Source organism: Corynebacterium marambiense, from assembly GCF_016342275.1.
GTDB lineage: Bacteria > Actinomycetota > Actinomycetes > Mycobacteriales > Mycobacteriaceae > Corynebacterium > Corynebacterium marambiense.
Genome location: NZ_JAEIOT010000016.1, coordinates 173015 through 230685 on the forward strand (window position 1 = coordinate 173015; position 57671 = coordinate 230685).

General features: G+C 64.2%; 39 protein-coding genes (2 of these 39 running past the window's edge). 22 read left to right on the plus strand and 17 right to left on the minus strand.

What is annotated here, in order from left to right:
- A protein-coding gene (locus JDV76_RS12160; RefSeq protein ID WP_198737164.1) for an NAD(P)H-quinone dehydrogenase crosses the window boundary here: on the minus strand, positions 1-643 show its beginning. Its footprint begins 770 nt before the window's first position; only the first 643 of its 1413 coding nucleotides appear in the window; the start codon lies at positions 641-643; the stop codon falls past the left edge of the window.
- Positions 644-798: 155 nt separating this feature from the next.
- Positions 799-2016, minus strand: coding sequence for a M20 family metallopeptidase (locus JDV76_RS12165; RefSeq protein ID WP_198737165.1), 1218 nt, complete (start codon positions 2014-2016; stop codon positions 799-801).
- A gap of 238 nt (positions 2017-2254) precedes the next feature.
- Here JDV76_RS12165 and JDV76_RS12170 point away from each other — a divergent pair, with 238 nt between their 5' ends.
- Positions 2255-3868: a phospho-sugar mutase gene (locus tag JDV76_RS12170; RefSeq protein ID WP_410171058.1), complete on the plus strand. Its 1614-nt coding sequence runs from the start codon at positions 2255-2257 to the stop codon at positions 3866-3868.
- A 5-nt stretch (positions 3869-3873) separates the two neighbouring features.
- Here JDV76_RS12170 and upp read toward each other — a convergent pair whose 3' ends face one another.
- Positions 3874-4509 (minus strand): uracil phosphoribosyltransferase, encoded by a 636-nt coding sequence (gene upp, locus JDV76_RS12175; protein WP_198737166.1) that lies wholly within the window; start codon positions 4507-4509, stop codon positions 3874-3876.
- Between the two features lie 69 nt (positions 4510-4578).
- Here upp and JDV76_RS12180 point away from each other — a divergent pair, with 69 nt between their 5' ends.
- The 3 genes from JDV76_RS12180 to JDV76_RS12190 are packed head-to-tail and all read left to right on the plus strand — an operon-like array spanning position 4579 to position 7064.
- Complete coding sequence (locus JDV76_RS12180; RefSeq protein ID WP_198737167.1) at positions 4579-4863, plus strand: hypothetical protein; 285 nt, start codon at positions 4579-4581, stop codon at positions 4861-4863.
- Positions 4860-5783: a C40 family peptidase gene (locus JDV76_RS12185; protein WP_198737168.1), complete on the plus strand. Its 924-nt coding sequence runs from the start codon at positions 4860-4862 to the stop codon at positions 5781-5783. Before JDV76_RS12180 ends, JDV76_RS12185 begins: the two co-directional genes overlap by 4 nt.
- Positions 5784-5840: 57 nt before the next feature.
- Complete coding sequence (locus JDV76_RS12190) at positions 5841-7064, plus strand: hypothetical protein (protein ID WP_198737169.1); 1224 nt, start codon at positions 5841-5843, stop codon at positions 7062-7064.
- Between the two features lie 56 nt (positions 7065-7120).
- On the opposite strand, the gene JDV76_RS12195 is transcribed toward JDV76_RS12190, so the two are convergent.
- Positions 7121-8419 (minus strand): adenosine deaminase, encoded by a 1299-nt coding sequence (locus tag JDV76_RS12195; RefSeq protein WP_198737170.1) that lies wholly within the window; start codon positions 8417-8419, stop codon positions 7121-7123.
- 107 nt (positions 8420-8526) lie between these two features.
- On the opposite strand from JDV76_RS12195, the gene JDV76_RS12200 reads away from it, so the two are divergent.
- Positions 8527-9834, plus strand: a complete 1308-nt coding sequence (locus tag JDV76_RS12200) for a D-alanyl-D-alanine carboxypeptidase family protein (protein WP_198737171.1) — start codon at positions 8527-8529, stop codon at positions 9832-9834.
- A gap of 72 nt (positions 9835-9906) precedes the next feature.
- On the opposite strand, the gene JDV76_RS12205 is transcribed toward JDV76_RS12200, so the two are convergent.
- The gene (locus JDV76_RS12205; RefSeq protein ID WP_248140696.1) at positions 9907-10989 is read right to left on the minus strand and encodes a YhjD/YihY/BrkB family envelope integrity protein; all 1083 of its coding nucleotides are present in this window, start codon (positions 10987-10989) and stop codon (positions 9907-9909) included.
- A 289-nt stretch (positions 10990-11278) separates the two neighbouring features.
- On the opposite strand from JDV76_RS12205, the gene JDV76_RS12845 reads away from it, so the two are divergent.
- The 4 genes from JDV76_RS12845 to JDV76_RS12225 all read left to right on the plus strand — a co-directional run bounded on the left by JDV76_RS12845 (position 11279) and on the right by JDV76_RS12225 (position 19670).
- Positions 11279-13144, plus strand: a complete 1866-nt coding sequence (locus tag JDV76_RS12845) for an Ig-like domain repeat protein (protein WP_198737172.1) — start codon at positions 11279-11281, stop codon at positions 13142-13144.
- Between the two features lie 751 nt (positions 13145-13895).
- Positions 13896-16280, plus strand: a complete 2385-nt coding sequence (locus tag JDV76_RS12215) for an Ig-like domain-containing protein (protein ID WP_198737173.1) — start codon at positions 13896-13898, stop codon at positions 16278-16280.
- Between the two features lie 62 nt (positions 16281-16342).
- Positions 16343-18589 (plus strand): Ig-like domain-containing protein, encoded by a 2247-nt coding sequence (locus tag JDV76_RS12220; RefSeq protein WP_198737174.1) that lies wholly within the window; start codon positions 16343-16345, stop codon positions 18587-18589.
- A gap of 94 nt (positions 18590-18683) precedes the next feature.
- Positions 18684-19670 carry a S66 family peptidase gene (locus tag JDV76_RS12225; RefSeq protein WP_198737175.1) on the plus strand — a complete coding sequence of 329 codons (987 nt, stop codon included), beginning with the start codon at positions 18684-18686 and terminating at the stop codon, positions 19668-19670.
- A gap of 66 nt (positions 19671-19736) precedes the next feature.
- Here JDV76_RS12225 and trpS read toward each other — a convergent pair whose 3' ends face one another.
- Together trpS and JDV76_RS12235 are read right to left on the minus strand one after the other, a co-directional pair.
- Complete coding sequence (trpS, locus tag JDV76_RS12230; protein ID WP_198737176.1) at positions 19737-20777, minus strand: tryptophan--tRNA ligase; 1041 nt, start codon at positions 20775-20777, stop codon at positions 19737-19739.
- Between the two features lie 75 nt (positions 20778-20852).
- Positions 20853-21461 carry a hypothetical protein gene (locus JDV76_RS12235; RefSeq protein ID WP_198737177.1) on the minus strand — a complete coding sequence of 203 codons (609 nt, stop codon included), beginning with the start codon at positions 21459-21461 and terminating at the stop codon, positions 20853-20855.
- Between the two features lie 432 nt (positions 21462-21893).
- On the opposite strand from JDV76_RS12235, the gene JDV76_RS12240 reads away from it, so the two are divergent.
- Positions 21894-25175, plus strand: a complete 3282-nt coding sequence (locus JDV76_RS12240; protein WP_198737178.1) for a cobaltochelatase subunit CobN — start codon at positions 21894-21896, stop codon at positions 25173-25175.
- 768 nt (positions 25176-25943) lie between these two features.
- On the opposite strand, the gene JDV76_RS12245 is transcribed toward JDV76_RS12240, so the two are convergent.
- Positions 25944-27515: an RNA-binding domain-containing protein gene (locus JDV76_RS12245; protein WP_198737179.1), complete on the minus strand. Its 1572-nt coding sequence runs from the start codon at positions 27513-27515 to the stop codon at positions 25944-25946.
- A gap of 432 nt (positions 27516-27947) precedes the next feature.
- Between JDV76_RS12245 and JDV76_RS12250 the strand changes: the two genes are divergently transcribed.
- Positions 27948-28856, plus strand: a complete 909-nt coding sequence (locus JDV76_RS12250; protein WP_248140698.1) for a magnesium chelatase ATPase subunit I — start codon at positions 27948-27950, stop codon at positions 28854-28856.
- Positions 28853-30391: a VWA domain-containing protein gene (locus JDV76_RS12970; protein ID WP_198737180.1), complete on the plus strand. Its 1539-nt coding sequence runs from the start codon at positions 28853-28855 to the stop codon at positions 30389-30391. The genes JDV76_RS12250 and JDV76_RS12970 overlap by 4 nt, the downstream gene beginning before the upstream one ends.
- Before the next feature lie 89 nt (positions 30392-30480).
- Here the strand turns inward: JDV76_RS12970 and JDV76_RS12260 are convergent, their stop codons facing one another.
- Positions 30481-31248: a trypsin-like serine protease gene (locus JDV76_RS12260; RefSeq protein WP_198737181.1), complete on the minus strand. Its 768-nt coding sequence runs from the start codon at positions 31246-31248 to the stop codon at positions 30481-30483.
- 652 nt (positions 31249-31900) lie between these two features.
- Between JDV76_RS12260 and fucO the strand changes: the two genes are divergently transcribed.
- Positions 31901-33052, plus strand: a complete 1152-nt coding sequence (fucO, locus tag JDV76_RS12265) for a lactaldehyde reductase (protein ID WP_198737182.1) — start codon at positions 31901-31903, stop codon at positions 33050-33052.
- 127 nt (positions 33053-33179) lie between these two features.
- Here fucO and JDV76_RS12270 read toward each other — a convergent pair whose 3' ends face one another.
- Positions 33180-35180, minus strand: a complete 2001-nt coding sequence (locus JDV76_RS12270) for a YncE family protein (protein WP_198737183.1) — start codon at positions 35178-35180, stop codon at positions 33180-33182.
- Positions 35181-35424: 244 nt separating this feature from the next.
- On the opposite strand from JDV76_RS12270, the gene JDV76_RS12275 reads away from it, so the two are divergent.
- The 7 genes from JDV76_RS12275 to JDV76_RS12305 all read left to right on the plus strand — a co-directional run bounded on the left by JDV76_RS12275 (position 35425) and on the right by JDV76_RS12305 (position 43570).
- Positions 35425-35634, plus strand: a complete 210-nt coding sequence (locus JDV76_RS12275; protein WP_198737184.1) for a hypothetical protein — start codon at positions 35425-35427, stop codon at positions 35632-35634.
- Between the two features lie 898 nt (positions 35635-36532).
- On the plus strand, positions 36533-38302 hold the full coding sequence (locus JDV76_RS12280) for an L-fucose isomerase (RefSeq protein ID WP_198737185.1): 1770 nt from the start codon (positions 36533-36535) through the stop codon (positions 38300-38302).
- 39 nt (positions 38303-38341) lie between these two features.
- Entirely contained in the window at positions 38342-39802 is a 1461-nt protein-coding gene (locus JDV76_RS12285) for a rhamnulokinase (protein WP_198737186.1), read from the plus strand.
- A gap of 62 nt (positions 39803-39864) precedes the next feature.
- On the plus strand, positions 39865-40530 hold the full coding sequence (locus tag JDV76_RS12290; protein ID WP_198737187.1) for a class II aldolase/adducin family protein: 666 nt from the start codon (positions 39865-39867) through the stop codon (positions 40528-40530).
- 45 nt (positions 40531-40575) lie between these two features.
- The gene (locus JDV76_RS12295) at positions 40576-41967 is read left to right on the plus strand and encodes a sugar porter family MFS transporter (protein WP_198737188.1); all 1392 of its coding nucleotides are present in this window, start codon (positions 40576-40578) and stop codon (positions 41965-41967) included.
- A gap of 38 nt (positions 41968-42005) precedes the next feature.
- Complete coding sequence (locus tag JDV76_RS12300; protein WP_198737189.1) at positions 42006-42431, plus strand: RbsD/FucU family protein; 426 nt, start codon at positions 42006-42008, stop codon at positions 42429-42431.
- A 128-nt stretch (positions 42432-42559) separates the two neighbouring features.
- Positions 42560-43570, plus strand: coding sequence for a substrate-binding domain-containing protein (locus JDV76_RS12305; RefSeq protein WP_198737190.1), 1011 nt, complete (start codon positions 42560-42562; stop codon positions 43568-43570).
- 65 nt (positions 43571-43635) lie between these two features.
- On the opposite strand, the gene JDV76_RS12310 is transcribed toward JDV76_RS12305, so the two are convergent.
- Positions 43636-44547: an exodeoxyribonuclease III gene (locus JDV76_RS12310; protein WP_198737191.1), complete on the minus strand. Its 912-nt coding sequence runs from the start codon at positions 44545-44547 to the stop codon at positions 43636-43638.
- Between the two features lie 125 nt (positions 44548-44672).
- On the opposite strand from JDV76_RS12310, the gene JDV76_RS12315 reads away from it, so the two are divergent.
- The gene (locus tag JDV76_RS12315; RefSeq protein WP_198737192.1) at positions 44673-44951 is read left to right on the plus strand and encodes a hypothetical protein; all 279 of its coding nucleotides are present in this window, start codon (positions 44673-44675) and stop codon (positions 44949-44951) included.
- A gap of 265 nt (positions 44952-45216) precedes the next feature.
- Positions 45217-47430 carry an NADP-dependent isocitrate dehydrogenase gene (locus tag JDV76_RS12320; RefSeq protein ID WP_198737193.1) on the plus strand — a complete coding sequence of 738 codons (2214 nt, stop codon included), beginning with the start codon at positions 45217-45219 and terminating at the stop codon, positions 47428-47430.
- Positions 47431-47755: 325 nt separating this feature from the next.
- On the opposite strand, the gene JDV76_RS12325 is transcribed toward JDV76_RS12320, so the two are convergent.
- The 6 genes from JDV76_RS12325 to JDV76_RS12350 form a co-directional block, all read right to left on the minus strand.
- Complete coding sequence (locus tag JDV76_RS12325; RefSeq protein ID WP_198737194.1) at positions 47756-48160, minus strand: hypothetical protein; 405 nt, start codon at positions 48158-48160, stop codon at positions 47756-47758.
- 325 nt (positions 48161-48485) lie between these two features.
- Positions 48486-49628: a hypothetical protein gene (locus JDV76_RS12330; protein WP_198737195.1), complete on the minus strand. Its 1143-nt coding sequence runs from the start codon at positions 49626-49628 to the stop codon at positions 48486-48488.
- A 12-nt stretch (positions 49629-49640) separates the two neighbouring features.
- Positions 49641-50633: a hypothetical protein gene (locus tag JDV76_RS12335; RefSeq protein ID WP_198737196.1), complete on the minus strand. Its 993-nt coding sequence runs from the start codon at positions 50631-50633 to the stop codon at positions 49641-49643.
- A gap of 6 nt (positions 50634-50639) precedes the next feature.
- On the minus strand, positions 50640-53387 hold the full coding sequence (locus JDV76_RS12340; RefSeq protein ID WP_198737197.1) for a GAP1-N2 domain-containing protein: 2748 nt from the start codon (positions 53385-53387) through the stop codon (positions 50640-50642).
- Positions 53302-56082 (minus strand): SaeA-related protein, encoded by a 2781-nt coding sequence (locus tag JDV76_RS12345; RefSeq protein ID WP_198737198.1) that lies wholly within the window; start codon positions 56080-56082, stop codon positions 53302-53304. Before JDV76_RS12345 ends, JDV76_RS12340 begins: the two co-directional genes overlap by 86 nt.
- Before the next feature lie 48 nt (positions 56083-56130).
- Positions 56131-57671, minus strand: the 3' portion of a protein-coding gene (locus JDV76_RS12350) for a hypothetical protein (RefSeq protein WP_198737199.1). It continues 1282 nt past the right edge of the window; only the last 1541 of its 2823 coding nucleotides appear in the window; its start codon lies off the right edge, out of view; its stop codon occupies positions 56131-56133.

Below are 57671 nucleotides of genomic sequence, written 5' to 3' on the forward strand. Positions count from 1 at the left end.
TCCGGTCTCGTGAGGCAACCATGGTCACCTTCACACCGAGCTCCGCGAACGCGGAGACGAACTCGGCTCCGGTGACACCGGAACCGACGACGATGAGGTGCTCCGGCAGCTCGTCGATGTCGTAGACCTGACGCCACGTGAGGATCCGTTCCCCGTCTGGCTGCGCGCCGGGGAGAACCCGGGGTGAGGCACCCGTGGCCAGGAGCACGAGGTCGCACTCGATGACCTCATCGGTGTCGCCGTCGTTCGGGGTGACCGCGATGTAATGGGTGCTCTGCTTGGGTCTGTAGTCATCGAACCGGGCGCGACCGTCGATCAGCCGTACCCCAGCCGATTCCATCTGTGTGCGGACATCCGCGGACTGCGCGGCGGCTAGGTTCTTCACACGGTCGTTGACGTCGTCGAGCTGGAGCAGATTGGAGGTCTCGGTCCGCTCGAGGCCCATGTCGTCCGCGCGCCGGAGATCGGTCTGAATACCGGTGGCCGCGATGAAGGATTTCGAGGGGACACAGTCATGGATGACAGCGGATCCACCGAGCCCCTGGTCCTCGATCAGGGTGATGTCGGCGCCGTACTTCGAGCCGGCGAGTGCGGCTTCGTAGCCGGCGGGGCCACCGCCGATGATCACGATTCGCTTGGACACAGATATCCTCCAGGTACGCGTCGGGTGTAAGTCAGTGCGTCAGTATCGGGCCACACCGTGGGCCGGGCGGAGCCGCCTCCCACGGACAGTGCGGGCTGTCCCAAGGTCAAGTCTAGTGCACCGGTCACACACGCGATCTCCCACCCGACCCGGGGTCACCTGGTAGGCAAGAAACCGTCCGGTCCGACGGGCCGCTGCGTGTCCTTGTTCATCTCACGGGAGTAACCGTCAACGACGGCACCGAACAGGCGCACACCGACACCGAGGCACCGTTCGTCGACAACGAAATCCCCTTGGTGTAGGTCGAATTGGCGTCCGGTCCCGGACCAGCAGCCGAGCCGGGCCATCGAACCCGGGACATGTTCCAGGTACCAGGAGAAGTCCTCACCGCCGGAAGACTGCGGTGCCGCGACGATCGAATGGGCGTCGATTCCGCGTGCGGCGTTGGCCATCAGAGCGGTAGCGACATCGTCGTTGATCACCGGCGGCACGCCCTTCGTATAGATAACCTCGTGGGAGCAGCCGGTGGGCGCGATGATCTGACCGATGAGTTCGGTGATGAGCGGCTCGGCCGTACGCCACACCCCGATGTCTGCGGTCCGGAGGGTACCGGAGACCCGCCCGTTCTCGGGGATCGCGTTCGCCGCGTATCCGGCGTTGATCGAACCGAAGACGAGTACCGTCCCGGTCCGCGGATCTATCCTGCGGCTGAGCAGCGCGGGAAGCTGTGTCACCACGCTCGACAGCGCGTAGACGACGTCCGAGGTCATCTGCGGGCGGGATGTGTGTCCGCCGGGACCACTCACCTTGACCTCGAGGATGTCGGCCGCAGAGGTGATCGCACCGGTACGGAGCCCGATTTTCCCGGTACGGAGTTTCGGCTCGACATGGACAGCGAAGATCGAGGCGACGTCCTCAAGCCCTCCCCACGCGATGACGTCCGGGGCGCCCCCGTCCATGACCTCCTCAGCGGGTTGGAAGATAATCCGCACGCCGTGGCTGAGGTCGGCCGCGTGCAGGGCACATGCCGCACCCATGACAACGGACGAGTGGACGTCGTGGCCGCACGCATGCATGACCCCGGGGGTGCGGGAGCTGAACTCTACGTCCGCCTTCTCCTCAATCGGGAGGGCGTCAATGTCCGCACGCAGCGCGATCCGATGTCCGGTATCGGGACCGATGTCGACCATCAGGCCGGTTCCGGGGAAGAACTTCGGTTCCATGCCGTACCCGGACAGGGTGTCCGCGATCCAGGAGGTGGTGTCGTACTCCATGTGACTCAGCTCAGGGTGCGTGTGCAGGTGCCTCCGCCACCGGATCAGCTCATCGGTGTGCTCAGCTAGCCAACCGTCGACCTGTGCCCGGATGCTCATCTGGTCCTCTCACGCTGTGTGTTCCGTATGTGTCTCTGCCCGTCGTGGAAACCCCCTGCGCACTGGCGTCTCCGTTTCCACGAAGGTGATCCATCGTGTGCGTCAGGCACTAGCCAACGGTCCTGAGGTGATTCTATATTTGACACATGATCCGGCCCGCACCGCCCTGTCTCCCCGCCCCCGAGGACGGGAACAGGCGCCGGTTGCGAACGCGACACCGAGCAGTCCGGACCGCATGATGTGCCCCCGCCATCTGTCATTCGGCACAGCCGGGCTCCGCGCCCCGGTGGGACCCGCACGCAGCCAAATGAATGTCACACAGGTGACCCGGGCCAGCGCGGGGCTGGCGGCGTGGCTCGCACGGAACGCGACCCCCGCGTCCCATCACCGCAACCGGATTCCCTCCGGCATGATCTCGGACGAGGATCCGTGCGGATTCGGTTTGTCCATCTACGGCGAGAACGGACCGCTGCGGGTGGCGGTCGGATATGACGCCCGCTACGGATCCCACACCTTCGCCACAACCGCAGCGGAGGTGTTTGCCGGGGCAGGCTTCGAGGTGACGCTGCTGCCCACCCCCACCCCGACGCCGGTGATCCCCTGGCTCGTCCGCTACCGGAGACTGGATGCCGGGGTGCAGATCACCGCCTCGCACAATCCCGCGGCCGACAACGGGTACAAGGTGTACGGACCGGAGGGCTCCGAGATCAATGTGGCCGAAGAGAAGGCTGTCGAGGCCGCGATTCGCGCCACCGGTGATCCACTCGCGGTCCCCCGAGTATCCGTCCGCCCGGTGGGGAGCCAGCTGCGCCGCTACCTCGACCAGATCGTCGCCGAGGTCGACCCCGACGAGAACGACCGGCTCCGGGTGAACAACGAACGAGCCGCACTGACCGTCGTCTATACCGCGCTCCACGGTGTCGGTGGCCGGCCGCTGGCGCAGGCCCTCGGGGCGGCGGGCTTCGCGCGAACGTATCCAGTGGTGGCGCAGCAGTACCCGGACCCAACGTTTCCGACCGTCCGTTTCCCCGATCCGGAGCAACCGGATGCGGTCGCACGTCTCCTCGGACAGGCCGCGGATGTGGATGCCGATCTACTGATCGCGCTTGACCCTGACGCCGACCGCTGTGCGGTGGGATTCCGCCTGCGGGACGGGACACACCGAATGCTCCGGGGCGATGAACTGGGCCCGCTCCTGGCAACCCGGCTGCTGGCACCGCATGACGGTAACGGCCCGTCGCCGGTGGTCGCCACCTCGCTCGTGTCCTCGACACTGCTGCCGGACATCGCCGGGGAGCTCGGGTGGGACTGCGTGATCACCCCGACGGGATTCAAGAACCTGATGCGGGCCGGCGACCGCAGACCAGGACCGCTCATGTTCGCCTACGAGGAGGCGCACGGCACTTGCCCGATGCCGCATCTCGTCGCGGACAAGGACGGCCTTGCCACAGCGCTCCACGCGTGCGCCTGGGCAGCCGAGCTCAAAGCGCTCGGCAGAACACTGGGTGATGAGCTGGTTAGCCTGCACCGGCGGTTCGGGGCCTATGCGGGTGCCCAGATACAGGTGCGGACCTCCGACCCGGGGGGACTCGTGGATCAGCTCCGCACCGATCCCCCGGATACCCTCGTCGGGATCGTCGTCGACAGCACGGATCTCCACGCCGAGCAGGGCGTCCTCATCACCGGACGGGACACGGACGGGACGCGTGTGCGGATGATCGGCCGGGTTTCCGGAACGGAGGCGAAGACCAAGGTGTATCTCGAGGTGTCCCACTGCCCCGACCCGCGTGGGGCCGGGGAACTCCTGAAACGGCTACGAGCCGAGGTCGAGGAACTCCTCCACGGAATCTGAGCGGTCTACAGGTGGATGTTGCGCGGCCCGTAGAGGCGGTCGCCAGCGTCCCCCAGCCCCGGCACGATGTAGGCGTCCGTGTTGAGCTCTGGATCGACAGTGGCGGTAACCAACCTGACGGGGTACTCGGAGTCCGCCAGCGCATCGACGCCGGGCTGTGCGGACACCATGCACACCGCGGTGATGTCCTTCGCCCCCCGGTCGCACAGCAGTTTCAGCGAGTGCAGGAGGGACCCTCCGGTGGCGAGCATCGGATCCACGATGAAGACGGTCTCATCGGATATGTCCTCCGGCAGTGCCTCGAGATAGGGCACCGGCTCGTGGGTCACCTCGTCGCGGGCGATACCGATGAAACCGACCTGGGCATCGGGAATCATCGACAGAGCCGGATCAACCATCCCTAGTCCCGCCCGGATCACGGGCACGATGATGGGCGGCTTGCGCAACCTGGTTCCGGTGGCGGTGGCCACGGGGGTCTCGGTATCGAAATGCTCGACATCCAGGTCTCGGGCCGCCTCGTAGATGAGCATCGCTCCCAGGTCCCGCAACGCCGCGCGGAACACGGAGTTGTCGCTGCGCTGGTCACGCATGATCGTCAGGCGGGCTGCCGCCAGGGGGTGGTCGACGATTGTGATGTCCATGGCCCCAATCCTAAGGCACCCCGACAGCCGGAAGGGAACCTTTCCCGGCTCTCCCTGGTCTGATGGTGCATGGATACTCTCACACTCGATCCAGACCACGCCCGAGCCCTGGCCCGGGACCTGGCACTCTGCGCCGCCTCCACGCCGTCAGAGGAAGCCCAGGCCCCAACGCCGACCCCGGGCACCCTCGATCTGATCCCCGCGTTCGTCGAAGCCGCACGGACTCTGAACCGACGTCGGGTCGCACTAGCCGATCATGTCCGGGATCTCGCCGAGGCTCATGCCGGACCCGGCGGACACATCGACACGATCGTCGGTGCCGACACCGCACTCGCGAAGAGGTGCCGGGGATGAATACACCGACCCAGGTGATCGCCCCATTCGGCGGAATGCTCGACGGGCTGAGCACGATCTCGTCCCTTCTCCCCCCGGAGATCCATCCCCCGGCCACCGACATCACCGACGTGTCCTCAGCCTCCGCGCTGGCGGAGATGTTCGGCACCGACGCCTCAGTGCTCCTCGATGAAGCCGGGGCGCTGACGAAGGACTTCGGCACATTCCTCCTCACCACGGCCGACGCGTTGATGGTAATGCGGTCCGCGCGGGACGATCTCATCCTGATCGCTACCACAGCAATGAACGCGGCCCGCCCGGTTCTTCCGCTCCTGTGCACCCCCAACCCGGTCACCGCCGCAGCCGCAGCTCTACGGCTGACGATGATCGTCGCGGCGGCGGTGGCCGCCGCGACCGGGCGGATCACGACGATGGAGATGGCGCTCCGGCCGCTCGCCATGAAGTTCCGGGAACTCGCGGCGACCGAAACCCGGCTACCCGGGATCGTCAAGGCCGACGATGCCCCGCACACATCCACCCCGGTTCCGGGCCCGACACTGTCCCCACCGAATCCGGCGGGACTCGACGCCACCGGACAAGGCGCGGGACGGCGAGCCGCGGACGCTGCCCGCTCGATGGTCGGGACGCCGTACGTCTGGGGAGGTTCCGGGCCCGGTGGATTCGATTGCTCCGGGTTGACCAGCTGGGCTTGGAGACAGGCCGGGGTCGAGCTACCGCGGCTCGCGGAACAGCAGACCGTCGGACGTCAGGTCACCGCCAATGAACTGATCGCCGGTGACCTGGTGGTGTGGAACGGACACGTCGCGATGTACGTCGGCAACGGCGAGATCGTTGAGGCGGGGAGCCCGGTGGGCGTGTCTCCGCTACGCACAACCAACAGCGGAATGGACTTCTACGGCTTCTGGCGGCCCACGGGTTAGCCCATTCACGGCACGGCAGGTGACGGCGCCTGAAACAGCACGCTAGAATCTGCACCCATGGCATTACAAGGCATCGTCCCCATCACCATCGCCCTGACCGACGGCGACTTCCACACGCTGTGGGCCCCGAAGTGGAGGGAGCACGGGCAGGAGTGGCAGGCATTTCTCGGAGACGGAGACGACGTCTATCTCTTCCGTTCCACCGGAGAGCTGCTCGCGTTCATCGAATCCGACGCCCGTCACGACCTGCGTGATCACCCGAAGTGGCCGGCCTTCCAGCATGAGGACGCGGCGCGGGTGGTTCCCGGCAAACGGGGTTACTGCGATGTCATCGGCCTACCCGAGTTCCTGGCGGGCCGCCCGAGCCACGAGAATGTGACCGGTGCGGAGCGGGCACTCGCCGTCGCCCGTTCCCTGGGCGATGTCATCGGTTCGACGGTGATCGGTTCCTTCTTCTCCTCGTATTCGGTACTCGCCAACGTCGAACGCGGAGCCGACCACTATGCGGTGGAGAATGGCGACTCGGAATGGTCCGCCGTCGGTCGGGCGGTGCTGTCGAACTGGGACCGGGTCGTCGATGAGCTGGACGGGTGCTATGCCATCCCGGAGCAGAACGAGGCCACCGTCGAGGCGGCGCAGAAGAAGGTCGACGCCGCGGTGGAGGCCCGTGAGCAGGCACGCATCGAGGAGGAGAAAGCCGCCGAGGAGGCAGTCGCGCAGATCGACCCCTATGATGCCTCCCTCTGGGGTACCGCGGGCATCGACCCGGTGAAGATCGCCATCGAGGGCCGCACCCTCTACACGCTGCGCACGTACGTGAACGGGCAGCCTGTCTTCCTCGGACACTTTGGACAGATCTACACCTTCAACAACCGGCGGGCGATGCTCCGCTGGCTCGCCGAACACGATGAACACGATCTGGCGGCCACCGCCACCTGGTCTGAGATCATGGACGGCATCAACGGCGGGACGCTCGAGGTCACCGCACACCCAGACAACACCTACGTCTTCACCGGGCTGACCGAGGACATCACCAAGGGGCCGAAGGAAGTGGACACCGAACAGATGCGCCAGGCCTATGAGCTTCTCGCCGACGCCGCCGACTGGGCCCGCGACGACGCCGTGAATTCCGTCCTGGTGGCCAACCCGGCACTGCAGGAGTACATCGCCTACATGCTCGGCGGATCCTCCGGTTACTCCCCGTCAGCACCCTACACCGCAGAAGCCGAGGGATGGCGTCAGCTGGAGAACGGTCTCGTCGGCCGCTTCAGCAAGTTCTGAGGCCTCCCGCCCCGATGACGAAAGCCGACCCCGATTCCGCGTACCCGGAATCGGGGTCAGTCGCGTGGCTGTAGATCCTCTGGGGCGATACCCAGTTCGGCGAGAATCTGGGGATCGATCCCGGCGAGATCCTCCTCCGAAAGCTCGAACGCAGACCCCCTGGCCGTCTCCTCATCAGCGCCACCAGACGCGGTGCCCCGACCAGTTCCGCTCTCCGCGAGTTCGTCCCAGCCCGGGACGATGAGCGAGGCCATGATCTCCCTGCGCTCCGGCTCCGGTATGAACGCACCACTGATCGCGGTTGCGGTGAGTTCGAACAACTCACCGACCCCGTACCCGAAGGTGTCGACGAGCAGCATCATCTCGTCGGTCATCGTGGTCCCGGACATCAGGCGGTTGTCCGTATTCACGGTGCAGGCGAACCCGAGCTGCTGGAGCAGTGGCAGGGGATGGTCAACGAGGTCGTCCACCACGCCCGTCTGCAGATTGGAGCTCGGGGCGAGTTCGAGGATGATCTGTCGGTCCCGCACGAAGGTGGACACGCGGCCGGGTTCGATGCCGGTCTCGAGGTCCGCGGTGAAATCCTCGTACAGTCGAGCACCGTGACCAATCCGCCAGGTGCCCTCTCTCACGGCCCCCTCGAGCGAGTCGATCCCGGCGGCTTCACCGGCATGGATCGTGAATGGGACGAGTTCGCGGCGCAGTGTCGCGAACGCCGCGGCGCAGCAACTCGGTGGGAACCCATCCTCAGCCCCGGCGATGTCGAAGCCGACGACGTAACCGCGGTGGTCGCGCGTAGCCTCGCTCCGATAGGCGACCAGGAGATCAGCGATCTCCTGTGACCGATCTGAATGCCGCATCGCGCAGAGGATCACCCGTGCCCGGATGGTGTGGCCTGCCAGTGCCGCAGTCTTCTCCCCCTCGATGATTCCCTCGACGACGGCATCCACGACGTCCACGAGTTCCAGCCCCCGCTCCTGGTGCTGCTCCGGCGCGAATCGCAGCTCGGCGTACACGACGCCATCATCAGCAAGGTCCTCGACGGCCTCCCGGGCCACCCGGTGGAGCGCCGACCTGGTCTGCATGACCGCGCATGTGTGTGCGAAGGTCTCCAGGTACTTCTCGAGAGACCCGGAGTCGGCGGCGTCGACGAACCATCTACCCAGTGCTTCAGGCTCGCTCACGGGCAGCGCGTCGTAGCCACACTCGGTCGCCAGATCGATCACCGTACGCGGACGGAGTCCCCCGTCGAGATGATCGTGGAGGACGGCCTTCGGCAGGGAGGCGACGGTCTCCCGGGTGAGGCTCTTATGTTCCGGGGTGTAGCTCGGGGTCTGCCTGCTGCTGATATCCATGGACCACAATCTACCTTCGGATCCCCTCCGGAAGGACCGCGGTACCGGTGCCCGGTTGCGGAAAGTCACCCCACCCACGCACCTCACCCGAAGTACTCTAGGCAACCATGCGACAACGTCTCCTCGGTGCACTCACAGCGACGGCACTACTCTCCGCCTCCCCAGTCACCGCAACCGCGGAGCCACTGGATCCCGGCACCCTGTCGGTGACGCCACCCCAGACCGCGCTCTCAGGGCGCTCCGCCGCTCCACTGACGGATGACTGCCCCTGGGCCACCACACCCGTGCAACCTGTTGATGCCTCAGAGATACCCACCGACGGACGACCTGTGCCACCACCGCTTCCCGTCGCGGAGGAACCCGCGGGAGGCCCAGCAATGGCCGGGTGCGGCGTGACCGCTGCACCCGGATTCATCGTCCCGGAGGAGCAAACCGCGACCGCATGGATCGTCTTCGACCTCGACAACGGCGACATCATCGCCGCCAAAGATCCACACGGCAGATACCGGCCCGCGTCAATCATCAAGGCACTGATCGCGCTGGTGGCACTCGAACATCTGCCCCTCGCCAGGGAGGTCGTCGCCACGCATGAATCCGCGGACATAGAGGGCTCGCGTGTCGGCCTGGTGGAGGACGGTCGCTACACCGTGGAACAGCTGCTGCAGGGCCTGCTCATGGCCTCGGGCAACGATGCCGCGCACGCGCTGGCGCAGGAGCTCGGCGGCGATCAACGGACCCTGGAACTGGTCAACACGAAAGCACAGGAGCTGGGCACCCAGGACACCCGCGTCGCCGACTACACCGGCCTCGACGGGCCCGGCATGTCGACCTCACCGTTCGATCTCGCCCTGATCTACCGCGAGGCATGGAGAAACCCGGTGTTCGCCCGTATCGTCGACACCAAATTCGTGGACTTTCCCGGAGGACCGGAGAAAGACGGCTTCCAGATTTGGAACGACAACCATCTGCTGCTCAACGATCCGGACGGTATCGGCGGGAAGACCGGTTTCACCGATGACGCGCGGCACACGTTCGTCGGCGCGAAAGACATCGGCGGGCGTCGCCTAGCGGCGATCCTCCTCGACACCACTGTCGACAAAGGTCGGCCCTGGGAACAAGCGGGGAGACTCCTCGACGCCGCGTACGCCGTTCCGCGGGGCACAAGCATCGGGTCGGTCGAGAAGCTCCCGGCAGCCTCCGTCACTCCGTCCCCGTCGGTGACGGCGGCTCCCGCAGCCTCCATGCCGACCGGAAACAGTGGCAACGGCGGTTTCGGGACCTCCGGAGCGCAGTCCCCCGCGTGGAGATCCGCGGCGATCACCACGGGAACACTGTTCCTCGTGGTTCTCATCGCCGGGATCGCCTTCAACCGGAAACTGGCGCAGAGGCGACGCACCCGGCAGCGACGTCGTTAACCCGGAGAAAGGGAAGCAGGATGCGCATGACACGCAGTCCACGCCCCCGGATTCCGGAGGAAACGGGGAAGACTACTTCCTGATCATTTTCCGGGCGACTGCGATCCCAGCCGCCCCGATCGCCGCACCGGCACCGACCAGTAACGCGGACGCCTTCGGATCGGGCACCGGGTCAACGTCATTACGCACCCGGATCACAGCGGGTTCCGGTACCGGTGTATGCGTCTGTTCAAGGGATTCCTCCGTCGTCGCCGACCACGCGGAACTGTAGAGCAGGATCCGCCAAACGAAATACAGCAGGACCATCACACCGATGATCGGGCCGAAAGTGGCACCCGCCGGATTGTCCAGTGCCTTGGAGAAGAACACGGTACCGATCTGCTTGAAGATCTCGAAGGCGACGGCGCCCAGGATAGCGCCCTTGATCGCCGCAGCCTTGGGGACGCGGGTCCTCGGAAGATAACGGAGCAAACCCACGAAGACGATGAAGTTCACCAGCAGGCCGATAACGAGCGTCAGCGCGAACACGATGTAGGTGATGCCCGGAATATGGTCCAGGCTCAACTTCTCAAGGAGGATCGCCGTCAGGCTCGAGGAACCGGCCGCCGTCACACCGAACGCAACGATCAGGGCGAACAGCAGCGCGATCAATCCGATGAGATCCCGGAGTTTCCGGATGGCGAAGTTGCCCTCGGTCGGGTCAGCCTTCCACATCATGGAAACGCCGTACCTGAGATGGTTCATCCAGTTCAGCCCCGACCACAACGCGGTCAGACCACCGATACCGGCAACCGCCGATCGCTGCTCGATCGCAGTATCGAGGATCTTGTTCACCGGCTCCGACAAATCACCCGATATCGAGCTGTTGATCCGGTCCTGGACCTCGACCACCGCGGTGGGGTGGTTGGCCAGGATGAAGCCGACCGCAGCGAATACGAGCATCAGGATGGGGAACATCGACAACACCGAGAAGTACGTGATGCCTGCGGCGTACTGGTTTCCCCCCATCGAGCCGTACCGCTCCTGCATACGCATGACGTGATCGAACCACGGCCACTTCTCACGGTACTTGTCGACCATGCCGGGATCGTCCTGGGTCACCCGCTCAATGCCGAATTCATCGGTATTCTTCGGTGCGGTCTTCGTTGATGCCACAGTCGCGTCGGTCCTTCTGGGTCGGTGAAAAGATCATCTGAAAAACAGCAGGTGCTTTCAAAGTAGGCATAGTAGGCGACGAGGTGGCAATCAGCACAGCCATTCTCCCCGGACAGTTGCGTCGGCCACTCGACCGTGCAAGATCCACCACTGACATCAATCGCTACCGGGGTTACCCGGGATGACAGCAGCACCAGGGGCTTCTAATCTGTTTAGATAATGTCATCCCCGGGCAAGCTACCGCACACAGCCCCCCACAGCTCTCGAGGAACCCGAAACCATGCGCCGAATGACCACCCTGACCACGGCCGCGACTCTGTCAGCCGGTCTCCTCATCGCAGCACCGACAGCCGCAGCCGACACCGGATCAACCACCTCCCAGCTTCCCCTGTCCTGCCGCACGGTCCCGAGTGCCTTCACCGGACCGCAGGACAACCACGTTCCCCCGATCGACGTCACCGTCACCTCACCGGACACAGTCGGCATCGGCGAAGAGTTCACTGTCCACGTACACATGGACATTCCGGACAACCCCGGTGACGCATCGAACAGCCCCGCCAAGCTGAAGGATGTATCCCGCATCAAAATGGACCTCGCTTTGCCCGAAGGCGTCGAGTTCCTAGGTGCGGAGATCAACGGGGACACCCCCGGCGCGAATCTCCGGGGATTCTCCGTGCTCAGGGTCAATGAATCCGGACGACCGGACCCCGCCGGCGGCATTCTCCGGTTGGTCAGCCCGGACAACGCAACCATCGGAAACGGCCCGAACTCGTCTACCGGCAGGACCGGGGGCGTAACCGCCCCGGCAGTGAACGGCACCGTACGACTCGGATTTCCTGATTTCACCCTGCGCCTCCGTGCAGAGACAGAGGGAACGAAGGCCTTCGGGGTCAGAACCGCAGGGGCCGCATCCACGTACGGAGACAACCGCAACTTCCTCACCTTCCTGCCGCGGCTCAAGGCGACGTTCATCACCATCTGGGCCCCGACCAGCTGCTCACCCAGGGTAGCCCCCTCGTCCGCCGTCGTACCCGCAGCATCGAATCTCCGTACCGTCACGGTCATCGACGACACCCCCATCATCAAACCAGTTCTCACCGTCGACGCTCCCAGCACCGTCGTGGCAGGTGTACCTGCCCGGTTCTCGGCGCAGCTTGACCCCGAGGACGCCAACGGCACCATCTCCTTCTTCGTGGAGGAACCCGATGGGGATGTCTCCGACGTCTACACCACTACAGGCACAGCCTCGACCGACCTGACCTTCGCGAAACCCGGTACGACTACGCTCAGGGTGATCTTCAACCCTGGCCAGCCGGGTGCCTTCGACGGTGCTGCAACGACGACTGCGATCACGGTGTCTCCGCGCACCACCGATCTCACCTTCTCCTTTCCGGACAGCGTGGAATCAGGGGAATCCGTCACAGCAACAGCGGAGGTTCCCACCGAAGCCACCGGAGACATTGAGTTCTCCATCGCCGGACAGACGATCTCTGCACCGGTCGTCGAAGGCCGGGCATCCGCTACATTCACCTTCGACGACGATGACGGCGGTATCCGGAGAGCCTCAGCACGCTACATCCCCGACGTGAGCTCAGTGTATGCACCGTCCGAGGAATCCCGCCGTTTCACCGTGCACGTGCAGGCGTATCCCACAGAGCCGACAACCACGACTCCGACGCTCTCCACTTCGACCGCCCCGACCACGACGGCGCTTCCGACGACGAAACCGGCTCCCACCAGCCCCACAACCACCACCGCTCCGACGACCAGCACCACCACGGCGCCAGCGACAACCAGTACCACGGCCACAACCACCGCGGCGCCAACGACCACCACCAGCACCACCGCCACACCGTCGACCACCAGCACCACCGCGGCGCCAGCGACAACCAGTACCACGGCCACAACCACCGCGGCGCCAACGACCACCACCAGCACCACCGCCACACCGTCGACCACCAGCACCACCACGGCCATAACCACCACCGCACCGACGACCAGCACCACCACGGCGCCATCCACCACGTCGGCTCCCACGAGTACGACAGAACCTGAACAGCCCTCGGAATCGGGTTTCTTCACACTGCTCCGCCGACTGTTCACGCTGGTTCAGCGGTTGCTCGGAGCGTTCTTCTTCCCGTTGCACTTCAGGTAAAGGCACATCCCCGGATTCTGCAGGACAGGGCCGAGTCAATTGTCTCCGGTGCCACTGTGCCCGGAGATACGCTCATCTCCGCAGTTTCTCCCTACAGAGAAGGCCATGTAGGCGCCGGTTCGGTAACGGCCTCGTCGCAACACTCCCGCATGCAGGCCCGTCAGTCGAGTCGCTCACCGGGCGACGCAGATGATGCGGCATGTGCGGTGGACCGCCGTTGGAGTCGGCACCGACGGTTGTCGTGGGATGAATCTATTGCATGCGTCTCTGACACTTCTGAGTGAGCTGGTATCCGTCGGGGGAGGATGCGTACCCATTGCTTCAGAGACGCAGAAAGCGCGGGACCAACCGCGTCGAAAGCCTGACTCATGCGGGGTCTGACGGGCCTCCGTCGCGCTCAGCTTTGACCCTCGATATTCACGGGGCTGCGGTGACGAACTCGCCCGCATCTTTTCAGACATCCGCGCACCGCACCGACGTCCAGTAAACGCTGAGAAAGAAACGAAACCCCGAGCTGCCTCCGATCGCCAACTCAATGCGCCTGGCCACACATCATCGAATCAGGCCGAGACGATCCATCCGGGCTTCGCGCCCACTACATTTCGCCCGTCTTAACGCGCCTCGCATGAAAGATGAAGATCTTGCATATAGCTTCTCTGCCCAGCACTTTTCGGGGAAACTAATTGAGCATGCTGAAGGCACAACGTGTCTCAGCTCCTCTCTCCGATACCCCCGTACAAGGACCTCACCCATGTCAAGATTTTCCCGTATCGCTACCGCGACCACGGTGTCCCTGGTCGGCAGTCTCCTGCTCGTACCGGGTGCCGTCGCCGCAGACCACACTGTATCCACGAATATTCCACTGACCTGCAAAGCGACGCCGAACAAGTTCGCGGACCCGCAGGATTTCTCCACCGGTGACGACGGGGTTTCGGTGGACATCACCACCCCCGATACCGTCGGCGTCGGCGAGGATTTCACAGTCAGGCTCGCGATAAGACCCGTGCAGATCAACGTCGGCGGACTCTCATTCGGAGCCAAGATCGAAAATGTGTCGCGCATCAAACTCGATGTCGCAATTCCGGAAGGGCTCACCTACCTGGACAGCAGCCTCGACAACAGTGCCGCCAACCTCGACGGATTCACGGTCAAACGCATCAACGAATCGGGAAACGACGATCCGAACGGTGGACTTCTGCGGATCACCAGTACCGACAACGCCACCGTCGGTAACGGTCCGAACACCAGCGGCACCACAGCAGGCGGAGTAACGCACGTCGTGCGGAACGACAAGCTCAACATGAAGTTCCCTGTCGTGGAACTGAAGTTCCGGGCGGAGTCCCTCGGAGCGGCTGCCCTTGGTGTCCGGACCGCCGGAAATGCCGGGAACTACGGTGCAGACGAAAACTTCCTCACGATGCTCGCCAAGATCACCGCCCCCTTCGTCGGTACGCTCTGGGCCCCGACGCAGTGCACCCCCAGGGCGGACAAGGACGCCCCCCTCGCTCAACAGGCTTCCGCGCTAGCGACGGTCCGGGTGGTCGACAGCGGCCCCGCCACCGAAACCGGTCTCATCGTCACCGCCGCGGACGCAACAGCGGGCGTACCCTCGGCAATCACCGCACAGGTCAGCCCGGTGGAAGCCACCGGCACCGTCGCTTTCACCTCCGGTGACACCACAGTCAAGGCAACGGTGAAGAACGGTTCGGCCGCAGCGGAACTCATCTTCCCGTCTGTCGGCACCCACGAACTCCACACGACCTTCACCCCGGACAAGGCCTACCTGTTCACCCCCTCGACGTCCACGACCCAGGTCCAGGTGAAGGGACAGGACGCGCTGTTCGTGGTCGCGGCACCCGGCACCGCCCGTGCGAATTCGATGCTCGCGGTACGGGCGACGACGAACGCGGCTGCCACCGGTACCGTCACCTTCCGCCTCGGCGACGGTGATCCCATCGTCGTTCCCGTGAAGAACGGCCGCACCAGCGCTTCACTCACCGTGCCTTCGGCCCCGGGACAGAGTGAACTCACCGCCACCTTCACACCGGCCGAAGGTTCACTCTTCGCCGGCGCGGAGGAACGCACGACCATCACGGTCTCCAGCAGCACTTCCACCGTCCTCACGCTGGAGGGCCCGCAGAATACGGTCCGACCCGGCGAGGAAGTCACCGTCAGAGCCGAACTCCAGCCCACCGCGGATTCGACCGTAGCGGATGGAACGGTGGTGTTCTCGACTGACGGGAAAACGGTGACCGTGCCCGTGAGCGACAATTCCGCGGCCTTCACCTTCGTACCCGACCGCGAGGGTTCCTTCTCCATTTCCGCGAAGTACACACCGGTCGATGCGTCCCAGACCCCCGCTACCGCCGACATCACCGTCACCGCTGCGAGCACCTCGACGTCGCTCGCGCTCAACGTGCCGGAACAGGTTTTGCCGTTCGAGGCGGCAACCTTCGGGGTCACGGTGTCGCCTGCCGCGGACGGCACCCTCACTGCAACCCACGGGGGGCGCTCCACGACGGTCCCCGTGACGGCAGGTACCGCAGTACTCCCGATGACCTTCGCGCGCAGTGGCGCGCAGCAGGTCACGCTGAGCTTCGTGCCCGCCGGAGATTCCCCTGCACGGGCCACAACTCGCTCCTTCGATGTCGAGGTCACTGCCGTGACCTTCGAATCCGCCACAGTCGCGATCGCGGCGGAATCTTCAGTCACCGCAGGCACCCCGCTCCCCCTCGCGATCACGGTGAACCCGGACCAGGGCACCACCCGGGCGGTGTCCGGCTCCCTCTCCTTCTTCGTTGACGGCGAACCACTCGTCGGTACCGATGGCGAATCAGTCACGATGCCGGTCTCCGGAGGACAGGCCGCGGTCAACCTCACGTTCGCTCACGGTGGGGAGCGCACCGTGACCGTCACCTTCACCGGTGACAACGGCGTCACCGCTAGCGGGACCCATACCGTCACGGTCACCGGTGGCAAGCAGGCGCCGGGCGGCAGCTCGGACATCGGTATCAGCTCAGGCACACACACTGATTCGGCGGGCACGAACCCCTTCGCGTCGCTCCTGGCCCTTCTCACCCCCTTGTGGACGTGGCTGAACAACATCTTCACCAAGTTCCTCGGTGGATCGTCCTAGTCCCTCGACATCCACACACAACGTTCCACCAGACGCCTACTTCCAAGGAGATCTGAGCAATCATGAAAACCACCACCCGCACCGCCACTGCAGCGGGCGCCACGCTGTGCCTGGTGCTGGGAATAACCCCATCCATCGCAGCCACAGCCGATGAGAAGACGCCCACGACTGGGGCCACCGAAGTCACCTACACCTGTACATTCAATGGGGCGACCTTCGGCAACCATCGCCAGGACGTCTCCCTGAGCCCTGAATCCGTGACCGCCACGTATCCGGAGATTGTTGAACCGGGAGGCACCTTCAGGATCACTCTTCAGCCGGGTGTGTGGAGTACCACGGAGAAGGTCGGGAGGATCCGCTACGACATTGCACTGCCCACGAACGGCACCGTCACCGGGCTTGCTCTCGCCGATGACGGAGAGAACATCGCGGGCACCGACGCCGAGGTCTCGGTGATCCGGGTCAACGCCGAGGGAATGGAGGATCCGGCCGGTGGATTCGCCCGGATATCCGCGGGCAACCTCACCATTGACAACGGCCCCAACGCCAACGACGACAACAATCCCGCCACAGGGCTCAGCGCAGAGAAGGGCACCACATTCCGGCTGCCCGGGGTGACGATCACTATGACTGCCCCCATGGATCTGGGCACCGTCATCACCACCGGATTACGTAACGCCGGCACCACCGGTGAGACGTCGACGCTCTCTCTGCTCGAGGTGCGGCCAGGTTTCTTCTCCGGATACAACAACGATGCCGTCGCCTGCACCGCGGATGCGGCCGGAACCCAGCTGAGCTCCACCACCGTCAGTCAGATCAACACCACGACCGCCTTCACCACCACCGATCCGATCGAGGTGCCTTACAACGATCCGCGGGTTCCGGAAGGTACCCTGCGGGTCAATGTCGCCCGCCCGGACGGAACAGCCATCCCACGTGGTCAGGTGAGATTCACCATCGGTGACCAGACCCGGGATGTCGACGTCACCGACGGAGTAGCTGAGCTCACCGACTTCTCCTTTCCAGTTCCGGAGGGCCGTGACCCGATCGTACACACCGTGTCCGCTGAGTACACCGGCGTCGACGGGGTATACAGGCCCTCAGCTGCGGCCCAGCCGATCACAGTCACGGTCACACCCAAGGACCTTGAGGAGGTCCGCGGCACGATTTCCCTCGAAGCGATACCCGACTACGCCCACATCGTCGACGATCAGCTGTCGGTGACCCTCACCGCACAGGTCGGAGCGGAGAACGGGGCCGCGCTGCCGGAGGGGCTCACCGTGAGCTTCCGCGACGGTGATGTCGATCTCAGTGCCTCGGATGTTGTCAACGGCGCCGCCATCCTTACCGCTCTGGTACCCAACGAAAAGAAGGAGCATTCCTTCACTGCGATCCTCGCCGAGCACACCACCGACGACGTGCACGTCACCGGGGCCACAGCGAGCGCACAGGTCACCGTCGTTCCAGTGATGTTCCCCACCCTCGTCGTGGAGATCGAGCCCACCCAGGCGGCACTCGGTGACACTGTGACGCTGCGCGCGCACTACCACGTGGACGGAGGGGAACCCGCGGGCAGTGAGATAGTCTTCCGCAGCAACGGGATACGCATCGGCACCGCCACCACTGGGGAGGACGGGACGGCCGTCCTGCCCCATCAGCTCCGTGAGCCCGGTGACTTCACCTTCACCGCCTTCGCCCCCGAGCGCACCGGATCAGATGAGCGCCACTACAGGTCAGCGGATTCCGGGGCCGTCCACATGTCGGTCGAAAGCCCTGTAGCCCGGATCTCCACGACGACGCTGAGCCGTACTGCGCCCCCCGGAGGGACCACACTCACGGCGGGTGACGAGGCGGAGTTCACGGCCACCGTCGACACCGGCGGAGAGCGCATCGGTGGGACGGTGTCGTTCTACGCCGGCGATGTCCTCCTGGGGACCGCGGAGCTGGACCCCGCCGCGAAGACCGCGACCTTCCGGCACACCTTCACCACGCCGGGTGAGACCACGGTGCACGCGGTGTTCGGCGGCGGCCAGGTCCGTACCGGTGAGATCACCACCGCGACCTACGCTCCCTCCAAGTCCGAGCCTCTGGCACTCACCGTGGCACCCCGTGACATCGTGGTGCCCGGTCCCAGCGGAGGAGACGGCGATTCCGGCGGGTCGAGCCTGCCCGGGGGATCCTCCACCGACGGGATCGGGGCGGCACTGCAGAGACTGTTCAATACCCTGGGAAACACTTCTTTCACCGACATCTTCAGCAGGATCATCAGTGCGATCCGGGCCTTCTTCAACGGTTTCGGGCAGAGCTGACTCCCTTTGCTGACCGTGGGGCCCGGCGCGAGACTGTGCCGGGCCCCACGCGCATTCAGGTCCGGATCCCGGGGCGCAACATACACTGACCTCCATGAGAATCGCCGTGCTCTCCCCCGCCTTCGCCGTGCCCGCCGTGTTCCCCGACATCCATGAGCAGGCCATGTCCCGGATGCGAGGACTGGGCTGGGAACCCGTCGAGTACCCCACGACGAGGAGACTCAACGCAACGCCCGAGGACCGGGCCGCCGACATCCACGCGGCGTTCACCGATCCCTCGATCGACGCTATCTTCGCCACCATCGGCGGCAACGATCAGATCACCGTGATTCCGCATCTCGACGCCGACCTGATTGCGGCACACCCCACGCCGTTCTTCGGCTACAGCGACAACACCAACCTGCACAATTTCCTCCACAACCTGGGTATCCCCAGCATCTACGGTGGTTCCACACAGGTGCACCTGGGATCGGGCAGCGGCATCGACGACGCCCACCTCCGCACCCTGCGCGCCGCTCTTGCCGGGGAGAGCATCGAACTGACCGCTCCCTCGTGGGGAGCGAGCGTGGGGATCAGTTGGGAGGATCCCCGATCACTCACCGAGGACGGCCCACGCCACGCCCCGATCCCGTGGCAGTGGTCCGGCTCGGCGGAACGCGTCAGCGGCCGCACCTGGGGTGGGTGCATTGAGGTACTCAACCAGATCGCCATCGCCGGACGACTGCCAGAGCGTATCGACGGCACGGTGCTCCTGCTCGAGGCGTCCGAAGAGCTCACCCCCGCCGGGCGTATCAATGACATCGTGCGGGCGTTCGGCGAACGCGGTTTCCTCCGGCAGGTGGTGGGCGTCCTCGTTGCCGCGCCGCCCACCACCAATATCGAGGGGCACACCCTGGACCCGGACACCTGGCGCGATACCGTTCTCGGCACCATTGCCCACTATGCCCCGCACGCGGTGTGCTGCTTCGGGGTTCCCTTCGGGCACACCCTGCCACAACTGGTCGTACCCTACGGCGGGCGTGTCACCCTCGATGGGCGACAACAGCGCATCTGGGCGCACTATGAGGTCGCCGGGAGCTAACCTCCACTACGTGCGCGACGGCCGCGAACCTCCGGGAGGCGCGGCCGTCGACACGTACAAACCGGGCTAGGTGCGGCGCAGGAATCCGATGTTCTCGTAGACGTCGGCGAGCGTGCGGGAGGCCACCTCACGCGCCCGATCGGCGCCCTGCGCGAGCACGCGCTCCAGCTCGGCGCGGTCCGACATGTACATGTCATACTTCGCGCGCAGCGGAGTGACGAACGCCTCCAGAGCCTCGGCGGTGTCCTTCTTCAACTCGCCATAGCCGGAGCCCTCGTAACCGGCGACGAGATCATCGATGCTCGTGCCCGTCAGACCAGACTGGATCACCAGGAGATTGGAGACACCAGGCTTGTTCTCCTTGTCGAAGCGGATCTCCCCGTCATTGTCGGTGACGGCGCTGCGGATGCGCTTGGCGGAGATCTTCGGGTCATCGAGCAGGTTGATCAGGCCCTTGGGGTTGTCCCCGGACTTGCTCATCTTCGCGGTCGGTTCCTGCAGATCGTAGATCTTCGACGCACCGGTCGGAATGAATCCGTCGGGCACCGGGAACGTCTTCTTGAACCGGCCATTGAAGCGCTCCGCGAGGTTGCGGGTGAGCTCCAGGTGCTGCCGCTGGTCCTCACCCACGGGCACGAGCTGCGGACGGTAGAGCAGGATGTCCGCGGCCATGAGCATCGGGTACGCGAACAGCCCGGCGGAGGTGCGGTCCGCGCCCCGCTTGGTGGACTTGTCCTTGAACTGCGTCATCCGCGATGCCTCACCGAATCCAGTCAGGCAGGTGAGCACCCATGCGAGTTCGGCGTGCTCGGGCACGTGGGACTGCACGAACAACGCGGACTTCTCCGGATCAATCCCGAGAGCGAGCAGCTGCGCGGCGCCGCCTACGGTGCGGGCTCGCAGTTCCTTCGGGTCCTGATCCACGGTGATCGCGTGAAGATCCGGGATGAAATAGAACGTCTCGAACTCGTCCTGCAGGTTGATCCACTGCTTCAGCGCACCCAGATAATTGCCCAGGTGGTAGGAGTCGGCGGTCGGCTGGATACCGGACAGCACGCGCTGCTTCGTGGTGGATCGGTTCTGCTCGGAGGGGTTCTGTTCACTCATGGATACCACTGTAGTCCGGGGCCGTTGACGGAGTTCAACAGAAGGCGACCGCCAGTGTTTCCGCTGAGTCGAGGATCAGTTAGCCGTCACTTCGGGGTTGAGACGGCGCCGGAGGGAGCTGGTGAACCTCTGCGAGAGTTTGAATGACTGGGTCGGCAGTTGTCCGCTGGCGGGAATGACAAGGAAGATCATCTGCCGCATGTAGCTGTACTCCTCGACGGTGAAGGTCACTGTTGCCCGACCCGACGAGGTAGGCGCATAGTCGATCCGGTATCGGTCAAGCCCGGCCCCGACGATGTCTCTGAGCTCGTACCAGATACTCTCATCGCGCTCACCGACCCGCTCTAGTTTAATCCCCGCATTCCGGAGGACGTCAGCGGATTCCTCCGCCGCCTCCGACACCTCGTCGAACGTGAGGGACGTCTCCTCGGAGAACTCCACCAGCTCATACTTTTTCGCGAGGGACATGAAGGTGGTTCCCTCGAAGCGGTCATCGACTCCTTCTGCCGGGATGGTCGCCTCATAGGCGGTTCTCGCCTTCAGGGCCATGCCACCGAATACGGCGGCAACCAACAGTGCCATGATGATGTCGCCGTCCTTGAGACAGAGCAGGACGAAGATCCCCCCGATCCCGACGACACCGTAGAAAACCCACTTCAATACCTGATTGATGGCCTGATTCATGACGATCCTTAACCGGGAATTCCCGTGTTTGCTGCTGCGCGGATCCGCGACAGGGCGGCGACACACTCCCGGCGATCCCCCACTGCGACCACCGGAGCGACTGCCTGAAAACCGCCCGACCGGCGGATATGGTTCATCACCGAGTCAACGCCGATTCTCAGGTACTGACAATCGGGTGACCCCGGACGAGGTTCACAGGTAGACGAACTCAAGCCACCCCCTACCAGTACTTTCCGGTGTTCATGAGGCCGCTCCCCTCCACCGGTATCGTCCTCCGGAACACGCCCGTCCTCCGACCTCTCTTTTCCCGGGGCGCCCCACACCGGACCCCGCAGGATCCTGAACTGCCGCTCATGCCCGCGGCACCGGAGCATTAGAGTGGAGACCATCCTCCCGTCCGACCTCGTCCCAGTCCACGGAGACACACCACACATGACCACCACCATCGTCGCCTGGGGTTTCACCGGCCCGGCACTGCTCACCATCGGACGGGCCGCAGATGAACTGGCCCGGGAGCACGGCATCCGCCTGATCCGCGTGCCACTTGACGATGATCTTCCCCCGGAGGCCGACGTGGTGTGGGTCCAGGGCGCGATGAGCCCGGTGCTCGGCGAACGGGTCATGGCTGCGGCCGGTCGACGGCCCCTCTTCTCCTCCCCGCCGGTGGCGCAGTCCCTCCAGATCGCCACGGCACACGGCACCGGGATGGGGCGTCCACCACGCGATCCTTCGCCGGAGGCGCGGATAGCGCTCGCACTGCGCCTGGTCACACCGGGCCGACTGGTGTACGCGGGCCGACTGTCGGCCCTAGTCGCGGGCCACACCGATATCGACCCGGGACCGATGCCCGACGACATCCCACGCGGGCTCTTCGACACCGGTCGCGGGCCAGAGCACCCGGTGGGCACCTGCGGGATCATCGGCACCGGCCTGAACGTCGCCGCGGGGGACGACAGCTACCTGCGCACGGTCGCGGAAGCCCTACACCGGCGGGGCGTCGACACCCGCACATGGCTCGGTTCCCCGGAGGACATGCCGTCAGACGTGAAGAGCCGGGTGGACGTGTGGCTGAATCTCACCGGCTTCACCGCCTGCGGCAACCACGGTGCACCCGCCACCGACAGAGGAGTGGCGCTCGCGGAGGAGACGGACGCACCGTTACTCACCCCGGTCCCCCTGCAGCGCGGCACGCTGTCGGACTGGCACGCGGACCCCGGGCCGGTCGGCCTGTGGCCCGCGGCGGTGAGCATGAACATCGCCGTGCCCGAGTTGGAGGGCGCCACCGTGCCGTGGGTGTTCATGGGCCGCGACGCGGACACGAACCACCTCACCCCAGACGAGACGGCTGTCCGGCGTCTGGCGGAACGGGTACGCCGCACCATCGACCTAAGCCGGGCACGGCCCGCGGACCGGAAGGTGTCGGTGACGATCTTCGGCTACGACGGCGACGGCACCATCGGCACCGCCGCGCAGCTCGATGTCTTCGCCTCCCTGCACGCACTCCTGCGCCGACTGAAGGATGAGGGCTACACCGTCGAGGTACCGGACACCGTCGAGGAACTGACGGACATCCTCGTCGGCGACGGCGCCGGTGGGGCACGCTCGCAGGCCAGCGAACTCGCCCGCTGGCGGGCCACCGAGTACGCGAGGGTGCTGGGTGAGCACGTCGCGCGCATCGACGGCCCCTGGGGGCGGCTGCCCGGGACCGTGGACACCGACGGCCGCGACCTGATCATTCGGGGAGCCCGCTTCGGCAACGTCATCGTTGGCGTGCAGCCGCAGTTCGGGGACGTCTCCGACCCGGCCGAGCTGCTCATGGCGAACGACTCCACGCCGTCGCACAGTTTCGCGGCCTACTATCTCTGGCTGGAACACGTCTTCGGCCACGACGTGATGCTGCACTTCGGCACCCACGGCGCGCTCGAGTTCATGCCCGGCCGCCAGACCGGGCTCGCCGCCGCCGACTGGCCGGTCCTGCTCACCGGCTCCGTTCCGCACCACTATCTGTATGTGATGGCGAATCCGGGCGAGGGCACCATCGCGAAACGACGCGCTGCGGCGAGCCTCATCACCTACCTCACCCCGCCGCTGGCGGACGCCGGACTGTACGGCGCACTGGACGAACTGGCCGAGCTTCTCGACACCCACCTGTCCTCCGGCGCGGAAACCGGACCTGTGCCACAGGAGATCGTCGACGCCGCGCTCCGCGCCGACTTCACCGAGGACCAGGCACAGGATCCGGCCGTACTGCGGCGCGAACTGGAACGGGTACGCCGCTCCCCCATTGCCCTCGGCCTGCACACCGTGGGTCGTCCGATGGAGCAGCGGCAGACGGCCCGCTCCCTGGAACTCGCCGCCACGTACCTCGCGGACACCGGCGAGGCGGAGCGCACCGCGATCCTCGCCGACCTGGGGGAGAAACTGCAGTCCAACACCGAGCTGGACGCGCTCATCCGGGCACTCGCGGGCGGCTACACCCCGCCCGTCGTCGGCGGTGACCCGGCACGCCGCCCCGACGCCCTGCCGACGGGGAGGAACCTGCACGCCATCGACCCTGTCTCCGTCCCCTCCGCCTCCGCCATCGCGCGGGGCAGGAAGACGGCGGAGCAGCTCATCGCCGCGCACGTCGACACGCACGGGAGCTTTCCGGAGTCGGTGGCGATCGTGCTGTGGGGCATCGACAACATCAAGACCGGCGGCGAGGGCCTCGCCCAGGCGTTCGCGCTACTCGGCGTGGAACCGGTCGCCGGACCCCGGGGCCGCGTGGACACCTTCCGCATCCTTTCCCCCGAGGAGCTGGGCCGCCCCCGCGTGGATGTGGTGTGCACCCTGTCCGGCGTGTGCCGCGACGTGCTGCCGCAGCCGGTGCAGCTCCTCGACGAGGCGGTGCGCGCCGTCGCGGCTCTCGACGAACCCGACGAACTCAACCCCCTGGCCGCCCACGCCCGCGCCCACGCCGAGGAGATGGACACCACGGCGGTCGAGGCCGCAACCCGGATCTTCTCCGCAGCGGCCGGGTCCTACGGCACCGGGGTGAACAAGCTGGTGCAGGCCGGCGACTGGGACGGCGAGGAGGATCTCGCCGAGATGTACCTGACCCGCATGGGCCACGCCTGGGGCACCGGCGCCGACGGTGCGGACGCGGGCACTGTTCTGCGCAAGGTGCTCGGCACCGTCGACGCGACCTTCCAGAACGTCGACTCGGCGGAGACCTCCATCGCCGGAATCGACCACTACTTCGAGTTCCTCGGCGGGGTGACCAGTGCGATCACGCAACTCCGGGGCGACGCGCCGGCGTCCTTCGTCTCCCAGTCGTGGGCGGCCGACGTCAACGTCGGCACGCTCCGGGACGCGATGCAGCTCGAGTCACGCACCCGACTGCTCAACCCGAAGTGGGTCGAGGGGCAGCTCGCCCACGGCTACGCCGGAGTCGCGCAGGTTCGGACCAGGCTCGAGAACACCTTCGGCATGCAGGCCACCACCGGCACCGTCGACGGCTGGGTCTTCGACCGCGCCGCCGAGAACCTCCTCCTCGACGAGGACATGCGTGGGCGTATGCAGCGGGCCAACCCAGCGGCGGTGAACTCCATGACCAACCGCCTGCTCGAGGCCGCCGACCGGGGACTGTGGGACGCCGCCCGGGACACGCTCGACCGGTTGGAGGACATCGCCGACCAGTTGGATGGGGTGCTGGAGGGTATCGAGGAGATGTGAGCGGGGACGGAGCCCGGGAATGCAGCGCCTGGGCATGCTGACGTCCTTCCAGCCGGCCCCATTTGGCCAGCCATCTCGAGAGTGTCACCTATCCCTGCGGCAGGCCCTCCCGCTCGTTGCTCTGCAGCTTCTTCAACTCGCCATGAGCGTCTTCGACCGAGGCAGACTGTGTGTTCGTTGCTTCAATGTACTGTATTCCGAGCATCAGATCTTGTGGGACGATACTCCCAACGCGCTCCAACAACTGTGACGGCCTGCTAGTCCGAACAGCTCGCCTCCATAGGGGGTCGGGTACCAAGCGCACGGCACACTCATCCACCGCATCAGGTGAACTTCTGCTCATTAGTTGATGTTTCTTCCTCGAACTAGAACGGACGAAACCAAGATCACCCGCTCAGTGGACTCCATACCCACTCCGCGAAACAAGAAAGACCTCATCAAGAAAGCTGTGGACTCTGTCTCCATCGACGGAAAATCAACAAATAGCGGCAGGAATACACCACCGCCCAACGCTGTAGCGAGTTTGAAAGGACCATCACCTCCGAGATCCTCTTACCTCTGTCCCGCTTCACCCCCACCGGTGACCACGATAGAAAGAAGCAGGACGTCATCGACCTGCCCCGCACACTTCAGACGATTCCACGACCTCAGCGACCACCGCGAAAAATCAGGAGTTGGCTGGGGTATCAATGCCGACGCGGAATCTCTCCGGTTCGGGGTGACACCCCGTGGTATTCCCCCTCCGGAATCATCGCCCGCTACCCAATGTCAGGATTCGTCCACTATCCGGTATCGCGTGCTACGCACGCCCTGGTGTCCCTCCATGAGAACAAAACCATCCCGCATTGGCTGAGTCAGGGCATAGCGCACCTGTCCCACACTGAGGTTCGTTCTCTCTGCAAGTTCTCGGATCGTCACAGCCGTGCCGCTACGAACCAGTTCGGATACAACCGCTTCCTCATTCTTTGTCGGTACCGAGCTGCGGGGAAGAGAGCGACCTGGCCGCTGGGTTCCCTGCGACTGCGGATTCCGCACAGAAACCGAGTCCTCCGCACATTTCCGCCCGGAAGCGATCGAAGGCGACGGAACTGGAGCGGCCGGCAACGAATTGTCTTGCCGCCCGGGCCGCCACAAACGCGCCGTAAACTGGACGCCGGTGTCACTGAGCTGTGGGGGCGGTAATTCACGCGCAGCTACCGACCGGATCACTTCCCGGATGCCACCACCCTCACCTTCAATGATGGATGCTCCATCATTCTCCGTCTTCAACCGTTTCGCGATCTGATAAAGCCTCTGATTCACCGCAGCCTGCGCATGTTCCATACTTTCCAACTGCGCGAGAGACACCCCGCGGAGCCCACCTGGGCTTTGAATGAACAAGTTCTTGTCGGTGAGTCGAATCTGAATCTGCTTACCGACGCCCATCGTGTGCGGCCCCAGGTCACGGTGGACAAGGGCGTTTGCGACCAGTTCACGGACCGCATTGAGCGGTAGTTCCGGAACCTCCTCCATATGCCCATCGTTCCGGTAGCGGCGTATGACGTCGATGTTTCTCAGTACCCACTCCATGATTTCTTCCAACAACACCGGCAACGGTCCGTTGAAATCGTGGAGATTACGGGTCCGGGCTTTTCCCTCTCCACCGCTCAATTGGACGGCTGCGGTTACCGTCAGAGTCGGGTACCGACCCTGCGGATAAGCGCCCAGCGCATAGAACCCCGCGAGCGTCGGCTCTCCCGACGCAGTGAGGACATTCGTCCATTCCAAGATCTGCTGATCGGTCGCGTCGTACAACCGTCGGTCCTTCGAGCGTGTTGCAGCGACATATCCAGAGACGAGCTCCGGAACCAGGTCGTCCAGGCTTCGACCCACTACCGGCTGGATATCATAATCCATGCGTTCGTCGGCATGCAGCTTCGCTACCTCGATCATGCGAATCTCATGGGGCTGCATACGATAGTCCCCGTCCGCTTGACGCAGATAGGCACGATCTTTCACGTAGGCGGGTTTATCCGTGATCCGCAACGGCGATACGTGCACGATGAGGATCTTTTTGCCGCTGATCGACACATCCTGAAAGTCAAGGTACGGTGCCGGTTCGACCGTTTGGCGCGCCGTCGAAACAACCCCAGCTTCCATTTCTGCGATATCTGATACACCAACGACATCGAAACGCCCACCATTTTCATCCACGCCAAGCACGATGGTTCCCCCGTCGGGCATATTGGCGAAGGCACACAGCGTCTCCGCCAGCTTTGGCAGTCCACCGGCCGCGCGCTTCACCTCAACAGAGGTGGTATCCCCTCGGCGTGCACGCATCTCGTCGAGGATCCGTTCCACGTCTGCCACTGTCCACCGCATACCCACACACTACAACTCACACTATGAAAATTTAGAGTGTGATAGAAGCTACAAGGTCAAACCTGTACAAAAACAGTCCAGCAACCAGCACATTTACCCACGCCCCCACCACCTACCACGTTTTCACACTGCGACCACACACTGCAAGAAAATTGCACTGTGAACATGACTCAAGCTTCGGCCCAGCATCGAAAAACACCGACAACCCGTAACCACCTGCGAGAACGGAACAGGGCAAGAAATCCCGCACTTATCGTCCCCACTGTAAAAAGTCACACTGTGGGCCAAAAGTACGCCTCCGCCCCACAGTGAACACCACTACCGTGCCTTGAGAAGTACATTCCCCCACCGGGTTTACACTGGCCGCGTAGCTGTTAGTTTCCAGTCATCTTCGTTAGGAGCCCCTGACCAGTGCCCACTTACCCGTTCACCGGAATCGTCGGCCAGGACGAGATGAAGTCCGCCCTGCTGCTGTGTGCCGTGGATCCACTGATCGGCGGCGTGCTCGCGCTCGGCGACCGGGGCACGGGCAAGACCACCACGGTGCGTGCCCTCGGTGCCCTTCTGGAAGGGGCGGGGCTGAGCACTCCGGTGGTGGACATGCCGCTGGGTGTGACGGAGGACCGGGTGATCGGTTCCCTCGACATCGATGCCGCCCTCGCGCGCGGGGAGACGAAGTTCCGCCCGGGGCTGCTGGCCGACGCGCACGGCGGTTTCCTCTACATCGACGAGATCAACCTGCTGGACGATCACCTGGTGGACGTGCTCCTCGATGTCGCGGCGTCCGGGGTGAACATCGTGGAGCGTGAGGGCGTGTCGCACACCCACCCGGCGCGGTTCGTGCTCGTGGGGTCGGGAAATCCGGAGGAGGGTGATCTGCGGCCGCAGTTGCAGGACCGGTTCGGGTTGGCGACGTGGGTCACCACCATCACCGATCCCGCGGTCCGCCTGGAGATCGTGCGCAACCGTCTGGCCTTCGACCGTGACCCGGATTCCTTCCTGGCGTCCATGTCCGCCCGGCAGGGTGCGCTGGGTGAGCGGGTGGTGGCCGCCCGCGACCTGCTACCCGAGGTGACGCTTGATGACGGACTGCTCGCACGGATCATCGAGGTTTGTGCCGCGGCGGGCACCGTCGGGCACCGGGCTGAACTCGTGGTCAGTCGGGCGTCCGCGGCGCACGCCGCACTCGATGCCAGGACCTCGGTCGAGGATCGGGACGTGCATGCCGTCGCGAAGCTGTGTCTGCGGCATCGTGTCGCCCGCGAGGCCTTCGAGACGCCCGCGGACGTGGAGGAACGGCTGGATTCGGTGCTGGCGTGATCTCCTCCGAGCTGCGCCGCTGGTTGGATGCCTGGGCCCGTGCACCGCGGGTGGGGCTGGTGGTCACCGGAGACCCGGCCCTCATCGACGCCGCCTGGCCAACGCTCCGGGAACTGGCCGGGGGTGTGTCGGTCACGCCCGGGATGGAGCTTCCGGAGATCAACCGGACCACCGGGTCCACGCCGACGGCGGTGGTGGCGCACGGTGATGTGCTCGCCACGGAGCAGGCCGCCGCGATCACGAGCCCCCGGGTGCTCGCCCGCGCCACCGACCTGAATGAGGTGCCAGGCGCGCTGCTGGACCGCTGCCACCTGATCCTCCCGCTGACAGGCGATGGTGACGATGACCCGGTCGCGGTGCTCCGTTCGCTTCTCGACGGCGTCCCCACGCTCAGCACCATCAGCGACAGTGCCGCCACCGCACCTTCCCGCGTGGAGGTTCCGGTCGAACAGATCGTGGACCTTCTCACCGCCTCCGGCCTCGCGGCCCACTGTCTCGACGTCCCCGCCGCACGTTTCGCCACGGCACTCGCCCGGACCGGTGCCGGTGCCGATGAAATCCTCGCCGCGGTACACGCGCTGATCATCGCACCCCGGGTTCCGGACGCCCCGCCGCCAGCGCAACAACCGCCACCACCCGAGGAGCCGACAGAGGAAACAGAGCCTCCGGAGGACACAGAGCCGGATCAGGAACCGGAAGAGAAGCCGGAACCGCCGCGTCCCCGGGATGCGGAGAAACCGGCGCAGGACGCTGACGAAGAGCAGACCACTCCCCCGCCGCCGCGGCTCGGCCGCGGACGCGCCCGTGGACCGCGCTGGCCAGGTGGTGGGGGCGCACTCGAGCCCTCCCGCACGCGTGGCCGACCACGGAGATCCGTGGCGATGAGGAATCCGGGGGACTCCCTCGCGCTGTTGCCGACGCTCGCGACTGCGGCACCCTGGCAGCCTGTCCGGCGACGCGCGACCCCGGACGATCCCCGCGGTGTACTCCTGGAACGGGACGATCTGCGTACCCAGGTGCGTCTGTCCCGGGGCGGTGAGCTGGCCGTCATCGTCGTCGACGCCTCTGGCTCGATGGGTGTCGGGGCGATCCGCACGGCGAAGGCCGTGGCACTGGGAGTACTGGAACAGGGCTACCGGCAACGCAACCGGGTGGCGATAGTCATCGCCCGCGGCCGGGAGGCCTACCTCGGGCTTCCCCCGACGAAGTCCGTCTCCCGCGCCCGTGACTGCGTGCGTTCCCTGCCCACCGGCGGCGGTACACCACTGGCCTCGGCGCTACTGCTGGCGGCCCGGGTGGCCGGACGACAGGATCCCGAGAGGGTCCGCGCGCTGATCCTCACGGACGGTGCCGCGAACATCGGCCTCCACGCAACGGGGAAGGAGGCCGCCCGCGCCGATGCCGTGCAGGCCATGCGACTGCTCGCATCCGCAGTCAGCGGCGTCGATGTCGTTCCGCTGAACGCAGGCCGGGGCCGACGCCGACGGACCGGCACCGGGGACATCGGGTGGCTCCGGGCGGCTGCGGGGAGGTGATGGTGCGGGACCATTGGCCGGGGTCGTGACTCGACTTCATCCCCGGTGCTCCCGACCAGCAGCTCTCGCATCAGTTCACCGGGGTGCGGTCAGATACCGGTGACGTCGGTGATCCACTGACGTTCCGCGTCCGAGATGGACATGAACGTGTTGGTGTTCGATCCCGGCCAGTAGGCGACGGTCACACCGGACAGCACACCGTTGCAGATGAGTGATCCTCCGGAGTCTCCCGTGTTGAGGAACCCACCGTTGTGTCCCTTTCCACGGAGTTGAGACGAGTTGGAGCTCGTGATGTTGGTGCGGGCTGTGGTGATCCGGACATTCAATCCACGCTGGTGCTTGGCGTATGCCCCGTTCGCGTAGAAATCGTCCTTCCAGAGTCCGTATCCGTAGGCGATGCAGCTGGCGTTCTTCAGGTCTTCCGCCTGTCCACCCGACCGCAGGTAATAACTGGGTGCCCAGGACTGAGCCAGGCCGGGGGCATGGACCAGTGCCAGGTCCTTTTTCGAGTCAGGATTGGTCACGATTTCATCGACCGAGGAATTCGATCCGGAGTAGTTCTCGGTGTTCCAGTTGATGTTCGGATTACCCCACACCACCCGGGTGGAATCCGTGTTGACTCCGATATCGTTCACACAATGTTTCGCGGTGAGCACCCATCCTTGGCCGATGTGGCTACCGCTACACAGGAGATCGGCGGCTTTATACCCGTAGGCCCAGAGCTTCACGGTGGCCCCCTGATTCGAGTTGAATCCACCGACGACCGCCTGCGCAGGGACAATCGACGACATAACAAGTGCAGTTCCAACTGCGGTCGATAGGGCGACCCGTCGGAACATCTTCAGAAAACTGCTCATGGTGCGCTTTCCTTCACATGACGTAGGTGACGTAGTCACTGTGACGGACGCCTTCAGCGGAAGATCCCCGTCACTGATGGATGAAGCGAGCACGCAGCCCGGGGCTACCATCCCGGACTGCCCAGGTCACAGTGCACAATGGCCTGTAAAGTAGCTCACTTGCGACACTACAGTGATAGCACGTGCTTTGCTATGCCTGTTTCGGCACATTTCGGCTGTTTCACGCTTGCAGATGGCTGCATCCTCAGATCGGCAGGGCCGACCGCGAGTCCCCGGGGCGTGCCGAGCAGAAGACGTGGCCCGGTATCCGGGGACCACACGAATATCCCCCTCCGATCACCTACTGTCCGGCCGCACACCAGTCAATCAAAAGCTGTTGTCGAGGCCGCGTATTTCAGTGTCCTCTGCCGAGTTGGTGGGTCATGCGCTCCGGATGCCCACCTCCCCGATCCTCGTGGGCGGCGTGATCCGGGACCCGGATAACCGAATCCCTAAGGCGTATAATTTTTGTTACGTCCGGTTGACTCATCGGACTTGTTTCCTGCATGCGGTTGAGACAGGTCCCTCCATCTCCGGGCGTCCGTCCGGCACCCCGGGCGGTACGTGGACCTGCCGGATCACACCTGGTGATCCAGAAAGTTGGAAAGAAACCATGACGCACAGAATGATCTTCAACCAGACGTCCTACTTCGGGCGTGGTGCGATCTCGAATCTGGTTCCCGAACTGCGTTCCCGCAATCTGAACAAGGTTCTGCTGATCACGGACGCCATTCTCTTGGAGACGGGTGTCACGGCGAAGATCACCGATCTTCTCGACGAAGCCGAATTCCCCTACGAGATCTTCAGCGATGTCCGTCCCAATCCCCCGGTGGAGAACGTCAAGGCCGCGGTCGAGGTGTTCAAGCAGTGCGGTGCCGACGCGTTGATCGGTCTCGGTGGTGGTTCCCCGCAGGATACCGCGAAAGCGGTCGGTATCATCGCGGCAAACCCAGAGTTCTCCGATGTCCTTTCCCTTGAGGGCGTGGCGGACACGAAGAATCCGTCCATCCCGATCATCGGTATCCCAACCACGGCAGGTACCGCTTCGGAGACGACGATCAACTACGTCATCACCGACACCCAGAATCAGCGGAAGTTCGTGTGCGTCGACCCGCACGATATTCCGCTCCTCGCCATCGTCGACCCGGATCTGACGGACTCCATGCCACGAGGGCTGAAGGCCGCCACCGGCCTCGACGCCCTCACGCACGCGATCGAGGGATACATCACCAAGGGTGCCTGGGAGCTGTCCGACTCCGTCCACATGACCGCCATCCGGATGGTTGCGGCAAACCTGGAGAAGTCCCTCGACGGCGATGCGGAGGCCGGCGAGAAGATGGCCTACGCCAGCTACATCGCGGGCATGGGCTACTCCAACGTCGGGCTCGGGCTCGTCCACGGTATGGCTCATCCGCTCGGCGGCCGCTATCACGCACCCCACGGGGTGGCCAACGGTATTCTCCTGGCGCCGGTGATGCGCTACAACGCCGAGTACTCCGGGGAAAAGTACCGCGACATCGCCGACGCATTCGGTGTGAAGAATGCCTACGATATGCCCCTCGATGAGGCACGCAAGGCTGCGTGTGACGCTGTCGCCGATCTGACCGTCCGGGTCGGCAACCCGACCAGGGTCTCCGAGATAGGTGTCGATGAGACGGGTCTCGACGCACTCGCTGACGATGCCTTCGCTGACGTCTGCACCCCCGGTAATCCGCGCGAAGCGACGCGGGACGAGATTCGGGAGATCTACGCCTCGCTGCTCTGATCTCTGTTTCCTTTACCCGCGGGTTAAGGAGGGGAAAGGACGGACCGCCCAGGATCCATGATCCCAGGCGGTCCTTCTTTATGGCACCGGTTCCTTCGGTCACTTCGAAGAACCGCGCCGGTAGCTCCTAGAGCTTCGGGAGGTTGAAGTGTCCGAGGAGTCCGGTCTGGACTGCGTGGACCAGTCCACCGATGAGTGCACCGAGGGCGGCGAGCACACCGAGGATGGCGAGCAGTCCGCCGCCGACGAAGGCGTTGGATCCCTTCACGTCAGAGGATCCTGGAACCTCCGAGGAACCCTTGATGTCGGTCGAGCCGTTGCCTGCACGGTCAACGGTGACCTTGTAGATGGTGTCGTTGTCGCCGAAGTCCCGCGACGGCTTGGTGGTGATGAATACGTTGCCGTTGCCGTCGGTGGAGAGCTGGTTGGGCAGGTAGTCGATCCGGCGGGTCGCGGTGACCTTGAAGGTCTTCGGGTCGATCAGGTTCACCGTGGCGCCGAGGCGGTTGATGGAGTAGACCACGTCATTGACTGAATCGTAGAGCACATCCAGCGGGCTAGCTCCGGTGGTGATCGTGGAGATAACCGTTCCGGTGTTCAGGTCGATGACCTTGACCCAGGAAGGCGCCTGCGTGGCGACGTAGAGGCGGTTACGCTTGCTGTCGTAGGCGACACCAGCACCACGATCCCCCTGGACCTCCGGGTTGCCAAGGTCGTAGGTGGTGACCTTGTTGTCGGCGCCAAGCTCGATCTTCGCGGCCGTCTTTCCGGTGAAGTCAACGGTGTAGATCGTGCGGCTGGCCTGATCGAGATTCAGCTCCATCGGCCCCTTCTGGAAGTTCGGGATCGAGATCGAGCCCTTCTCCTCCAGAGTTTTACCGTCGAAGATGCGAATGTTGTTCTCGGAGACATCTGACGTGTTCTTGGAGGTCACATCACCGACATAGACGAGGCTGGTCGTTTCATCAACAACGATGTCACGCGGGTGGGACATGCCCGACACGTTGACGGGGAAGGCCTTCTTCACGTTTCCGGTGGTGGCATCGTACGCGGTGACAGAACCACCGAGGGTACGCCCGACCCACAGGGTGTTGTTCTTCTCGTCAACGGCAATACCGAACGCCCTGTCCTCGCGGGGAGTGACCTCGCCTTCGGGGGTGACGATCGGGTTGAAGTTCGGGTCAACCTCGAGGGTATCGGGATTCAGCTTGAGGATCTGGGAGTGCTCATCGAGGTTGAACGGCGCGCGGGTGACGAACAGAGCATTGAGGCCCTTCGAATACACGGACTGGTAGAGGCCGGGGCTGACCTTCTTTTCCGCGAGGACGTTGATCCTGCTCTCATTCATCGCGTCAACAGCCGGGGTCACACCATTGCGGCGGGCGACGAGGGTCTTCTCGGTACCGTCGATGAGCCGCAGCGTAGCACCAATACCCTTGCCGATGAGCGACTCATCGTTGGGGATATTGACCTCGGGGACGACGATGGCTCCGTCATCGTCAGCGGTGTACGTGACCCCGTCCGGAAGCCAGTTCTGGCCTTCGACACCGACAGCGACCAGAGTCGCACCGGGTTCAAGGTTCTGCAACGTCGCGGTGACAGTGCTTCCGAGGGAGGTGTACTCGATGGCGGGAGCCTCGGTGCGCCCGAAAAGGACGGACTGACGGGCAGCACGGCCACCGACGAATTCAACGTCGATGCTACGGGCCACATCACCGGCGGTGAACATGACGGGAAGGGTTGCGCCGTCGGTGTCCTTCGATGACGGCGTCATCACCACGGCCTCCAACGCCCCGGTTTCGGAGGCCTTCACCGAATCAACTGCGGTGCCCTTGCCTGCGACGACGACGAAGAACTGTGCGGCCTTTCCGCCGACGGTCACGGTTACGTCCGCACCGTTGGGGAAGGTGCCTTCGCCCGCGGACACGGTGGCCACGGCAACGGTTCCCCGGTTGATTCCGGTAGCGGTGACGGTTGTGGCTTCCGGGGCAGCCGTAGCCTCGACAGCAGTGTTTTCCTGCGCCAGGGCGTTCGGTGCGGTGACAGCGATGCCGCCGGCGAGAAGAGTGGTGGTGACCAGTGCGGCAAGAGCCCGCCGACCGGAACGGTGATGTGGCATTACGCTCACGAAAAACTCCTATAGAGGTTGTCTTCAACATGGGAAAGCGCCTGAGGGACGGCACAGCAAGAATCCAGCCACCCTTAGCAAAGGCTAAGCTAATCGCATGTCGGAGCGTGGGGCAACCTCAGCTCCACGGCAGTGTCCGGAATCACAGACCCATACCTCGCCCACAAACCCATTCGAGCCACCACTCGCCCCACATCCGCACGACGTCATTCCCCGGCAACCCCACTTGCTAGGCTTGTGCATCATGAAACGGAAACCGGGCATCACCAAAGTCGAACTGACGGTCGCGAGCATCGCGTTCGCGCTTGTGCTGTCGTGGTCAGCTGGCTTCATCGACACCGCCCACCCGTTTGCATCACTCGGCTACGTGGTATTCACCTCGGCGCTCTCCATCCTCGTATTCGCACTGGTCACCAAGGGCTACAACCATTTCTTCCGATACCGCGAGAAATAGTCTGCACCGCACGGACTCCACAGTACTTCAACACCGCGACACGATCCGGCAACATCCAGACATCGGGGATCCGCATACCCCCCCACCCATAGCCTCCGGCCGGAACCTCCCAAAAAGGCCGGACAGCGTTCGGTAGAACACCGGGCCTCCCGGTACGATCTGACCACGCTCCAGCCGGATCCAACGGCCCCTCCAGCAATCCTCCCCGGAGGTTAGATCCGGAGGTCAGTAAGGCCCCGGAGATGCCACGTCTGCACACGGAAAGAGATCAAACCGGCCAGGAGCGGGGAAAACCAACCCCTGCGCGATGCGACCTATCACCGGGCACCGACACGCGCCGATACTCCACCGACCGCAGACGTTCACGGAGACACCCTCATGCTGGACACCCACAGAACCTTCCCAACATGCCCCATCCGGCCACTGCCATCAGCATTGCGCCACCGGAGGCGCCACCCCCTGGCGGACATCAGGGAATAGCTACCCAACCCCACCCCGGTCGACACTAGCCCGCGCACCCTTCACTGGGGCCACCCCAGCTCAAGTGCAACCCACACGACCCGGATGCGGTTCCGCCCCCCCCCCACACCAGGCGCGCACCCGCACGCAGTTCCACGCAGGACACACCCGCGGAGAAGTGGCGCAGGATTGTGAATGTTAACGCTATCAGCCCTGTTTCAGAACCCCTTTCCCCTAAGAGAAAATCCTAGAAAGTCCGCCCGAACTGCACAAATAATGCAGTGATACCGGTCACCCTTGACAGGATCCCCCGCCTAACGCCACACTCATACTAAGAACGTTCACATAAGTGGACGAACACAGGATGTTGCGCTTGAAGTTGCTGTTGATAGCGCACCAACCGAATGGGATCGTTCACACAACCTGGAAAGGATCCATCATGACCAACCATCCGGCAATCGGTATCCGCCCCCTCATCGACGGTCGTCTCGGCGGCGTTCGGGAGTCCCTGGAGGACCAGACCATGGAGCTCGCGCACAACGTCGCGAAGCTGCTGCGCGAGAACGTCCGCTACACCGACGGCGAGCCGGTCGAGGTCGTCATCGCCGACACCACGATCGGTGGCGCTGCGGAGGCCGCCGCCTGCAAGAGGAAGTTCGACGCCCACAACGTCGGCGCCGACCTGACCGTCACCTCCTCCTGGAACTACGTCACCGAGGTCATGGACCTCGATCCCTCCATCCCCCACGCCATCTGGGGCTTCAACGGCACCGAGCGTCCCGGCGCGGTCACCCTCGCCGCCGCACTGGCCGCCTACACGCAGCTGGGCATCCCGGCCTTCGGCATCTACGGCCACGATGTCCAGGACGCCTCCGACGACGGACTGACCGATGACGTCGTCGCGCAGATCCTCAAGTTCGCCCGGGCCGCCATCGCCGTCGGCCAGATGAAGGGCCGCAGCTACCTCGCCATGGGCACCGTATCCATGGGTATCGCGGGCTGCCGCGTCCCCGAGGTCGACATCCTCAAGTACCTGGGCCTGAAGTCCGAGTACATCGACATGATCGAGTTCGACCGCCGGATAACCCAGGGCATCTACGACAAGGACGAGTACGAGATCGCCCGCAAGTGGGTGCGGGAAAATCTCGTCGAGGGCGAGAACCCCAACCCCGAGGACAAGCGTCTCACCGAGGCCGAGTACGAGGAGCAGTGGGACTACATCACCAAGATGACCCTCGTCGCCAACGACCTCATGAACGGCAATCCGAAGCTCGCCGAGATGGGCTTCGCCGAGGAGGCCCACGGTCACGACGCCATCGCTGCCGGCTTCCAGGGACAGCGCCAGTGGACGGACTACAAGCCCAACGGCGACCTGCTGGAGACCATCCTCAACACCAGCTTCGACTGGAACGGCAAGCGTCAGCCCTCCATCCTCGCCACCGAGGGCGACGTGCTCAACGGCCTGGCCATGCTGCTCAACAACCTGCTGACCAACCGCTCGCAGCTCTTCAGCGACGTGCGCACCTACTGGTCGCCGGAGGCGGTAAAGCGGGTCACCGGATACGAGCTCAGCGGACACGCTGCCAACGGTTTCGTTGACCTGCGCAACTCCGGTGCCACCGCGCTCGATGGCGCCTGCGGCGCCAAGGACGCCGACGGCAACCCCACCATCAAGCCCTGGTGGGAGATGACCGACGAGGACATCGAGGCCGACATCAAGGCCAGCACGTTCCACGCGGCCATCAAGGAATACTTCCCGGGCGGCGGCTTCTCCACCCACTTCAACACCCCGGGTGACCTCCCCGTCACAGCTTCCCGCCTGGTGATGGTCGACGGCCTGGGTCTCGCTCTCCAGGTCTCCGAGGGCTGGACGGTCATGGTTCCCGACGAGGTCCGCGACACCATCGCCGACCGCACCAACCCCACCTGGCCGACCACCTTCTTCGCCCCGCGTCTCACGGGCGAGGGCGCACACCGCAGCGTCTACGACTGGATGGACAACTGGGGCGCCAACCACACGGCGACCGGCTACGGCCACTTCGGCGACGAGCTGCTGACCCTGGCATCGATGCTCCGCATCCCGGTGTTCATGCACAACATCGAACCCGAGCGCATCTTCCGCCCGCGGGCATGGTCCAGCTTCGGCACCACCGATCTGGAGAGCGCGGACTTCCGGGCCTGCGCGAACTTCGGACCCCTGTACCGCTGATCCCCTGTCCATCCCCTCACTGAAGTAAGGAAGACTGTCATGTCCCCGAGCCAGTACGCCGCCGTAGCTCTCGATCTCGGTTCCTCCAACGGTCGCGCGATCGTCGGAGTGCTCAACGGCGGAACCCTGAAAATGCAGGAAGCCCACCGTTTCCCGCATAAGGTGGACACCGTTGACGGCGCGCTGGCCTGGGACATCGACCGTCTCTTGGACGGCGCGATCGCCGGAATCACCATCGCCCGTACCCGGGTCCCGATTGCGATCGACTCCATCGGTGTGGATAGCTGGGGCGTCGACTACGCGCTCGTCAAGAAGGACGGGCAGGTCGCGCTCCCCGTGCGGTCCTACCGCGACACGCGGATGGCGGAGCACCGCGAGAAGTTCAACGAGGCACTGCCCGCGGAACGGGCCTTCGCCCTCACCGGTATCCAGCCCGCAGACATCAACACGGCGAACCAGTTGTTCGCCGATCTCCGGCAGCACCCGGAACTCGTCGACTCCGTCGAACGGGTCCAGCTGCTCCCCGACTACTTCGCGTCCCTGCTGTGCGGGGAACAGGCCCACGGCCGCGCGATCTCATCGACCACCGGTCTGGCCACTCCGGGGGCCGCCACATGGTCGGAGGAGGTGCTCGACGCACTCGGAATCCCCCGGCTATGGTTCTCCGACATCTCCCGGGACTCGATGGTCCTCTGTCCGGAGACCATCACCGGGATCCCCATGGTCCGGCCCGGCGGACACGACACCGCCTGCGCCGTCCACGCCATCCCGCACGACGAAGTGTCCGCCGAGGAGTCGGTGTTCATCTCCTGCGGCTCCTGGACTCTGGTCGGCGCCTGCACCGACGAACCCGTACTAAGCGACGCCTGCTTCACCAGCGGCTTCACCAACGAGGTCCGTATCGACGGCGGCATCCGCCTCCTCAAGAACATCACCGGGTTGTGGATCCTCCAGGACTGCATGCGCGCATGGCAGCAGGCGGGGAAGAGCACCGACCTCCCGGCGCTCCTGGTCTCCGCGGAATCCGCCCCCAGCATGAAAATGGTCTTCGACCCGAACGACGAGGTGTTCACCACGCCCGGGGACATGCCCGCGAAGATCCACGCCCGGATGCGGGAACTGTACGGACGGGAGCCGGAAAGCACCGGCCAGCTCATCCGTCTCATACTCGAGTCATTGGCCATTGCGCACGCCACCGCGATCTCCGAGGTCACGGACCTGACCGGGACCCGGCCCAAGGTCGTGAACATTGTCGGCGGCGGCTCCCGCAACGGCCTGCTCTGCCAGATGACCGCCTCCGCGACGGGACTGCCGGTCTTGAGCGGCCCCGCGGAGGCCTCCGCGGCGGGCAACCTGCTCAGCCAGTTCGAGGCGATCGGCGCGATCGAACCGGGTGAACGCGACGGAATCATCCAGCGTTCGTTCACCCCGCTCCGCTTCGAACCACGTGACCCGACCCGCTGGAACGACATGCGCAGGCGCCTCGCAGAGGTCAAGTAACGCATCCGGTGCCACCCAAGGCACCACATCACCAATCTCATCCGATGAAAGGAACACCCCAAATGTCCCACACCGAGTACTCCCACCAGGAACTGCGTGAAGCCATCTGCAAGGTGGGTTACATGCTGTGGTCGCGGACCATGGTCGCCGCCAACGACGGCAACATCACCGCCAAGGTCGACGACAACCACATCCTCTCCACCCCGACCGGCGTCTCCAAGGGACAGCTCACCCCGGACAAGCTCATCCTCATGAACCTGGACGGCGACATCGTCGAACCCGCTCCGAGCGGCATCCACAAGCCCACCAGCGAAGTGAAGATGCACCTGCGGATGTATCGCGTAAACCCCGACATCAAGGCCTGCGTGCACGCCCACCCGCTGCACGGCACCGCCTTCGCCATCAAAGGCGAGGCGCTGACCAAGAAGATGATGCCCGAATCGGTCATCGCCATGCCGGAGATTCCGCTGGCTCCCTACGGAACCCCGTCGACCGAGGCCGTCCCGGATTCTGTGGAGCCCTTCGCCTTCACCCACAAGGTCGCCCTCCTGGAGCAGCACGGCGCTCTGAGCTGGGGTTCCGACGTCTGGGACGCCTACTTCCAGATGGAGCGCCTGGAGTACACAGCACAACTGACCTTCCTCACCCGCCTGATCAACGGCGAACGCGAACTGCCCGCAGATGAGATCGAGAAGCTCATCGGCATGCGTGCCCAGTACGGACTCTAGAGGTCCCCTCACCCCCTTCCCTTCCGGACCTTGAAGGACAAGACCATGACGCATTCATCTCCACCCACCGCATCCGTCGCGAGCACTCAACCTCCTCGGACGAAACCGATCGTTTACGTGTTCGCCGTTCTCGGCGGCCTCGCAGGTCTGCTGTACGGCTACGACTCCGGTGCCATCTCACTGGCGCTGCCGGACATCACGCGCCAATTCGGATTGAATCCGACCGCCGAAGGCCTGATCGTCTCCTTCCTGCTCTTCGGTGCGCTCCCCTCCATCGCAGTCGCCACGGCCTTCGAGAAGAAGATTGAACGCCGTAATCTCCTGGTGATCGGTGCCGCAATCTTCGGTGTTGGGTCATTGGGCTGTGCAATGGCGCCCAACCCCGAGACCCTGATGGCGTTCCGTTTCATGCTCGGCATGGCGGCAGGTATCGCCAACATGTTCGGCCTGATCTACCTCTCGGAGATCGCCCCGGCACACCTGCGCGGCATGATGGCCTCGTTGTACCAGCTCTCCGTCAACTTCGGCATTCTGACCTCCTACGCAGTCGGCCACTACTTCTCACTCACGGACCGCTGGCAGTGGACCCTGGGTCTCGGCCTCGTCCCGGCCCTCATCTTCGGCATCGGGATGGCCCTCTCGCCCCAGTCCCCGCGGTGGTTAATCCGGGACGGGCAGATCGAACGTGCCCGGAAGACCCTCGCCCGGGTCCGGGAGACAAAGGAAGAGGTAGACCGTGAGGTCGCCGACATCCAGAAGTCCCTGGAGCAGCAGAGCGCCGGGATGAAGGAACTGTTCGGCACCTTCCGTCCCGTCGTCATCCTCGCCTTCGTCCTCGTCATCTTCCAAGTGTTCACCGGTATCAACGCGGCCGTCTACTACGCACCGAAGATCTTCGAGCACCTGGACATGGGTGCCAACGCCGGTATCGCCGCGAACTACGGCGTCGGTATCGCGCTGGTCGTCTCCACCTTCGTCTCCCTGGCATTCATCGACCGGTGGGGACGAAAGAAGCTGCTGACGGTTTCCCTGGCGGGCCAGATCCCGCCGCTGCTGATCCTCACGTTCTTCGCGGAATCGAACGCCACGCTCGCCGTCATCGCGGTCTTCCTCTTCGTGTTCTCCTTCGGGTTCGGACTCGGCCCGGTGTTCTGGACCTATGTCCCCGAGATCTTCCCGCTGCGCGCACGCGCGCTGGGCGTCGGCATCATCACCTTCGCGCAGTACACGATGAACGCCCTACTGTCGCTCATCTTCCCCGATCTCATCGCCGCCATCGGCACCTGGGTGTTCTTCCTCTTCGCCATCATGAGCGGCCTCGCCGTCTGGTTCATCCTGACCCAGGTCATCGAGACCAAGGGCAAGTCCCTGGAAGAGATCGAGGAGTACTGGCAGGAGCGGGCGGACATCCCCGCCGAGGCACTGGTCACCAAGTAATCCGCTGATCTGACCGATACCAACTAGGAGTATCCACCATGCTGAACAACATCCCGAAGATCCTGAGTCCGGATCTCGTCCATGTGCTCATGGACATGGGGCACGGTGAGGAGATCGTCATCGCCGACGCCAACTTCCCAGGAGCCGAATTCAACGACCACGTCCTCCGGGCCGACGGACACGGCATCCCTGAGATCCTTGAGGCAATCCTCAAACTCATGCCGCTCGATCCCTACAACGACTGGCAGTTCGCACTGATGAACACGCTCGGCGATGATCCCACCCCGGAGATCTGGCCGACCTACCGGACGATCATCGAGAACGCCGAACCTGAACACCACACCGAGGGCCACTTCGACCGCTTCGATTTCTACGACCAGGCGCGAAAGGCCCGGGCCGTGCTCATCACCGGCGAGACTGCCCTCTACGGCAACATCATCCTAAAGAAGGGGGTCGTCGTCTAAACCGACGGAGCCGATGTTCCACGGCGTCCCACGAATCCTGACTGGGTTCTGTGGGGCGCCGTATATTCGTTTCCGTACCCCGATTACACTGGAGGTTCCAGGACCGCAGCACCACGGAGACGATCAGCGTGAAACCCGCACCCAACCGCGCAACGATGCGCGATGTCGCCGCTCTAGCGGGAGTCAGTGTCCAGACGGTTTCGCGGGTTCTCAACAACTCCGGCCCGGCATCCGAGGCGACGCGGAGACAAGTCGAGGACGCGGCGGCGATGCTCAAGTACGAGGTCAACCTCGCTGCCCGGGCGCTGGCCTCGAAACAGTCCAAGACAACGGGACTCCTCGTGACGGGCGAGATCCGGCACGGCGTCGCCAGGCTATTCTCCGCGCTGGAGTCGGAGCTGGCGGCCCGCGGCAGGCACATCGTCATCGCCACCTCCCCCACAGACAATCCCAGCTCACTGCGTCGGGCGATCTCCTATCTGCACGGAACCAATCCCGACGGCCTCGTGGTCCTGGCCCGCACCTCCAACATTCTCCCCGTGATCGCGGCAAAGGCACAGGTTCCCTGCGCCGTGGTCATCGCCGGCAGACACGAGACGAATCGGGTGTCCACCGTCTCCATCGACCAGTACGACGGCGCCATCGCCGCGAGCCAGTACATCTTCGACATCGGTTGTTCGGCCCCGGTGTATCTGACCGGTGATCTCCGCTGGCAGGATGCGCAGGTCCGACTCCGTGGCTTCCAGACGGTGTGCACGGCGAACGACACCGAAGCGGACTGGCTGATCGGTGACAGTTGGTCGAGCGCGAGCGGCTACGCGATGGGCGAGGAACTTCTCTCCCGGGGACTACCCGACGCCATCGTCGCCGGAAACGATGACATCGCCATCGGAGCGATGCACGCCCTCTACAAAGCCGGTGTCCGCATCCCCGACGACGTCTCCGTCGTAGGCTTCGACGACATCCCCCAGGCCAAATTCCAGAACCCGTCCCTGACCACGGTCCGGCAGGACTTCACCGCCCTCGGCAGAACGGCACTGGAAGAACTCGACAGGATCATCGCCGGGGAACCCCGCAGGCACCGCCAACTTCCCACCGAACTCGTCATCCGCAAATCAACGCGCCCGCGCCCCTGGTGAGCTCGGAGGGAGTTAGATTGTTTCACCGGCGGTGAAATGCCGGTGAAACATGCCGGGTCGTCCTCTCACCGGTACGTGACATTCAGCGGAGAATGGTCAGACCAGCGCAGTGCGTAATCCTCCGCCTTGTCCACCCAAGTCTTCTCGGCCCGGTCCAGCAGTGCCTTCGTCGCCGCCTGATAGTCGATACGCCACCCGGCGTCGGTGTCGAAGGCCTTCCCTCGATACGTCCACCAGGTGTAGGGTCCGTCACCTTCCGGTTGCAGCCGACGCGCCACGTCAAACCACTGCGGCTCATCGGGAATTCGGCGCTCTGGGAGTACCGCATCACGAACGTAATCGACGGCTCCGGCAAAGCTACCCGCACCTTCGACCTGGGTGGCGTCATCGGGGAAGGTTCCGAAGACGGAGTCCATGAACGCACGCTCGTCCGGTAGGAAGCCGGACTTCTTTCTGTTCGTCTTCCAGTTCTTCAGATCCTCGCGGCGGTGGCAGATGTTCCAGTCCCCGCCGATAACCATCTGCTCATGGGTGGCTGCCTGCGCCGCGAGAACACCTGTGAACTCATCGAGGAAAAAGTATTTCTCATCCTGCTTGGCGGTGTCCGCCGAACCGGAGGGAAGATAGAGCGATGCCACCCGGACGCCGTGGCCCTCGACGTCCGCCGCGACCCACCTGCCGGACTCCGTGAAAGATCCGAACCCTATCTCGACGTTCGCCAGCGGAGTTCGGGACAGAATTCCGACTCCGGCACGCCCTTTCGCCGCCGACTCCGCACCGACCCAGTGCCAGCCGGCATCGAGCGCCGGAGCGAGGGCGTCACGGGCCTGCTTGTCGCTGGCTCGAACCTCCTGCATGAGCACCACATCGGTGTTCGATTGCTCCAGCCAGGCGTGCAGTCCCAGGTTCTCTTCACTGCGTTTCTTCACTGCAGCTCGGATGCCGTTGACGTTGACGGTGGTGACGGTGAAAGACATGCCACCCACGATAGTCAGCCACCGGAAGCGGGGTGATCGGCAGCCCCCTCAGCGTTGAGCCCACACGCCGTCCCGTGGACACTGGGGCGCAGCAGCGTAAAACAACCACTAACCGGAAGGCGCCCATGGCCCACATCTCCTCTACTCACGGCCGCTGGCTGCGTACCGTGATCATCACTACCGCAGGAATCGGAATCGTACTCCCCTGGATCATCGGTTTCACCAGTTTCAGCGGGCCGCTGGTCGACAATTCCATGGCGATCAGCATCGTGTTGGGGGCGATCAGTGTCATGGTCAGCGTTGTCGCGAAGCAGTACCGGTGGATACCACTCGGACTGCTCAGCATGATGGCGCCTTTTCTCACCGTCCTACTGGTCACCGTGTTCTACGGGTTCACCCGGTGACCACACCGTGCCCCCGTTGAAGGATGCAAGCCTCCCTGCGTTGGCCGAATGTGACGGTAACGGGGAGCCTGCGGGCACTGTGGTCCGGTCGGGGAACGCCCCCGAACCGGGTGGGCGAGCCGCTCAGCACGCAGGAGACGGGTGTCCCCCGGGTGTGGACGGGGCGCCGATTCCACCCTTTTCAAGGGTGAGAACGCCACCAGCCGAACAGTGAACAGGTATTCTGGTGAGTCGAACCATATCCGATAATTCTTGGGAGTCCCTCTTGGCTAAGATCATCTACACCCGCACCGACGAAGCACCGCTGCTCGCGACCTATTCGCTGAAGCCGATCATCGAAGCCTTCGCCTCCACCGCGGGCATCGATGTCGAGACCCGCGACATCTCCCTCGCAGGTCGTATCCTGGCGCAGTTCCCGGATCGTCTGTCCGAGGATCAGCGCGTCGATGACGCTCTCGCCGAGCTCGGTGAGCTCGCGAAGACGCCCGAGGCCAACATCATCAAGCTCCCCAACATTTCAGCGTCAGTACCACAGTTGAAGGCAGCGATCGCCGAGCTGCAGTCCCAGGGCTACGATCTGCCCGACTACCCGGACAAGGTCGAGACCGACGAGGACGCCGACGTCCGCGCCCGCTACGACGCCGTGAAGGGCTCCGCCGTCAATCCGGTCCTGCGTGAGGGCAACTCTGATCGCCGCGCGCCCGAGGCCGTCAAGAACTTCGTCCGCAAGTTCCCGCACCGCATGGGTGCCTGGACCGCCGATTCCAAGACGAATGTCGCCACCATGGATGAGGGCGACTTCCGCCACAACGAGAAGTCGGTCATCATGCCCGCCGCCGACGCCCTCACCATCACGCACGTCGCAACCGACGGCAGTGAGACGGTCCTGAAGGATAACCTCAAGGTCCTCGAGGGTGAGGTCATCGACGGCACCGTCATGCGCGCCGCCGCGCTGCAGGAATTCCTCGCCGCGCAGGTCGCGCGCGCCAAGGAGGAGAACGTCCTGTTCTCCGTGCACCTCAAGGCCACGATGATGAAGGTCTCCGACCCGATCATCTTCGGCTACGTCGTACGCACCTTCTTCGCCGACGTCTACGCCACCTACGGTGAGCAGCTCATGGCCGCCGGCCTGGACGGCGAGTCCGGCCTGGCCGCGATCTACTCCGGCCTGGAGAACCTGGACAACGGCGCCGAGATCAAGGCCGCCTTCGACAAGGCACTGGCCGAGGGCCCGTCGCTCGCGATGGTCAACAGTCACAAGGGGATCACCAACCTGCACGTCCCGTCCGACGTCATCGTCGACGCCTCCATGCCCGCCATGATCCGCACCTCCGGCCACATGTGGAACGCGGATGACCAGGAAGAGGACACCCTCGCGGTGCTTCCCGACTCCTCCTACGCCGGTGTCTACCAGGCCGTCATCGAGGACTGCCGCGCCAACGGCGCCTTCGATCCGACCACCATGGGCACCGTCCCGAACGTCGGCCTGATGGCACAGAAGGCCGAGGAGTACGGATCCCACGACAAGACCTTCAAGATCGCCGCCGACGGCGTCGTCAAGGTCACCAACTCCGCAGGCGAGACCCTCATCGAGCACGAGGTCGCCACCGGTGACATCTGGCGTGCCTGCCAGGCCAAGGATGCCCCGATCCGCGACTGGGTCAAGCTCGCCGTGGACCGCGCCCGCCAGTCCGGCATGCCCGCCGTGTTCTGGCTCGACCCGGAGCGCGCGCACGACCGCAACCTCACCGAACTCGTCGAGAAGTACCTCGGCGAGCACGACACCGAGGGCCTGGACATCCGCATCATGAGCCCGGTTGAGGCCACCAAGTTCTCCGTCGAGCGCATCCGCCGTGGCGAGGACACCATCTCCGTCACCGGCAACGTCCTGCGTGACTACCTCACCGACCTCTTCCCGATCCTCGAGCTCGGCACCTCCGCCAAGATGCTCTCCGTCGTGCCGCTCATGGCCGGCGGTGGGCTGTTCGAGACCGGTGCCGGTGGTTCCGCCCCGAAGCACGTCCAGCAGCTCCAGGCCGAGAACCACCTCCGCTGGGACTCTCTCGGTGAGTTCCTCGCCCTGGCTGAGTCGCTGCGCCACTTCGCCCGCAGCGGCTACGAGCGTGCCAACGTGCTCGCCGGTGCGCTGGACCGCGCCACCGAGCGGGTCCTGAACGACGGCAAGTCCCCGTCCCGCAAGGTGAACGAGATCGACAACCGTGGCTCGCACTTCTACCTCGCCACCTACTGGGCGGACGAGCTGGCCAAGCAGACCGAGGACACTGAGCTGGCCGAGCTGTTCACCACCGTCGCCGGCGAACTGAAGGACGCGGTCGACGAGATCGACGCCACCCTCATCGAGGTCCAGGGCGCGCCCGTCGACCTCGGCGGCTACTACCAGCCGGACGATGCCAAGACCTCCGGCGTCATGCGCCCGAGCGAGAAGTTCAACAGCATCATCGACGGTCTGAAGAAGTAGTCTTCCCCGACCGTCACCGGCTAGGCCCCGCCATTCCTAATGAAATGGCGGGGCCTAGCGTTGGGTGTGGAGAACCGCTCACCCGAACTGTCCCACCCATTTCCGGCCAGGGTCATTTCCGTTCAACAACACTGCGGGGATTCAACCGGTGTACCGGAGGAGTCCCGTGTCCCGAATCATGATTCACCACTTCGCCGATACCAGTCGACTATCCGCTCCCGGTACAGCAACGACACTCGTTCAGCGCAGCGCTAACCGGATGCTTCATTCCGGTGGTGGTGGTCGTGACGCATTGGGCCCGTGCCCACGCCGTACCGGCGGCGGATCAGGGGGCGGTGTCGGCGGCCCGTCCCGAGCGCTCCAGAATCTTGATCAGTTCCTCATTGACGAGTTCCTTGCCGTCGGCGGTCTCGATGTAGTTGTTGGCGTCATTGAGCAACTGCAGCCAGAAGAGCTGCTGCCATCCCCACACCATCACGGTGACCACGACCACTGAAGCGACTAGTGCCGTCGAGATCTGGATCCACCGGGCCGCACCACGTTGCCGCAGCTCCGCTTGTTCGGTGCTGCGGGCTTCCTCCTGCTGACGGGTCTGCTCCATGTCGGTGCCGGATGCGGCAGGATCCCACGAGGGTACCTGGTTCAGGCCGGTGTTCCAGCCGGGGGCCGGGGCCGAGGGGTCGTGTGGGCCGGGGTTCCAGCCTTCCTGTGATGGATTCGGTGTGTTCATCGTTGCTGTCCAATCAGTGAGGGGTGGGAGTGGTGCTGTCGTGGCGATGACGGTGAGGGAGGGTGGACCGGGACTCAGCGATTCCCGAATGGAAAGCGTCTCCGACCGGTGTTCTTCTTCCTCTGTATCGCGTCCTCCCTGGGGCTAGGACGTGCGTCTCCCAGCGGCTGTTGTTGCTGCCGCAGACGAGGATCAACGGTCCGTCTCTCCGGTCGATGCCCCGCATCCCGGGGAGACTGCGCGGGGAACTGCTGCGGGGATGACACACGGTTCGGTGCCGGGGCGAAGTCGGCCACCGCGTCGTCGAACCAGAACTGTCCGCCTTTCATCCCAGCGCCCCCGGGTCCGTCGAGTCACCGTTGAGGAGTCCCCACTGCGCCAGGACGTAACGGAAGGGGTCGAGGCAGCGGAAGGGCGCGATCCCCGACCGTGACACCGATGAACCGGTCTCCGGAGGGGTCCCCAACGCGGACACCGCAAAACACCGGTACCGCAGGCGACGTCCGGGTTCATTGAGCCGATTCAGGAAGGCCATCGCGTCGAGACAACGCAGCAGACTCAGGACCTCGTGGTGGAGCAGCTCCCCGTTGGGAAGACTGTACGGCTGGGAGACGTCACCGGACTCACGACGGAACCCCGCGCCGAAGTTGTTCATCACCCGTTGCCAGTTCACCTTGTCCTCGGCGCCGTAGTACATGTCCGTCTGGTCAACCTTCGCCAGTTCCTGCATCGTGTCAAATTTCGCCAGCATCAACGCGATGAGCGGGTCGTCCCCTGGTTCGATGAGGCTGAGCAAATTCGACAGGACGGTAGCCGGATCTTCGGTATCGTGCGTGTCCAGTTTCGGGAGCGACGGGATCGCCCCTTCAAGGAGATTGTTGATCTCCGGGACACGCACGGGATCGAACATGAAGATGATCTCGTCGGCGAAGCGGAAGAACCGCATGCGCTCACGCATGGTGGGGAAATGGTCCTGTGCGAAGTCCTCACCCGCGACATCCCTAATGACGATGTTAATCGGTTGGTGGACACGCTTGCCGCTCGCATCGGTTCTCAGGTGTGTGCCGATCCGGAAGATCAGCGGCTGATTCTGGTAGGCCCCTTCGTTCTCACCGGTACTCGTCGGTGCAGGCAAGCCCATCTGTTCGAAGAGAGGTTCTTCGAACTGTTCGCGATAGATATCGCGGGTCGGATCGTCGGCGGGTTCGAACACGAAGCCGTTGTTCTCGACGAGCTGTTCCAACAGCTTCACCACGACGGCGATGTAGAGGGATTTGCCCGACGCACGGGCACCCGCCATCGCGAAGGTCAACGTGCCGGTCCCCGCCCACCCGTCAGGGAGCGGGTAGCGCTCCGGATTCGTCTGGCAGGGGAGATCCGTGTTTTCCCCCATGATCTGGAATGTATAGGGGCAGCGTGTCGGAAGCAACGCTGTCCTCCGGTCGGTTCCGGCGGGTGTATTCGTCATGTCGTGGTCCCTTTAGAGTTTTCCGCCGACCAGGGTGAGTGCCATGGCATGCACCTCTTCGGCGAGGACGGAGGTGTCTCCACCAACCAGCGCAGAGCAGACCGCTGGGGTGAACAGTGTATGGGAGCAATCACCGGCACTGACCGGGGGCCGGGTCGTCAGCAGGTGCACGGGGCCGTTGTGCCGCGCCAACGGAGCGGGCAGATCGTCGGAGACGACGAGTACCGCCTCACCGTCACGGAGTGGCCGGCTCATCCGGAATCCGACCTCGTTGTATGGCAGTTCCAGCTGCGCCAGTCCGGCGACTTCAGCGGGGCTCTCAAGGGAACGCTGGGGCTCCCCCGCAGAGCTCGCGACCATGATCTTCTTCCCCTGGGTGACCACGGACAGCACTCCACAGGCGACGGTGTACATGGCCGACAGCGCCTCCGGGGGCGTTGTCTGCGCCATGGAGGCTGACGCGTCGATCACCAGGGACACATCGCGCCGTAGATCGGCCGGAAGTGTGTCCGCCCCCAGGGCGGTGCACAGGGTTCCACGGACTCGACTCGACAGGTCGTCGAGTTCCACTCCGACGATCTGCTGGTTGACCTCGATAACGACGGTCCCGGATTCGCCGGAGAGCGTGCACAGCGGAAACGAACCCAGTCCCCCGACGTTGTACCGAGGGAACTGCAGGCTGGTGTTCTGCGCTGCGGTCTCCCCGTGCAGAAGGTACGAAACCTGGGCACTAGCATCGTGGGGGAATGATGTACCCCCTTGTCCCGGTGTCAGCAGAACTCTGACGGATCCCGTGAGGTTGCGCATCCGGAGTCTGTCCCCGCGGAACCGGAACTCCACCGAGCCGCGCTCCGGGGGGCTGGTGATGTCCGGCCCCCGGAGCTGCAGCTCGATGGGCAGCACGGTCTTCTGCTTCGTCAACACCTCGCAGGTCAGTTCACCGAAAGCGGATGCGGGTTGACCGGTGTCATAGCGGTCGCCGGGTTGCAGCTGGATGGTGGGCATTGCGTTCTACTGCCTTTCCTCACCGGCAGGCGTGCTGCCGGTGGACAAGTGGAATTCGATGATCTGACGGCGGACCGCCCAATACTGTGAATTTCGATTGCGGACAAAGATCTCAGGGTTCCCCAGCCTCTCGTTTTCAGCTTCGAGCATCTTCCGGTGTTTTTCCCGCACTGCTCTGTCAGCGGTCGCCGTGGCGAGGTCATTCCTGAGACAACTGAAGTAGAAATCCCTCACCTCATCGATCACTGTGTCGTTCACGGCATGATCCAACGCACTCCAGTCGACGACCTCAATGAGCATGTGGTCGAGGGCACGGCGGAACTCTCTGTCGGCCTTGCCGTCGGCGCTCAGCAGTGGTCCGAAATATCCGAAGTCAGCGACGGTGAAACGCAACCGCAGCAAAGCCAGTAAGGCGTCGATGTCGCCGGACAGCGGCCAGTGGTTGTCCCCGGGGGGAGCGAGGAGATGGGAGTAACCTGCCCGCAGCCTGGTGATAATCTGGTCGATTCCGGCCGGAGGCCCAAATGAGGCCGCGAAATTCAGGGCGGAGTACCCCGAGTCGTTCGCGGCCCTGATGATTGTGTCGATTCGCTCCCGATTCTCCCACTGGCTGTACCAGTCGTCCCACCGATCAAGCAGGGGACCCCGGACGGGTACGATGTCAGGGTGCAGCCGGAGTTGCTGGGCGAGTTTCCCCGCCACGAGGCTGTACAGTTCGACGGCTTCACGCGCCGGGGCAGGTCCGGAATCGTGCAGTACCCGGTACCCGAGGACCTCAATCCTGCGCAGGCCGTCCGTCGCCCCGGGGAATCCAAGGCTCTCGCGTTTGGTGCTGCTCGTCAATGAACCGGGATTGCCCAGAAGCTGGAGCATCGTGCCCGTGTCCGACTCGACGATGTTGCTCCACCACTCCGAAACGATGATCCGGGTGTCCTGATCGAGTGATGGGCATCCGTCAGCGGCGAACCAATCCATGACCGCACGCCCGTGAGCCATGACCGCCGCGCGGATCTCCGCCGGTGGTTGTCCGGGATCTATCAGTCCCGCACTCACGGCCACATCCAGCATCTCGACCGTAGCATCCACGCAAGCGGTGGAATCAGCACATCCGTCCGTACCGGCGGCGACCAGGGAACCGGAGATGCCTGCGTACAGCATCGCCAGCACCCGTTCGGTCGGGAACGCCGGGGAGCACCGCCCGATCTCCGGGATGCGCTTCCGCTCACCTGTCGGCTGTTTCCATCCGTCACCGGTGCAACCCAGGCTCCGTAGTTCGTCGATCATACGGGTCTCCCACACAGCTGCGGGATCTGCGGGATCCGGGGTGTAGGTCGCATCCGCACCCCATGGTCCAGCACCGGCTGATTCCCCGGTACCGGAATCACCCCAACCGGCGTCTCCGAAGACCTGCGGTACTCCGGCTGCGGGAATGGCGGTGCTCCGGCCCGCGAGACGTCCGGCAGCCTCCGGTTCCCCGAACCCGTCGAGATCAACCGCTGCGGAAAGGACTCCCCCACGATCGGCAGTCTCGCCAGCGATGCCGGAGTCCGGTTGATCCTCTCCCCAGGAGAAGCTCCCGTCCCGCGTGGCTCCGACCCCGGACCGCGAATTGTCCCCGGTACGACCGGCAGTGCCAGGTTCGAGGCCGCGGAACGCCGCCAGCCCCGCACCAAATCGTGGCACCTCATTTCTGTCCCTCAGCGGCTCGGTCACCTCTCGGAACGCATCAATGATGTCATCCATGTGGCCACAGGGGCCGTGTCCTCCGCCGATCAGGAACTCGGCGGTATCCATTGACCAATCGGTTCGGGGGTCTACTCCCCCGCCCCCAACGGAGATGACCGTGACATCGGGACGGGCCGGCACCAGGTGAACGTCCACATCGGGGACACACACCAACGCCGGTGCACCACCGCCGTGTCTCACAGCGGACACCGTGTTGCCACGCATGAACGTCGAGAAACGCAGGAGACGTTGTGCCTCGAGGGGAGACATCGTGACAGATACTGCCTTCAACCACGACGCAGCGGCTGCACGGTCCGGGACGGGGAGTACCACGGTGGAGACCTGGGATTGGAGGGCGTCCTGGATCCGGTACAACGCCGCGGCCCGCCGCTCATCACAGAGAATGAACTCGATGGCCTCCCCTGCTGTAGGAACGAGCTCCGCGCTTGGCCGGGGACCACCGGTGGGTGTTCGGGCCAGTTGAACATTGTCGACCATCTTGATCGTGAAGGGCCGGAGGAAATCCGGTGATCCGAAACAGTCGACCGGGTACTGGGGTGATCCGTCCGACCAGGGCTGTGAATCCACGAAGGCATGGGTGAAGATGTTCCCCTGCCGGTTCGTGGAGTCGCGGCCCGCGGGAACCGCCTGCAGGTACACGCTCGCCGCCGCACCACCGATGGAGACCTCAGGAAGATAGCTGAAGCACCTTGGCAGTGCATCCACCTGCTCATCGCTGATGTAGTCGCTGATTGGTTCGAGCGGCGAGAGCTGGGTCACCGCATTCTGTTTTATCCACTCCCGCTGCTCCGGGGAGGCGTCGAGGTAAGGACCGGTCTGCCAGCCGCCAGTCCGGCGGCTAGCAGATGCACCGAAAGACGCGAACGTCACCTGCGCCCAGCGTCCGCCCGGTCGGGGGGAACTCACCTGCGTCATCTGGTCGTCACCCCTGTGCCTGGAAGTGCCGGCCCACAATTGCTGCTCGCCGACGGAGATAGCCGAGGTTGAGCCACGCGATGTACGGGTCATCCAGCGCGATACTCTGTCCTCTCTCGTCCTGTAGTTCGTCCGGGAAGACCCGGAGAAATGCGCTGTCCGGGTAGTTCTTCACCGAGTCGAGGTTGAACGTCCAGTAGACCGGCGGCTGCTCCCCGCGCCTGGCAAACTCCCTCGCGAACAGCCCTTGCTGGCCGGGCCAGGACTGATCTTGGTGGATGGAGTCCACCTCCACGCGCACGCCGTCAGCTTTCTCCAGCGGAAGCCTGTCCCTCTGCACGACCAGGGAGAAAGACCGTTCCTGTCCGATTACCGGCCGTTCACCGAAGATCCCGATGGTGAATAGGCCGGGACGTTGGCCGACCGGATGGATCTCGTAACTCATTCGTACACATCCGCGGTAGGCGACGGCACCGCGCTCGCCGAGAATAGACTTACGCTGATAGACCGTGGAGGGCTCGAGGATCACCGTGCCCCGGCTCGGCAACGGCGGATAGAGCATCATTCCACCACGTTTTGTGTACTCCTTGCGGTCGATCGTTCCAATGGCGACGGGTTCACCGACCTCGCCGCCGCAGTCGTCGGGATGTTCCTGATGGTATGCCGTCACCCGCGATGCACCGTGCGGCCATCCGAAGGTGAGCAGCTGATGGGTGACCCGCTCATGCAACTCGATGTTTGTCGCGCCACCCACCCGCTTGAAGGGCCGCGGGTCCCCGACCCGGCACACCTGTCCGTCCACATGAACCGGGGTGAGCACGATCGAGTACCAGTCTCTCGGCCACCCCACCGTGCATCCGTGATCGGTTCCCTCGATGCTGTTCTGCCAGTCCTGGTCGTCGAAGGTTCGCCGCAACCCGGAGAGCTCGAGGGACTCGAGTCCCGTGATCTCCGGAGGCGGTTCCTCCTTGGTCCGGTAGATCCGAACTTCTCCGGAGGATGGCTGGACCCAGGACACCTCGAACTCGGTGCCGTCGAATCCCTCCCGCTCAGTCACGGAAATGTCGACCGCCTGCACCTCCGCGTCCACCAGAACGCTCTTCTCCTCCGATGCGTCGGACATGATGGAGTCATCGCGGATCCGCACAACCCGCGCGACAACGAACCTGTGCCGCACCCCGCCCTGCGCCGTCTGCCATTTGAAACCTTTCCGGTTCGGGAGGTCGGCGCAGATCTCGTTGCGCCGGTGGAACACGTGGCCATCATCGGCACAGGTGAACACGGCGACCCGCTCGGTGGGCTCGACGTCCTCCCACTGTCCGGTGATCTCCTGACCGACGGCACTGAGACTAAAGTTCGTGACGGGGTGAATGACGTAGGTCTCGCCGACAAGCTCGGGCTCGGCGCGAAGTGCTCTCTGTTCGTCCTCCCCGCTGTTGACCCACACCTGGTACATGGTGACGGCCCCTTTCTGCGGTTCGGTCTCCGCCCAGGCGCTACCGACGGTGACACACTGCAGGTAACCGTCTTCCGGATTTCGCTCGAGAACCCGGTTGTCGCGGACGACACGGTACAGCCGAACCGGGGTTCCACCGGTCTCCTCCGACTCATCGCCGGGCACACTCCAGTCGAGCCGCACCGTCCCGTCCTCATTGATCGTGCGTTGCAACGATGCGCCGACGATCGGCTGAGGTTCGTCCATCGCCGTCATCGACCGGAAGTTGTTGAAGCCATAATCACGGAGGTCCTCCGGACGTGGCAGGGCTTCGTTCCCGGTATCGGGTGACTCGTCGCCGGCTCCGGGAACCTCCCGGGAATCCGCCGACTCCATCGAACTGGTTGGCTCCCTGCCGGTCACCGACGATTCTGTGTCGGAGTCCTCGCCCCCGGGTATTTCAGTCCGATATCCGGGCTTATCGACCGAGTCCGATGATACGGGGGTCTGTTGCTGCGGACCACCGAATGGTCCGGGTGCAACCTTGTGCTTCTCTCCGGTCGTCCACACCGGGTACTTCGCCACACCGGGTGCACCGGATGCTTCTACCTCTGCGCCAGGATCACCGGAGAGAGACGGGCGCAACGGTGTCCGTTCCTGTCGACCCCGGGCGTTTGCAGCGGCAACTCCTCGCTTCGGGGATTTGTTGCCGTTGAAGGAGATCAGGGGGGTACGCGACGTACCGTACGGTACCTGCGGCGCGGCGGCCCCAGAGTCAGTGACTGCGGCACGGTCGTCTCCCGCTGCCGGATCGTCGGTGCCTCGGCGGGTCAGGAAACGGTCCATCGAGCGGTTGATCTCTTGGGTCTTGTGTGCCTCGCGGAGAGCAAGCATCTCCTTCAGCTGCGGGACCCAGTCCTCTACTTGTGCGGGTCGACCCCTGACCCCTGGTTTCAGGGCATCGGGGTAGTCATGGGCGATCTTCCTCAGGTGGGCGTCAGTGGGGAGCGCAGACTCGTCATAGCGTTTGAGCGCGAGATTCCGCCACTTGTTGAGGATCCCGTAGCGCGACACGATCGGGCCGCAAAACGCCGTCGGATCATCATCGAACTCCGCTCCCTTTCCGGTGTCCGCCAACATCACCAGCTTGCTGAGTTCGTCGCGCCAGGCCTGGACCTGGTCCGGGGCGTTCGTGAAATCGATGGCACCGGTCATCGCCGCGATCCGCTCCAGATGGACGGGAGCCGGTAGCGCGGTAGCCGGATAGAAGGTCAACGCGTAGTTGTACCACCGACGCAGGAGCTCGAGACGTGCTTGGCGGGAGTTGATGTTCGACATATCTGTTGTTGACACCGTTTCAGAGTTGGAGGTTCGTGCCGTGGTCTGGTCGCCACCGCGAAGCTACAGGTCCTTCGTCAGGTCGCTGTCCAAGAAGCTGAACTCGTCGCCGGACGTATGAATACCGGGTTTTCGCTGATCATCCGTCAGGAACGCCCCCTGACCGAAGCCACCTCCTGGAGCGGAACCGTCCGAATCGGCGGAGAACACATCGGGGTCGAAGTCCATCGCTGTCAGTTCCACGCCAGGATCCTCCTGTCCGTCCGCGCTCTGGAGAACCAGGAAACTGCGGTTCCCGGAACCGGATAGCTGGACGAGTACCTGACTGCTTCCGAGACAGTCCATAGGTGAGGTACCGGACACGATGGTGCCGGACATCACCCCATGGAAGTTCGCCACACGCCCCTGGTGAGTGATAAACGTTCCATTGAAACGTCCGCTGTCCTTCACCGCAGGGAACTCCACGAGGCGGTCCTCACCTAGGATCTTCCCGTCCGTCGTCGCCAGGGGTCTCAGAAGTTGCTGCCTGCGGGAATCTGTCTGGAGATCGGTGGAGATGCGCTCCCAGCGATCCTGACTGCGATCAACACCGAAGAAGCTGGGGTCCGACATGCGGCGGGACACCACATCCAGCAGACTGCCCGATCCGCGGCCGAGCTGGGACAGGAGCGCATCGGTGTTGACATCGTTATCTATCCGCCCCTCACTCTCATCTATCTCTGCGACGACCCGCTGTTCCGCCTTCTGGAAACACTCGTCGAGCCATCCGGTCTGGTAGATGCCGACGCGGTAACGCTGCGCAACATCCTGAATGACGTTTTCGTCTGGACGGGCCTCAGCCAGCAGCACCGAGTCCGGCAGTTGCGTGGCGGGGTACACCGTGTCGACTGCGGCTGCCCGAACCGTACCGAAGGGGTACTGAACGACGGACCCGACGATATCGGACACGGCGAGGAACTGGTTGTAGGCAACCTCGCAGCGGCGGAGTGCGAGCTCGCACGCCTCGAGATTCTTCTCGGCGGCGCTCAGGTCACTCAGATACTGATCACGACGGTTGAGCAGGCGGATCTCCTCACCAGTAAGCGCAGCTATCTGAAGGGCGAAGAACACCAGCCACACCACGAACCACGCACCGAAGTACCGGGCCAAGGTCGATCCGCTGGCGGAATTCAGTGCGGCGATCCACAGCGGTTCGAGTCGGGTGTCATCGCCACCGAACAGCTGGTTGCCGCCCCACCAAGCGAGCAGGAATCCAATGAGCGACAGTATCGTCACCCAACCCAGCCAGCGCATCGCTGAGGCGAATGTCGAGTGTTCTACGTCAGTGCGTCGACGTGCCCGGAGTTCCTCGATTCTCCGCGCCCTGTCCGCGTGCTCTCTCCGTAGTTCAGTTCCGGTACCCAGAATCGACCGGCCGACGAGATTGGCGAAGCTGTCGGCGTGCTCATCACGCCAGGTGTGGAAACTGTTGATGATCTTCGGGATATTCCGGCTCTGTCCGATGGCCGGATCACCGAGTGACTTCTGGAATCGCTCGGCACCTGCAATGTCATAGGGAGCGACTGACGACATGTTGATGCGGTTAAGCAGATGGTGTGGCAGGT

Excerpts from the sequence above, each read along its gene's own strand:
- JDV76_RS12335 (WP_198737196.1), bottom strand. The coding sequence starts at position 50,633 with ATGCCCACCATCCAGCTGCAACCCGGCGACCGCTATGACACCGGTCAA.
- JDV76_RS12275 (WP_198737184.1), top strand. The coding sequence starts at position 35,425 with ATGAAACGGAAACCGGGCATCACCAAAGTCGAACTGACGGTCGCGAGC.
- JDV76_RS12325 (WP_198737194.1), bottom strand. The coding sequence starts at position 48,160 with ATGAACACACCGAATCCATCACAGGAAGGCTGGAACCCCGGCCCACAC.
- JDV76_RS12185 (WP_198737168.1), top strand. The coding sequence starts at position 4,860 with ATGAATACACCGACCCAGGTGATCGCCCCATTCGGCGGAATGCTCGAC.
- upp (WP_198737166.1), bottom strand. The coding sequence starts at position 4,509 with ATGGACATCACAATCGTCGACCACCCCCTGGCGGCAGCCCGCCTGACG.
- fucO (WP_198737182.1), top strand. The coding sequence starts at position 31,901 with ATGACGCACAGAATGATCTTCAACCAGACGTCCTACTTCGGGCGTGGT.
- JDV76_RS12315 (WP_198737192.1), top strand. The coding sequence starts at position 44,673 with ATGGCCCACATCTCCTCTACTCACGGCCGCTGGCTGCGTACCGTGATC.
- JDV76_RS12195 (WP_198737170.1), bottom strand. The coding sequence starts at position 8,419 with ATGGATATCAGCAGCAGGCAGACCCCGAGCTACACCCCGGAACATAAG.
- JDV76_RS12285 (WP_198737186.1), top strand. The coding sequence starts at position 38,342 with ATGTCCCCGAGCCAGTACGCCGCCGTAGCTCTCGATCTCGGTTCCTCC.
- JDV76_RS12220 (WP_198737174.1), top strand. The coding sequence starts at position 16,343 with ATGAAAACCACCACCCGCACCGCCACTGCAGCGGGCGCCACGCTGTGC.
- JDV76_RS12170 (WP_410171058.1), top strand. The coding sequence starts at position 2,255 with ATGTGCCCCCGCCATCTGTCATTCGGCACAGCCGGGCTCCGCGCCCCG.
- JDV76_RS12190 (WP_198737169.1), top strand. The coding sequence starts at position 5,841 with ATGGCATTACAAGGCATCGTCCCCATCACCATCGCCCTGACCGACGGC.
- JDV76_RS12200 (WP_198737171.1), top strand. The coding sequence starts at position 8,527 with ATGCGACAACGTCTCCTCGGTGCACTCACAGCGACGGCACTACTCTCC.
- JDV76_RS12310 (WP_198737191.1), bottom strand. The coding sequence starts at position 44,547 with ATGTCTTTCACCGTCACCACCGTCAACGTCAACGGCATCCGAGCTGCA.
- JDV76_RS12225 (WP_198737175.1), top strand. The coding sequence starts at position 18,684 with ATGAGAATCGCCGTGCTCTCCCCCGCCTTCGCCGTGCCCGCCGTGTTC.
- JDV76_RS12165 (WP_198737165.1), bottom strand. The coding sequence starts at position 2,016 with ATGAGCATCCGGGCACAGGTCGACGGTTGGCTAGCTGAGCACACCGAT.
- JDV76_RS12215 (WP_198737173.1), top strand. The coding sequence starts at position 13,896 with ATGTCAAGATTTTCCCGTATCGCTACCGCGACCACGGTGTCCCTGGTC.
- JDV76_RS12235 (WP_198737177.1), bottom strand. The coding sequence starts at position 21,461 with ATGAATCAGGCCATCAATCAGGTATTGAAGTGGGTTTTCTACGGTGTC.
- JDV76_RS12295 (WP_198737188.1), top strand. The coding sequence starts at position 40,576 with ATGACGCATTCATCTCCACCCACCGCATCCGTCGCGAGCACTCAACCT.
- JDV76_RS12240 (WP_198737178.1), top strand. The coding sequence starts at position 21,894 with ATGACCACCACCATCGTCGCCTGGGGTTTCACCGGCCCGGCACTGCTC.
- JDV76_RS12280 (WP_198737185.1), top strand. The coding sequence starts at position 36,533 with ATGACCAACCATCCGGCAATCGGTATCCGCCCCCTCATCGACGGTCGT.
- trpS (WP_198737176.1), bottom strand. The coding sequence starts at position 20,777 with ATGAGTGAACAGAACCCCTCCGAGCAGAACCGATCCACCACGAAGCAG.
- JDV76_RS12845 (WP_198737172.1), top strand. The coding sequence starts at position 11,279 with ATGACCACCCTGACCACGGCCGCGACTCTGTCAGCCGGTCTCCTCATC.
- JDV76_RS12180 (WP_198737167.1), top strand. The coding sequence starts at position 4,579 with ATGGATACTCTCACACTCGATCCAGACCACGCCCGAGCCCTGGCCCGG.
- JDV76_RS12300 (WP_198737189.1), top strand. The coding sequence starts at position 42,006 with ATGCTGAACAACATCCCGAAGATCCTGAGTCCGGATCTCGTCCATGTG.
- JDV76_RS12340 (WP_198737197.1), bottom strand. The coding sequence starts at position 53,387 with ATGACCCGTACATCGCGTGGCTCAACCTCGGCTATCTCCGTCGGCGAG.
- JDV76_RS12330 (WP_198737195.1), bottom strand. The coding sequence starts at position 49,628 with ATGACGAATACACCCGCCGGAACCGACCGGAGGACAGCGTTGCTTCCG.
- JDV76_RS12260 (WP_198737181.1), bottom strand. The coding sequence starts at position 31,248 with ATGAGCAGTTTTCTGAAGATGTTCCGACGGGTCGCCCTATCGACCGCA.
- JDV76_RS12290 (WP_198737187.1), top strand. The coding sequence starts at position 39,865 with ATGTCCCACACCGAGTACTCCCACCAGGAACTGCGTGAAGCCATCTGC.